The 54684-nt window shown below is 68.6% G+C and carries 57 protein-coding genes and 2 tRNA genes (2 of these 59 cut by a window edge); 38 read left to right on the forward strand and 21 right to left on the reverse strand.

The features are described from left to right. The 3 genes from NFC98_RS06860 to dcd form a co-directional block, all read left to right on the forward strand. Positions 1-426, forward strand: the final stretch of a protein-coding gene (locus tag NFC98_RS06860) for a kinesin (protein WP_254277355.1). Its footprint begins 606 nt before the window's first position; only the last 426 of its 1032 coding nucleotides appear in the window; its start codon lies beyond the left edge, outside the window; it ends in the stop codon at positions 424-426. After that, a complete protein-coding gene (apbC, locus tag NFC98_RS06865) occupies positions 371-1381 on the forward strand; it encodes an iron-sulfur cluster carrier protein ApbC (RefSeq protein WP_302055099.1) in 1011 nt (336 codons plus the stop codon). The genes NFC98_RS06860 and apbC overlap by 56 nt, the downstream gene beginning before the upstream one ends. A gap of 103 nt (positions 1382-1484) precedes the next feature. After that, the gene (gene dcd / locus NFC98_RS06870) at positions 1485-2051 is read left to right on the forward strand and encodes a dCTP deaminase (protein ID WP_254277356.1); all 567 of its coding nucleotides are present in this window, start codon (positions 1485-1487) and stop codon (positions 2049-2051) included. A 211-nt stretch (positions 2052-2262) separates the two neighbouring features. Here the strand turns inward: dcd and purN are convergent, their stop codons facing one another. Together purN and purM are read right to left on the reverse strand one after the other, a co-directional pair. Next, the gene (gene purN, locus NFC98_RS06875; RefSeq protein WP_254277357.1) at positions 2263-2994 is read right to left on the reverse strand and encodes a phosphoribosylglycinamide formyltransferase; all 732 of its coding nucleotides are present in this window, start codon (positions 2992-2994) and stop codon (positions 2263-2265) included. Then, entirely contained in the window at positions 2991-4058 is a 1068-nt protein-coding gene (gene purM, locus NFC98_RS06880) for a phosphoribosylformylglycinamidine cyclo-ligase (RefSeq protein WP_254277358.1), read from the reverse strand. The genes purN and purM overlap by 4 nt, the downstream gene beginning before the upstream one ends. Before the next feature lie 152 nt (positions 4059-4210). Here purM and NFC98_RS06885 point away from each other — a divergent pair, with 152 nt between their 5' ends. Together NFC98_RS06885 and hda are read left to right on the forward strand one after the other, a co-directional pair. After that, on the forward strand, positions 4211-5302 hold the full coding sequence (locus tag NFC98_RS06885) for an AI-2E family transporter (RefSeq protein WP_254277359.1): 1092 nt from the start codon (positions 4211-4213) through the stop codon (positions 5300-5302). Next, the gene (gene hda, locus NFC98_RS06890) at positions 5299-6000 is read left to right on the forward strand and encodes a DnaA regulatory inactivator Hda (RefSeq protein WP_254277360.1); all 702 of its coding nucleotides are present in this window, start codon (positions 5299-5301) and stop codon (positions 5998-6000) included. The genes NFC98_RS06885 and hda overlap by 4 nt, the downstream gene beginning before the upstream one ends. Before the next feature lie 6 nt (positions 6001-6006). Here the strand turns inward: hda and NFC98_RS06895 are convergent, their stop codons facing one another. Next, positions 6007-6561, reverse strand: a complete 555-nt coding sequence (locus NFC98_RS06895) for a carboxypeptidase-like regulatory domain-containing protein (protein WP_254277361.1) — start codon at positions 6559-6561, stop codon at positions 6007-6009. Positions 6562-6720: 159 nt separating this feature from the next. Beyond that, on the reverse strand, positions 6721-7101 hold the full coding sequence (locus NFC98_RS06900) for a phasin family protein (protein WP_254277800.1): 381 nt from the start codon (positions 7099-7101) through the stop codon (positions 6721-6723). Between the two features lie 258 nt (positions 7102-7359). Between NFC98_RS06900 and NFC98_RS06905 the strand changes: the two genes are divergently transcribed. Further along, positions 7360-8739, forward strand: coding sequence for a lyase family protein (locus NFC98_RS06905; RefSeq protein ID WP_254277362.1), 1380 nt, complete (start codon positions 7360-7362; stop codon positions 8737-8739). A gap of 6 nt (positions 8740-8745) precedes the next feature. On the opposite strand, the gene NFC98_RS06910 is transcribed toward NFC98_RS06905, so the two are convergent. The 7 genes from NFC98_RS06910 to NFC98_RS06940 form a co-directional block, all read right to left on the reverse strand. After that, positions 8746-9810 carry an endonuclease/exonuclease/phosphatase family protein gene (locus NFC98_RS06910; RefSeq protein ID WP_254277363.1) on the reverse strand — a complete coding sequence of 355 codons (1065 nt, stop codon included), beginning with the start codon at positions 9808-9810 and terminating at the stop codon, positions 8746-8748. Between the two features lie 71 nt (positions 9811-9881). After that, positions 9882-10691, reverse strand: a complete 810-nt coding sequence (gene phnE, locus NFC98_RS06915; RefSeq protein ID WP_254277364.1) for a phosphonate ABC transporter, permease protein PhnE — start codon at positions 10689-10691, stop codon at positions 9882-9884. Next, on the reverse strand, positions 10685-11497 hold the full coding sequence (phnE, locus tag NFC98_RS06920) for a phosphonate ABC transporter, permease protein PhnE (protein ID WP_254277365.1): 813 nt from the start codon (positions 11495-11497) through the stop codon (positions 10685-10687). Before phnE (NFC98_RS06920) ends, phnE (NFC98_RS06915) begins: the two co-directional genes overlap by 7 nt. After that, the gene (gene phnC, locus NFC98_RS06925; protein WP_254277366.1) at positions 11484-12302 is read right to left on the reverse strand and encodes a phosphonate ABC transporter ATP-binding protein; all 819 of its coding nucleotides are present in this window, start codon (positions 12300-12302) and stop codon (positions 11484-11486) included. Before phnC ends, phnE (NFC98_RS06920) begins: the two co-directional genes overlap by 14 nt. Positions 12303-12365: 63 nt before the next feature. After that, complete coding sequence (gene phnD / locus NFC98_RS06930; protein ID WP_254277801.1) at positions 12366-13289, reverse strand: phosphate/phosphite/phosphonate ABC transporter substrate-binding protein; 924 nt, start codon at positions 13287-13289, stop codon at positions 12366-12368. 313 nt (positions 13290-13602) lie between these two features. Next, on the reverse strand, positions 13603-15144 hold the full coding sequence (gene glpD, locus NFC98_RS06935; protein ID WP_254277367.1) for a glycerol-3-phosphate dehydrogenase: 1542 nt from the start codon (positions 15142-15144) through the stop codon (positions 13603-13605). A 246-nt stretch (positions 15145-15390) separates the two neighbouring features. Next, the gene (locus tag NFC98_RS06940) at positions 15391-16152 is read right to left on the reverse strand and encodes a DeoR/GlpR family transcriptional regulator (RefSeq protein ID WP_254277368.1); all 762 of its coding nucleotides are present in this window, start codon (positions 16150-16152) and stop codon (positions 15391-15393) included. Between the two features lie 171 nt (positions 16153-16323). On the opposite strand from NFC98_RS06940, the gene glpK reads away from it, so the two are divergent. From glpK to NFC98_RS06955, 3 genes are all read left to right on the forward strand, one after another. Then, positions 16324-17811, forward strand: a complete 1488-nt coding sequence (gene glpK, locus NFC98_RS06945) for a glycerol kinase GlpK (protein WP_254277369.1) — start codon at positions 16324-16326, stop codon at positions 17809-17811. A gap of 81 nt (positions 17812-17892) precedes the next feature. Further along, a tRNA-Val gene (locus tag NFC98_RS06950) sits at positions 17893-17969 on the forward strand. Positions 17970-17983: 14 nt separating this feature from the next. Further along, positions 17984-18060, forward strand: a tRNA-Val gene (locus NFC98_RS06955). Positions 18061-18115: 55 nt separating this feature from the next. On the opposite strand, the gene NFC98_RS06960 is transcribed toward NFC98_RS06955, so the two are convergent. From NFC98_RS06960 to NFC98_RS06975, 4 genes are all read right to left on the reverse strand, one after another. Continuing rightward, positions 18116-18583 carry a GAF domain-containing protein gene (locus NFC98_RS06960; protein WP_254277370.1) on the reverse strand — a complete coding sequence of 156 codons (468 nt, stop codon included), beginning with the start codon at positions 18581-18583 and terminating at the stop codon, positions 18116-18118. Positions 18584-18800: 217 nt separating this feature from the next. Further along, the gene (locus tag NFC98_RS06965; protein WP_254277371.1) at positions 18801-19595 is read right to left on the reverse strand and encodes a MetQ/NlpA family ABC transporter substrate-binding protein; all 795 of its coding nucleotides are present in this window, start codon (positions 19593-19595) and stop codon (positions 18801-18803) included. A gap of 66 nt (positions 19596-19661) precedes the next feature. Continuing rightward, positions 19662-20315: a methionine ABC transporter permease gene (locus tag NFC98_RS06970; protein ID WP_254277372.1), complete on the reverse strand. Its 654-nt coding sequence runs from the start codon at positions 20313-20315 to the stop codon at positions 19662-19664. After that, positions 20296-21381 carry a methionine ABC transporter ATP-binding protein gene (locus NFC98_RS06975; protein ID WP_254277373.1) on the reverse strand — a complete coding sequence of 362 codons (1086 nt, stop codon included), beginning with the start codon at positions 21379-21381 and terminating at the stop codon, positions 20296-20298. Before NFC98_RS06975 ends, NFC98_RS06970 begins: the two co-directional genes overlap by 20 nt. Positions 21382-21814: 433 nt before the next feature. Here NFC98_RS06975 and NFC98_RS06980 point away from each other — a divergent pair, with 433 nt between their 5' ends. From NFC98_RS06980 to NFC98_RS07045, 14 genes are all read left to right on the forward strand, one after another. Continuing rightward, a complete protein-coding gene (locus tag NFC98_RS06980; RefSeq protein ID WP_254277374.1) occupies positions 21815-22444 on the forward strand; it encodes a riboflavin synthase subunit alpha in 630 nt (209 codons plus the stop codon). Positions 22445-22658: 214 nt separating this feature from the next. Further along, positions 22659-23960 (forward strand): NCS2 family permease, encoded by a 1302-nt coding sequence (locus tag NFC98_RS06985; protein WP_254277375.1) that lies wholly within the window; start codon positions 22659-22661, stop codon positions 23958-23960. A gap of 36 nt (positions 23961-23996) precedes the next feature. Further along, positions 23997-24542 (forward strand): adenine phosphoribosyltransferase, encoded by a 546-nt coding sequence (locus tag NFC98_RS06990; RefSeq protein ID WP_183331327.1) that lies wholly within the window; start codon positions 23997-23999, stop codon positions 24540-24542. A 2-nt stretch (positions 24543-24544) separates the two neighbouring features. Continuing rightward, positions 24545-25024, forward strand: a complete 480-nt coding sequence (gene gpt / locus NFC98_RS06995; protein WP_183331324.1) for a xanthine phosphoribosyltransferase — start codon at positions 24545-24547, stop codon at positions 25022-25024. Positions 25025-25045: 21 nt separating this feature from the next. Next, a complete protein-coding gene (ung, locus tag NFC98_RS07000) occupies positions 25046-25729 on the forward strand; it encodes a uracil-DNA glycosylase (protein ID WP_254277376.1) in 684 nt (227 codons plus the stop codon). 346 nt (positions 25730-26075) lie between these two features. Then, positions 26076-26705 carry a uracil phosphoribosyltransferase gene (upp, locus tag NFC98_RS07005; protein ID WP_183331320.1) on the forward strand — a complete coding sequence of 210 codons (630 nt, stop codon included), beginning with the start codon at positions 26076-26078 and terminating at the stop codon, positions 26703-26705. Positions 26706-27036: 331 nt separating this feature from the next. Beyond that, positions 27037-28125, forward strand: coding sequence for an ABC transporter ATP-binding protein (locus tag NFC98_RS07010; protein ID WP_254277377.1), 1089 nt, complete (start codon positions 27037-27039; stop codon positions 28123-28125). Position 28126: 1 nt separating this feature from the next. Continuing rightward, entirely contained in the window at positions 28127-29227 is a 1101-nt protein-coding gene (locus tag NFC98_RS07015) for an ABC transporter ATP-binding protein (protein WP_254277378.1), read from the forward strand. Further along, entirely contained in the window at positions 29220-30107 is an 888-nt protein-coding gene (locus NFC98_RS07020) for a carbohydrate ABC transporter permease (RefSeq protein WP_254277379.1), read from the forward strand. The genes NFC98_RS07015 and NFC98_RS07020 overlap by 8 nt, the downstream gene beginning before the upstream one ends. A 118-nt stretch (positions 30108-30225) precedes the next feature. Further along, positions 30226-31002, forward strand: a complete 777-nt coding sequence (locus NFC98_RS07025) for a carbohydrate ABC transporter permease (protein ID WP_183331455.1) — start codon at positions 30226-30228, stop codon at positions 31000-31002. 13 nt (positions 31003-31015) lie between these two features. After that, positions 31016-31288, forward strand: coding sequence for a DUF2160 domain-containing protein (locus NFC98_RS07030; protein WP_254277381.1), 273 nt, complete (start codon positions 31016-31018; stop codon positions 31286-31288). A 65-nt stretch (positions 31289-31353) separates the two neighbouring features. Beyond that, on the forward strand, positions 31354-33093 hold the full coding sequence (locus NFC98_RS07035; RefSeq protein WP_254277382.1) for an ABC transporter substrate-binding protein: 1740 nt from the start codon (positions 31354-31356) through the stop codon (positions 33091-33093). 166 nt (positions 33094-33259) lie between these two features. After that, entirely contained in the window at positions 33260-34903 is a 1644-nt protein-coding gene (locus NFC98_RS07040; protein WP_254277383.1) for a glycerol-3-phosphate dehydrogenase/oxidase, read from the forward strand. A gap of 74 nt (positions 34904-34977) precedes the next feature. After that, positions 34978-36222, forward strand: coding sequence for a uracil-xanthine permease family protein (locus tag NFC98_RS07045; protein WP_254277384.1), 1245 nt, complete (start codon positions 34978-34980; stop codon positions 36220-36222). A gap of 3 nt (positions 36223-36225) precedes the next feature. On the opposite strand, the gene NFC98_RS07050 is transcribed toward NFC98_RS07045, so the two are convergent. Continuing rightward, positions 36226-36810: a cupin domain-containing protein gene (locus NFC98_RS07050; RefSeq protein ID WP_183331304.1), complete on the reverse strand. Its 585-nt coding sequence runs from the start codon at positions 36808-36810 to the stop codon at positions 36226-36228. Between the two features lie 183 nt (positions 36811-36993). Between NFC98_RS07050 and mobA the strand changes: the two genes are divergently transcribed. The 7 genes from mobA (at position 36994) to NFC98_RS07085 (ending at position 42251) form a co-directional block, all read left to right on the forward strand. Then, on the forward strand, positions 36994-37599 hold the full coding sequence (mobA, locus tag NFC98_RS07055; protein ID WP_254277385.1) for a molybdenum cofactor guanylyltransferase MobA: 606 nt from the start codon (positions 36994-36996) through the stop codon (positions 37597-37599). After that, the gene (mobB, locus tag NFC98_RS07060) at positions 37596-38192 is read left to right on the forward strand and encodes a molybdopterin-guanine dinucleotide biosynthesis protein B (RefSeq protein WP_254277386.1); all 597 of its coding nucleotides are present in this window, start codon (positions 37596-37598) and stop codon (positions 38190-38192) included. The genes mobA and mobB overlap by 4 nt, the downstream gene beginning before the upstream one ends. Then, positions 38189-39454: a gephyrin-like molybdotransferase Glp gene (gene glp, locus NFC98_RS07065; RefSeq protein WP_254277387.1), complete on the forward strand. Its 1266-nt coding sequence runs from the start codon at positions 38189-38191 to the stop codon at positions 39452-39454. The genes mobB and glp overlap by 4 nt, the downstream gene beginning before the upstream one ends. 10 nt (positions 39455-39464) lie before the next feature. Next, positions 39465-40295, forward strand: coding sequence for a cyclic pyranopterin monophosphate synthase MoaC (gene moaC, locus NFC98_RS07070; protein ID WP_254277388.1), 831 nt, complete (start codon positions 39465-39467; stop codon positions 40293-40295). Positions 40296-40297: 2 nt separating this feature from the next. Beyond that, entirely contained in the window at positions 40298-40747 is a 450-nt protein-coding gene (gene moaE, locus NFC98_RS07075) for a molybdopterin synthase catalytic subunit MoaE (RefSeq protein WP_183331294.1), read from the forward strand. A 22-nt stretch (positions 40748-40769) separates the two neighbouring features. Next, on the forward strand, positions 40770-41762 hold the full coding sequence (gene moaA / locus NFC98_RS07080) for a GTP 3',8-cyclase MoaA (RefSeq protein WP_254277802.1): 993 nt from the start codon (positions 40770-40772) through the stop codon (positions 41760-41762). Between the two features lie 198 nt (positions 41763-41960). Beyond that, a complete protein-coding gene (locus tag NFC98_RS07085; protein ID WP_254277389.1) occupies positions 41961-42251 on the forward strand; it encodes a hypothetical protein in 291 nt (96 codons plus the stop codon). An 81-nt stretch (positions 42252-42332) separates the two neighbouring features. Here the strand turns inward: NFC98_RS07085 and NFC98_RS07090 are convergent, their stop codons facing one another. Beyond that, complete coding sequence (locus NFC98_RS07090) at positions 42333-43940, reverse strand: ribonuclease J (RefSeq protein ID WP_254277803.1); 1608 nt, start codon at positions 43938-43940, stop codon at positions 42333-42335. A gap of 227 nt (positions 43941-44167) precedes the next feature. Between NFC98_RS07090 and purU the strand changes: the two genes are divergently transcribed. Next, positions 44168-45022, forward strand: coding sequence for a formyltetrahydrofolate deformylase (gene purU / locus NFC98_RS07095; protein ID WP_254277390.1), 855 nt, complete (start codon positions 44168-44170; stop codon positions 45020-45022). 22 nt (positions 45023-45044) lie between these two features. Further along, positions 45045-45716 carry an energy-coupling factor ABC transporter permease gene (locus NFC98_RS07100; RefSeq protein WP_254277391.1) on the forward strand — a complete coding sequence of 224 codons (672 nt, stop codon included), beginning with the start codon at positions 45045-45047 and terminating at the stop codon, positions 45714-45716. Between the two features lie 99 nt (positions 45717-45815). Here NFC98_RS07100 and dinB read toward each other — a convergent pair whose 3' ends face one another. Next, positions 45816-46880 (reverse strand): DNA polymerase IV, encoded by a 1065-nt coding sequence (gene dinB, locus NFC98_RS07105; RefSeq protein WP_254277392.1) that lies wholly within the window; start codon positions 46878-46880, stop codon positions 45816-45818. Beyond that, positions 46861-47517, reverse strand: a complete 657-nt coding sequence (lexA, locus tag NFC98_RS07110) for a transcriptional repressor LexA (protein ID WP_183331284.1) — start codon at positions 47515-47517, stop codon at positions 46861-46863. Before lexA ends, dinB begins: the two co-directional genes overlap by 20 nt. 204 nt (positions 47518-47721) lie before the next feature. Here lexA and NFC98_RS07115 point away from each other — a divergent pair, with 204 nt between their 5' ends. From NFC98_RS07115 to NFC98_RS07130, 4 genes are all read left to right on the forward strand, one after another. Next, complete coding sequence (locus tag NFC98_RS07115) at positions 47722-48387, forward strand: TetR/AcrR family transcriptional regulator (RefSeq protein WP_254277393.1); 666 nt, start codon at positions 47722-47724, stop codon at positions 48385-48387. Next, positions 48387-48905 (forward strand): L,D-transpeptidase, encoded by a 519-nt coding sequence (locus tag NFC98_RS07120; protein WP_254277394.1) that lies wholly within the window; start codon positions 48387-48389, stop codon positions 48903-48905. The genes NFC98_RS07115 and NFC98_RS07120 overlap by 1 nt, the downstream gene beginning before the upstream one ends. An 88-nt stretch (positions 48906-48993) precedes the next feature. Continuing rightward, positions 48994-50010 (forward strand): beta-N-acetylhexosaminidase, encoded by a 1017-nt coding sequence (gene nagZ, locus NFC98_RS07125; protein ID WP_254277395.1) that lies wholly within the window; start codon positions 48994-48996, stop codon positions 50008-50010. Between the two features lie 59 nt (positions 50011-50069). Next, on the forward strand, positions 50070-50648 hold the full coding sequence (locus NFC98_RS07130; protein WP_254277396.1) for a hypoxanthine-guanine phosphoribosyltransferase: 579 nt from the start codon (positions 50070-50072) through the stop codon (positions 50646-50648). Between the two features lie 262 nt (positions 50649-50910). On the opposite strand, the gene NFC98_RS07135 is transcribed toward NFC98_RS07130, so the two are convergent. After that, a complete protein-coding gene (locus tag NFC98_RS07135; RefSeq protein WP_254277397.1) occupies positions 50911-52602 on the reverse strand; it encodes an AMP-binding protein in 1692 nt (563 codons plus the stop codon). A 124-nt stretch (positions 52603-52726) separates the two neighbouring features. After that, positions 52727-53179 carry a MerR family DNA-binding transcriptional regulator gene (locus tag NFC98_RS07140; protein ID WP_183331272.1) on the reverse strand — a complete coding sequence of 151 codons (453 nt, stop codon included), beginning with the start codon at positions 53177-53179 and terminating at the stop codon, positions 52727-52729. A gap of 229 nt (positions 53180-53408) precedes the next feature. Here NFC98_RS07140 and NFC98_RS07145 point away from each other — a divergent pair, with 229 nt between their 5' ends. After that, complete coding sequence (locus tag NFC98_RS07145; RefSeq protein WP_254277398.1) at positions 53409-54575, forward strand: acyl-CoA dehydrogenase family protein; 1167 nt, start codon at positions 53409-53411, stop codon at positions 54573-54575. 32 nt (positions 54576-54607) lie between these two features. Then, positions 54608-54684, forward strand: the start of a protein-coding gene (locus tag NFC98_RS07150; RefSeq protein WP_254277399.1) for an enoyl-CoA hydratase/isomerase family protein. It continues 1078 nt past the right edge of the window; 77 of the gene's 1155 nt are visible here — the first part of the coding sequence; the start codon lies at positions 54608-54610; its stop codon lies off the right edge, out of view.

Below are 54684 nucleotides of genomic sequence, written 5' to 3' on the forward strand. Positions count from 1 at the left end.
CTCAACGAGGAGATCGCCACCGCCGAGGGCCGTCTTGAGACGCTTGGCAGCGAGATCGACGAGCGCCAGGCGCAGCGTGATGCCCTGGAGAGCGACATCGAGGCGCTGGAGATCTGGCGTGACGAGGTCGAGGCGGAGGTCGATGAGGCCCGCCAGGCCCGCGACGAGGTCCAGGCCGAGGTTCAGGAAGCCCGCGCCGAGCGCGATGACCTGATGATCGCCATCGGCATCGGTCGCGACGAGGTGGCCACCATCGAAGGTGAGGTCGAGCGTCGCGAGAGCCAGCTCGAGCGGCTCGAGGCCCAGCTGGCCAGCTGGCGCAGCGAACTGGCCGATCTCGAGGCCAGCGTCACCGTCGAGCAGGACCAGGGTGCCGATCAGGACGAGAGCGTCGAGGAGAGCGTCGAGGAGAACGACGGGCAGTAGTCACCGCCCGGACACCCCAGGGACGACGGCGGGCCTCGGCCCGCCGTCGTCGTGTCTGGCACCCCGTGCCGGCGATGGATACGGCGCGTATACTGGTCAGACACCGCATCGTCAGGATGCGCCCGCAGGACAAGCGAAGGAGCAGGATGTGATCGAAGGGGTCAAGCATATCGTCGCCGTGGCATCCGGCAAGGGCGGGGTGGGCAAGTCCACCGTGACCGTCAACCTGGCGCTGGCCATGGCCGCCGAGGGGTATCGGGTGGGCATCCTGGATGCCGACATCTACGGTCCCAGCCAGGCCCAGATGCTCGGCGTGGGCGAGGGGGTGCGCCCCCAGGCGGCCGGCGAGAACCGCTTCCGGCCGCTCGAGGCCCACGGGCTGCAGGCCATGTCCATGGCCTTCATGGTCGACGTCCGCGAGCCCATGGTGTGGCGGGGGCCCATGGTGGCCGGGGCCTTCCAGCAGCTGCTGACCCAGACCGTCTGGGAGGACCTGGACGTGCTGTTCATCGACATGCCGCCGGGCACCGGCGACATCCAGCTCACCCTGGCGCAGAAGGTGCCGGTGGACGGGGCGGTGATCGTGACCACGCCCCAGGACATCGCGCTGCTGGACGCCCGCAAGGGCATCGAGATGTTCCGCAAGGTCAACGTGCCGGTGCTGGGGGTGGTGGAGAACATGAGCCTGCACGTCTGCTCCCAGTGCGGCCATGCCGAGCCGATCTTCGGCGAGGGCGGCGGCGAGCGCATCGCCACCGAGTACGAGACCCGGGTGCTGGGCCGCCTGCCGCTGACCCTGGCCATTCGCGAGCAGGCTGACGGCGGGCGTCCCACGGTGGTCGCCGAGCCCGACGGCGAGGTGACCGCGACCTTCCGCGAGATGGCCCGCCAGGTGGCCGAGCAGCTCGAGGGCCAGGCCGCCGACTCGGGGCCGAGCATCTCCTTCAGCGACTGAAGGCGCCGGCCGATCGCCCGTGACGCTCGACGCCGGGGCCGCTATCATGACGGCCCCGGCTCGTGCAGCCCTTCACCCCAGACTCCAGCAGGACACTCCCCCGATGAGCATCAAATCCGACAAGTGGATCCGCCGCATGGCCGAGCGGGAAGGCATGATCGAGCCCTTCGAGGCCGACCAGGTACGCTATGTGAACGATCGTCGGGTGATCTCCTACGGCACCTCAAGCTACGGCTACGACGTGCGCTGCGCCGACGAGTTCAAGGTGTTCACCAACATCCACTCCGCGGTGGTGGATCCCAAGGCCTTCGACGAGAAAAGCTTCGTCGACATCAAGGGCGACGTCTGCGTGATCCCGCCCAACTCCTTCGCCCTGGCCCGCACCGTGGAGTATTTCCGCATCCCGCGCAGCGTGCTGACCATCTGCCTGGGCAAGTCCACCTATGCGCGCTGCGGCATCATCGTCAACGTGACGCCGCTGGAGCCGGAGTGGGAAGGGCACGTGACCCTGGAGTTCTCCAACACCACCAACCTGCCGGCCAAGATCTACGCCAACGAGGGCGTGGCCCAGATGCTGTTCCTGGAGTCCGACGAGGTGTGCGACATCTCCTACAAGGACCGCGGCGGCAAGTACATGGGGCAGCGCGGGGTGACGCTGCCGAGGACTTAGGCTTCCGGGCGTGTTCCGGGCGTAGGAGCCTTGCTGGCAAGGCGATAGGCGGAGTCACCGACAAGTCCATTGCGCTGCAAGCAGCGTTCTTTCGGGCGATGGGCGGTTCCGCACTCTTTTCCATCGCGCTGCAAGCAGCGCTCCTACGGGCCATGGGCGGTGTCACACCCTTGTTCATCGCTCTGCAAGCAGAGCTCCTACGCGCTCGGCGCTACTCCTCGTCCAGCTCCTCGGCGGCATCGGCGTGGGACATGCGCAGGCCGTAGGGCGGCAGCGGCATGCCGTCGAAGGTGGCGCCCTCGCTGCCGAACTGCAGACGACCCTCCAGACACCACTTCACCGCGATGGGGTAGATCAGGTGCTCGCGGGCGTGCACCTTCTCCTTCAGCGTCGCCTCGGTCTCGCCCTCGGCGACCTGGACCACCGCCTGCATCACCACCGGTCCGCCGTCGAGCTCCTCGGTGACGAAGTGCACGCTGCAGCCGTGCTCGGCCACGCCGTCGGCCAGGGCGCGGGCGTGGGTGTTCAGCCCCTGGTAGTCCGGCAGCAGCGACGGATGGATATTGAGCATGCGGCCGAGGAAGCGCTGCACGAAGCGGGGCGTCAGGATGCGCATGAAACCGGCCAGCACGATCAGGTCGGGCTCGTGGCGCTCGATCACCTTGATCAGGGCGCCGTCGTAGGCCTCGCGGCTGTCGTACTCGCGGTGCGGCAGCACCACGGCATCGATGCCGGCCTCCCGGGCGCGCTGCAGACCGTAGGCGTCGGGCTCGTTGGAGACCACCGCGACGATCTCGCCACCCAGCTCGTCATGGGCCTGGGCATCGATCAGCGCCTGCAGGTTGCTGCCGTTGCCGGAGATCAGCACCACCACCCGCCGGGTCTCGCCGGGCTCCGGGGTGATCTCCCTGAGGGTGTCGCTCTGGTAACGGGTGTCGGTCATGCCGGCAGGTTCTCCAGCTGGACCTGCTCCCCGTCACCCGGGCGGGCGATGATCTCGCCGATGCGATGGACCGTCTCGCCCTGGGCCTGCAGGTGGGCGCGGGCCTGGTCGGCCTTCTCGGCCGGGACCACGACCACCATGCCGATGCCGCAGTTGAGCACGCGGTGCATCTCGTGCTCGTCGACGTTGCCCTGCTGCTGCAGCCAGTCGAACACCGCCGGGCGCTTCCAGCTGGCCACGTCGACCCGGGCGGCGAGCCCCTCGGGCAGCACCCGGGGCAGGTTCTCGGTGAGGCCGCCGCCGGTGATGTGCGACAGCGCGTGGACCGGGACGCCGCTCTCGCGGATCAGCGACAGCAGCGGCTTGACGTAGATCCGGGTCGGTGCCATCAGGGCGTCGGCCAGGGGCACGCCGTCGATGGCGGTCGCGAGGTCGGCACCGCTCACCTCGAGGATCTTGCGGATCAGCGAGTAGCCGTTGGAGTGGGGCCCGGAGGAGGCGATGCCCAGCAGCACGTCGCCCTCGGCCACCTGGCTGCCGTCGAGGATCTCGGCCTTTTCCACCACGCCGACGCAGAAGCCGGCCAGGTCATAGTCGCTGCCCTCGTACATGCCGGGCATCTCGGCGGTCTCGCCGCCCACCAGAGCGCAGCCGGCCTGCTCGCAGCCCGCGCCGATGCCGGTCACCACGTCGGCGGCGATGTCCACATCCAGCCTGCCCGTGGCATAGTAGTCGAGGAACAGCAGCGGCTCGGCGCCGGCGACCACCAGATCGTTGACGCACATCGCCACCAGGTCGATGCCGATGGTGTCGTGGCGGCCGAGGTCCATGGCCAGGCGCAGCTTGGTGCCCACGCCGTCGGTACCGGAGACCAGCACCGGCTCCTGGTAGCCGCTCGGCAGCTGGCACAGCGCGCCGAAGCCCCCCAGGCCACCCAGCACCTCGGGGCGGGCGGTGCGCTTGGCGACGCCCTTGATGCGGTCGACCAGGGCATTGCCGGCATCGATGTCGACGCCGGCATCCTTGTAGCTGAGCGAGGGGCGGGAGGAAGGGGAATCGGTCATCTCGGGTCCTGTCGATAGGTCGTCGGCATGGGATCGGCGCGCTCGGGCGGGCCGACGGGCAGTGGGCAAGATTCGGGTGCAGGATTGTAGCATCAAGACGCCGGACTGGCAGCCGTGGAAGCGGCAGGGACGGCCGAGACAGGGAGAGAAAGATGCGCAGAGAGTGGTGGGTCCTGGCGGGGGTCGTGGCCCTAGTGTGGCTGATGTTCAGGCTCGAGGCGATGCTGATGCCATTCATCGCCGGCATGATCCTGGCCTATCTGGCCGACCCGCTGGCCAAGCGGCTGGTGAGCTGGGGGGTGTCGCGCCCGCTGGCGGTCAGCGCGGTGTTCCTGATGCTGCTGGTGGTACTGGCGGTCGCCCTGCTGGTGCTGATCCCGCTGCTGGTGCAGCAGATTCGCCAGTTCGGCGAGATGATCCCCGGCATCTTCGACTGGGTGCAGACGGTCCTGGCCCCGCAGATCCAGGCCTGGACAGGCTTCGACGTGGCCGCCGAGCTGGACAATGTCCAGGCGACGCTGGCGGAACACTGGCAGGATGCCGGGGGCTACCTGACCCAGGTGCTCGGCCAGGTCGGCCGCTCGGGCATGGCCTTCGTCACCTGGATCACCTATGTGGCCCTGATCCCGGTGGTGACCTTCTACCTGCTGCTCGACTGGAACCACCTGATGGCGAGCCTGCGCGACCTGCTGCCACGCCGCTGGGAAGCCGATGCCGTGCGCCTGGCCATGCGCTGTGATGAGGTGCTGTCGGCCTTCCTGCGTGGCCAGCTGCTAGTGATGCTGAGCCTGGGCCTGATCTACGGGGTCGGCCTGTCGCTGATGGGGCTGCGCTTCGGTGTGCTGATCGGACTGATCGCCGGGCTGGCCAGCATCGTGCCCTTCCTGGGTTTCATCGTCGGCATCGGCATCGCGCTGGTGGTGGCCTTCTTCCAGTTCGGCAGCTGGCTGGCGCTGCTCGGGGTGGTGGCGGTGTTCAGCCTCGGCCAGACGCTGGAGAGCACCGTGCTGCAGCCCAAGCTGCTGGGCGATCGCATCGGCCTGCATCCGGTGGCGGTGATCTTCGCCGTGCTGGCCGGCGGCAACCTGTTCGGCTTCACCGGGGTGCTGCTGGCGCTGCCGGCGGCGGCGGTGATCATGGTACTCTTGCGCGAACTCAACGACCGCTACAAGAACAGCACCTTGTACGACGAGACGCTCTCACAACGCCCGCTTGACCGCCGCCAGGACGAGGAGTCGCCATGAGCCGCACGCCGGCGCAGCTGCCGCTGGGGGTGGGGCTGCGCGACGATGCCACCTTCGTCAACTTCCTTCCCGGGCCCAACGCCAGCCTGGTCGACCGCCTGGTCCACCAGTTCGACGACCAGGGGGAGCCCTTCCTCTACCTGTGGGGCAAGCCCGGGGTCGGCCGCAGCCACCTGCTGCAGGCGGCCTGCCATGCCGCCTCGGACCGTGACCTGCGAAGCCTCTACCTGCCCCTGGAGGAGCTGGGCCACTTCCCGCCGCTGATGCTCGAGGAGATCGAGCGGCTCGATCTGGTGGCCATCGATGACCTGGAGCGGGTGGTGGGGCGCAAGCGCTGGGAGGAGGCGCTGTTCCACGCCTTCAACCGCCTGCGGGATGCCGGCAAGCGGCTGCTGGTGGCCGCCGAGGCGCCGCCCCGCCAGCTGCCGGTGAAGCTGCCCGATCTGGCCTCGCGGCTGAGCTGGGGGGTGACCTTCCACGTGCAGGGGCTCGACGATGCCGGCCGGCTGGCCGCCCTGCAGCTGCGCGCCCGGGTCAGGGGCATGCTGCTCGCCGACGAGGTGGCGCGCTATATCCTCCACCGCGGCCCGCGGCGCCTGGAGGAGCTGTTCGATGTCCTCGAGGCGCTGGACCGCGCCTCGCTGTCGGCCCAGCGACGGCTGACCATTCCCTTCGTCAAGCAGGCGCTGGGCTGGTAGGGAGCCTCAGCGGCTCAGGTCGACGCCGAGCTGCTGGCCGTTTCCCAGGGTGACCTGGCGGATGACCACCCGGACATTGCCGGTGCGCGGGTCGGGGCCGCTGCCCGAGACATAGAAGTGGCCGGCGGGCAGGCCGCTCAGGCGAAAGCGCCCGTTGCCGTCGGTGCGCGTGGTATGGGTGTACCGGCGGGCTCGCGGGTCCGCCGGCTCCACCGCGCGGCCGGCCAGGGCCTGCTCCGCGGCCTCGGCGGAGTAGGTGGTCACCGGCGCGGCCGAGACGCCGGCATTGGGCACCGGGCGCCCGCCGATGGTCAGCTGCCCGCTGATCACGGCGCTGCCCGACGTCTCCAGGGCGGCGTACTCCGCCTCGGGAAAGGCGACCTGCCGGGCGACCCGCCCCGGGGCCGGTGCCTCCTCGACCCGCTCGGCCTCTCTCTCGACTCCTGGCGTGACCTCGCGGTCGATCACCTCGATGCGCTCGCCCGGGGCAGGGGCGGGCGGCATGATCTCGCAGCCGGCCAGCAGCAGTCCCGAAAGCACCATCATCATCCAGCGTTTCATTGCATCACTCCCTGAGGGAATCGTCGGCGCCCTGTGCCTGGGGAAGAGTAACGCAAACCGCGCGGCGTGAAACCCGGCATCCGGACACGACGAAGCCGCCGACAGGCGTCGGCGGCTTCGTTCAGGCTCCGGTCGCCGGCGAGTACCGGCGGCGGGAGCTTACTGCTGGGCGGCCTTGGTGGCGGTCGCCTGGGCCTGCTTGACGTTCTCTTCGGTCAGCTTCTGGCTCTGCTGGACGAAGTCCTGCTGCAGGGCCACGACCTTCTCGGCGTCGCCCTTCAGGCGCTCGGCCAGGTCCTTGGCGACCTTCTGCTGGCCTTCCATGTAGCTCTTCAGGCCTTCGGCATCCTTGACGTTCATCAGGGTGCGCAGCTGGGCCAGGCCGGTGTCGGTGTAGGCCTTGGTGGCGTCCATCTGGGCGTGGGCCAGCTTCTCGGCGTAGTCGACGGTCAGTGAGGCATAGGCGCGGGCCGGGCCGAAGAAGATGGACTCGAACTGCTTGGTGTCGAACTGCTTGGTGTCGAAGTTGAAGGCATTCATCATGGTAGAACCTCCTGGTTCATCTGGTGTTGAGGAGCAGGAAGCCTGCCCTGTTGCAATGCACAATAGCAGAGCGCTTTGTGCAGTGCAACATGTGGGGTGCAACATGTAGGGTGCCATTTCTCGCGGCGGGCGGAGGTCGGCCGGAAAGCCCCGCTTCGAGGCGCGGGCCAGGGGCGGGCTTGCAGAGTCGCCGAGGCGCCACCATGGTGAGAAGGAGGCCTACCCCCCTTCGACACGGCCGACGAGGAGCCGACCATGAGTGACAAACGCATCGAACGCGACAGCATGGGCGAGCTGGAGGTGCCGGCCGAGGCCCTCTACGGGGCCCAGACCCAGCGTGCCGTCAACAACTTCCCGGTCTCCGGCCAGGCGATGCCGCTGCCCTTCATCCACGCCATCGCGCGGATCAAGCTGGCGGCGGCCCGGGTCAACCGCGACCTCGGCCTGCTCGATGGCGAGCGGGCCGAGGCCATCGTGGCGGCGGCGCAGGCGGTCATCGACGGCCACCACGACGACCAGTTCCCGGTGGATGTCTTCCAGACCGGCTCCGGCACCTCGAGCAACATGAACGTCAACGAGGTGCTGGCCAACCTGGCCAGCCGCCGGGGTGTCGCGGTGGGGCCCAACGACCATGTCAACATGGGGCAGTCCAGCAACGACGTGATCCCCACCGCGATCCACCTGTCGGCGGCGCTGGAGGTGACCGGGCGACTGCGTCCGGCGCTGCTGCACCTGCGCGAGACCCTCGACGCGCGGGCCGCCGAGCTCGATGGCGTGGTCAAGACCGGGCGTACCCACCTGATGGATGCCATGCCGCTGCGCATGAGCCAGGAGCTGGGCGGCTGGTCGAGCCAGGTGGGTCAGGCCATCGAGCGCCTGGACAGTGCCCTGGTGCGGCTCTGCCGCCTGGCCCAGGGGGGCACGGCGGTGGGCACCGGCATCAATGCCCACCCCGAGTTCGCCGCGCGCATGGCGGCCGACCTCGCCGCCCAGACCGGCCTGGCGCTCGCACCCAACGACAGCTTCTTCGCCGGCCTGGCCTCCCAGGACGCCGCCGTGGAGCTCTCCGGCCAGCTCAGGGGGCTGGCCTGCGTGGTGATGAAGATCGCCAACGACCTGCGCTGGATGAATTCCGGCCCCCTGGCCGGGCTCGGCGAGATCGAGCTCGAGGCGCTGCAGCCGGGCAGCTCGATCATGCCGGGCAAGGTCAATCCGGTGATTCCCGAATCCGCCGCCCAGGCCGCCGCCCAGGTGATCGGCCTCGACGCGGCGGTCACGGTGGCGGGGCAGAGCGGCAACTTCCAGCTCAACGTCATGCTGCCGCTGGTGGCCCACAACCTGCTGACCGCCATCGGCCTGATGACCACGACCTCACGGCTGCTGGCTGACCGGGCCATCGCCACCTTCCGGGTGCGCGAGGATCACCTGCAGGGGCCGCTGTCGCGCAATCCCATCCTGGTCACCGCGCTCAACTCGGTGATCGGCTACGACGCCGCGGCGGCCATCGCCAAGCGCGCCTACCAGGCGGGGCGGCCGATCATCGACGTGGCCGAGGAGGAGACCGACCTCTCCCGAGAGGAGCTCGAGCGGCTGCTGGACCCGGCGTCGCTGACCCGGGGCGGGATCCCCGGGTAGCCGGGTTCAGGCCTCCTGGTCTCGCTCCCTGCCTTCGGCGATGGTCTCCCGGGCGTCGCGGCGCTCCTCCCGGTCGGCTTCGGGCGTCTCGTGCTCGTCGGCGCGGGAAGGTCGGTAGCAGAGGGTGACCAGCATCGGGAAATGGTCGGAGCCGATGTGCGGCAGGCGCCGCAGGCCGGCCAGGGTGAAGTGCTCGCTGCTGAAGACGTGGTCCAGGGGCCAGCGCAGCAGCGGATAGTCGGCGTGGAAGGTGCTGAACATGCCGCGCCCGCGGCGCGGATCGAGCATGCCACTGACCCGGCAGAAGAGCCGGGTGGTGCGTGACCAGGCGACATCGTTCAGGTCACCGGCCACCAGCGTCGGGACAGGGTCCTCGTGGATCGCCTTGCCCACCAGCAGGAGCTCGGCATCGCGCCATAGCGACTCCTCGCTCTCGTTGGGCGCCGGCGGGCGAGGGTGCAGGGCATGCAGGCGGACCACGTCTCCGCTGGGCAGTGTGATGCCGGTGTGGATCGAAGGGATGTCCTCCTGGATCAGCCACCTCACCTCGGGGTCGACCAGCGCCCGTCGGGAGTAGAGGTGCATGCCGTAGAGGTTGTCCATCGGCACCCGCACCGCATGGGGCCAGTCATCCCCCAGGGCCCCGTCCAGCCGGGCCTGCCACCAGGCGTCGGACTCCAGGGTCAGCACCAGGTCCGGCCGGTGCTCATGGGCCAGCCGGATGAGCGTCTCGGCATTGCGGTTCGAGGTCAGCACATTGGCGACCAGCAGCGTCACGCAGCGCGGTTCCTGTCCCGGTTCGGCACGCTGGACCTGCACCGGCCACAGCGGGGTCCAGGGCAGGATGCGGGCCGTCTGGAGTCCCAGGGTGGCGAGGCTCGCCGCCAGGGCGACCGTCGACCAGGGCGGCGCTGCCAGCGGGACCAGCAGGGCGGTCAGCGCCGCCAGCGCGGCGAGCTGCAGGCGCGGGAACTCGCAGGCGCGGATCCACCACCAGGTGAGCGGCGACCGGGCGATCAGGGTGGTCGCCAGCAGCGCGATCGCAAGCACGGCCAGCAGGATGGAGAGCACGACAGGACCTCCCGGCGGTCGCGGTGACGTTCAGGCTCCAGCCTACTCCGTCGGCCATCGGTAATGAAGGCTCAGATCACCCTGCGGCGCAGCAGCCCGGTGATCGCCTCGCCGATCAGCACCAGGGCGATGATGGCGATCAGGATGGTGGCCACCGTGGGCCAGGCGAAGGTGTCGATGGCCCCCTGCAGGATCACCCCGATGCCGCCGGCACCCACCAGCCCTAGCACCGTGGATTCGCGGATGTTGATGTCCCAGCGCAGGATCACGATGGCGAAGAACGCCGGCATCACCTGGGGCACCACGGCATAGGCGATCACCTTGAGCTTCGAGGCTCCGGTGGCCTCCATGGCCTCCACCGGGCGGCGGTCGATCTCCTCGATCGCCTCGCCCATCAGCTTGCCGATGAAGCCGATCGATCGGAACATGATCGCGAGAATCCCGGCCAGCACCCCGGGGCCGAAGATCGCCACGAACAGCAGCGCCCAGATGATGGTGTTCACCGACCGGCTCGACACCAGGATGAAGCGCCCCAGCCACAGGCAGGCGCGGTTGGGCGTGGTGTTCTGGGCGGCGATGTAGGAGACCGGCAGGGCGATGAGGATCGTCAGCAGGGTGGCCAGGGTCGCGATGTGCACCGTCTCGACCATGGCGGCGAGGATCTGCCCGAGGCCCCTCGGGTCCGGGGGCCACATCCGCGCGCCGAGGCTGGAGATCTGGTTGGGCGCATCCCACACCCAGGGCCAGAAGATGTCGATGTCCCGCACGGCCCAGACGACCACCATCAGGGTCACCAGCATGACGGCATAGCGGGTCAGCCGCTGCTTCCTGTCGTAGCGCCGCCAGACGCGATCCGCCAGGGCCTGGGAGTGATCTACCATATCTTCTTCCTTACCCAGCCGCTGATCCCCTCGCTGACCAGGATCACCGCGATGATGATCAGCAGGATGGCGAAGGCGAAGTCGTAGTCGTAGCGTCCGAAGGCATTCATCAGGGTCCCGCCGATGCCGCCGGCGCCGACGATCCCCACCACCGCCGAGGCGCGTAGGTTGCTGTCCAGCTGGTACATGGAAAGCCCCACCTGGCGCGGCAGGATCTGCGGGAAGACCGCGTAGAACAGCGTCGCCAGGTAGCCGGCGCCGGTGGCGCGCATCGCTTCCACCTGGCCCCAGTCGATCTCCTCGATCTCCTCGGCGAGCAGCTTGCCGACGAAGCCGATGGAGTAGACGGTCAGGGTGAGGATGCCCGCCAGGGGGCCGAAGCCCACCGCGGCGACGAAGAGGATGGCGACGATCACCGGGTGGAAGCTGCGCGAGACGATGATCACCGCGCGCCCGACCAGGTAGACCGGCCGGGGCACGATGTTCTTCGCCGCCATCACCGCGAAGGGGATCGACAGCAGCACCCCGAGCAGGGTCGCCAGGATGGCGATCTGGAAGCTCTCCTTGAAGCCGGTCAGCAGCAGGTCGGCCCGCTGGAAGCTGGGCGGGAAGCCGCCGCCGAAGATGCGCGCGGCCCGGGGCAGCCCCTCGCCGATGCGCTCCCAGTTGAAGGGCAGGGTGCCGAACGCCCACACCAGGTAGCCCACCAGCAGCAGCCAGGCGCCGTAGCGCAGCCAGGGATTGGCGATGAAGGGCGGCTTGCGCCAGGCCCTGGGGGCGGCGGCTCCGCGCTCAGGTCGCGTCATGGGGCAGGCCTCGATCGCGCTGGGCAGGGGGCGGGGTGGCCGGCGCCACGGGCTCCTCCTCGGGCGACTCGATGCCGCCGTAGATGGCGTCCAGGGCATCCCGGGTGAAGTCATCAGGGGCGCCGTCGAAGATCATCTTGCCGTGGCGCAGGCCGACGATCCGCTCGGTGTAGGTCCTGGCCTGGGCCACGTTGTGGATGTTGATCAGCACCGGCAGCGACAGCTCGCTGGCCAGGCTCTGCAGCAGGATCATGATCTGCTCGGAGGTGCGCGGATCCAGGGAGGCGGTGGGCTCGTCGGCGAGGAGTACCTCCGGCTCCTGCATCAGTGCCCGCACCACCCCGACGCGCTGGCGCTCGCCCCCGGAGAGGGCGTCGGCGCGCTTGTTGGCATAGTGGGCGATGCCGACCCGCTCCATCAGCGAGAAGGCCCTCTCGATGTCCTCGCGGGGGTAGCGACGCGAGATCGCCTGGTAGAGGTTCACGTAGCCGAGCCGGCCGGCCAGGACGTTCTCCATCACCGTGAGGCGATCGATCAGGTTGAAGCCCTGGAAGACCATGCCGATCTTGCGGCGGGCGCGGCGCAGTGCCGCCCCCTTGAGCGCCACCAGTTCGGTGCCGTTGAGCCGGATCGATCCCGAGGTGGGCTCCACCAGGCGGTTGATACAGCGCAGCATGGTGCTCTTGCCGGCCCCGGACGCGCCGACGATCGAGACCACGCTGCTGCCCTCCACCGTCAGGTCGAGCTCCTTGAGGACCGGCTCGTCACGGCCGTAGCGCTTCACCAGCTTCGAGATTTCCAGCATGCATCCCCCTCGCGGATCGGGTTGGCGGGCGGTGCGCCCCCGGCTGGCCGGGGGCGCCGGGCCTCACTCCAGGTTCTCGCGGGTATAGCGGACGTCGTTGGCCGCCTGGATGGTGCGGATGACCTGCCAGTGCTCCTGGTAGTTGATCGGGACGAACTTCTCGACCCCCTCGAACTCGTCGCCGAGCGCGGTGCCGACGAAGTCGAAGCTGAAGAAGGCTTCCTTGATCTTCTCGACCAGCTCGGGGTGCAGGTTGTGGGCGTGGGTGTAGGAGGTGGTGGGGAAGGCGTCGGTCTCGTAGATGATCTTGACGTCCTCCTCGTCGTAGAGGCCGCGGGCTGCCATGCGCTCGACCACCTCGGAGGCCACCGGGGCCGCGTCATAGTCGCGGGCCACCACGCCTAGCATCGACTGGTCGTGGCTGCCGGAGTAGACCACCTCGTAGTCCTCGTCGGGGACGATGCCGAGTTCCGGGAAGAGCGCCCGCGGGGCCAGGTTGCCGGAGTTGGAGGTCGGCGAGGTGTGGGCCACCCGCTTGCCCTTGAGATCCTCGATGGCGTCGATCCCCGAGTCGACATGGGTATAGAGCTGCAGGGTGTAGCCGAACTGGCCGTCGTCGGAGCCCATCAGGGCGAAGGGGACGGCGCCGGCCAGGTTCACCGCAAAGGGCGTCGGGCCGGTGGAGAAGCCAGCGATGTGGAGGCGACCGCTGCGCATGGCCTCGACCTGGGCCGAGTTGGACTGCACGGCGAAGAATCGCACGTTGCGCTCGGTCACCTCCTCGAGGTGGTCGATGAACGGCTGCCAGATATCCGAGTAGATGGCCGGGTCCTCCACCGGGGTGTAGGCGAAGATCAGGGTATCGGGGTTGGCCCACTGGGACTCGTCGGCGGGCAGGTCGGCCACCATGTCGCCGTCCTCGTCGCAGAAGAGGGCGTCGAGGTCGCCGCGGGGGCAGTCGGCCAGGGCCGGTGCCGCCACCAGCATCGACAGCGGCAGCAGGGAGGAGGCGGCCAGGGCAGCCAGGGGAAGCCGTCTCGACGCCCTTGTCGGGGCCGCTGCGGAAACGGGGCTTGTCACTACGGGATCGGTCTGCATGGCGTGCCTCTCGCTTGTTGTTGTTGAGACGACAGGGTGATGCGCGAAACTCGACATGCACGGCACGGGAGTGCGTGCATTCGAAAGACGCACTCCAATCTAGGATTTGTGACAAAGCGATGTCAAACACTTTACCCGACCGGTCAGGATGGCCGCTGTGCCCGCCGCCTCACCTCGTACGGCGAGGCGCTGGCCGCCACGGTCATGCCACCGCGATGGGCGCCCTGGCGGGGGTTGTCGCCGACATTGCCGCGGCCGGCAGGGTGGCCAGGTAGTCGGCCAGCCGCCGATGGGCCGGCGGGTCGAGCCGGATGCCGAGCTTGGTGCGCCGCCACAGGATGTCCTCGGCGGTGGTGGCCCACTCCCGGGTGACCAGGTAGTCCACCTCGGCCCGGGTGAGGCCGGCGCCGAACGCCTCGCCGAGCGCCTCGCGGGAACGCTTGCCGTCCAGGAAGGCCAGGCACAGGGAGCCGTAGCTCCTGGCATAGCGCCGGGCCTGCCCTGGCTCGAGGAAGGGATAGGCCGCGAGCAGCTGTTCGGCAAAGGCCTCCTGGCTCTCGATGTCACCGCCCGGCAGCGGTGCCGTGGCGGTCCAGGGGCGCCCCATGGAGGGCAGGTGGGGCGCGAGCTCGGCCAGTGCCGCCTCGGCGAGCTTGCGGTAGGTGGTGATCTTGCCGCCGAACACCGAGAGCAGCGGCGCGCCGCGGGTGTCCAGGTCCAGGGTGTAGTCCCGGGTCATGGCCGAGGGGTCTGCCGATTCGTCGTCGCACAGCGGCCTCACGCCGGCGAAGGTGTGGAGCACGTCGTCCGAGGTGAGCCGGGCCCGGAAATGGTCGTTGACCACGGAGAGCAGGTAGGTGATCTCCTCGTCGCTGGCGGTGACCCGGGCCGGGTCGCCCTCGTAGCGGCGGTCGGTGGTGCCCACCAGGCTGTAGTCCTCCTCCCAGGGCAGCACGAAGACGATGCGGCGATCGGTGTGCTGCAGGATGTAGGCGCGGTCGTCGTGATTCAGGCGGGGCACCACCAGGTGGCTGCCCTGGATCATGCGGATGGCGTAGCGCGAGTCGCGCTCGGCCTGCCGGCGGACGACCTGCTCGACCCAGGGGCCGGCGGCGTTGACCAGTGCCCGGGCGCGACGGATGAAGCGCCGGCCGCTGCCCGCCTCCTCGAGCTCGACCTCCCACTGGCCGTCGACCTCCCGGGCGCCCACGCAGCGGGTCCGTACCAGCATCTCGGCGCCGTGCTCGCGGGCCTGAAGGGCGTTGAGCACCACCAGGCGGGCGTCATCCACCCAGCAGTCGGAGTATTCGAAGCCCCGTGCGATGTCCGGCTTGAGCCCCTGCGAGGCCTCGAGCCTCACGCTCCGGGAGCCCGGTAGCCGGTCGCGGCGCCCCAGGTGGTCATAGAGGAAGAGCCCGGCGCGGATCATCCAGGCCGGGCGCAGGTGGGCGCGGTGGGGCAGGATGAAGCGCAGCGGCCAGATGATGTGGGGCGCCTTGGCCAGCAGCACCTCGCGTTCGCGCAGCGCCTCGCCGACCAGGCGGAACTCGCGGTGCTCCAGGTAGCGCAGCCCGCCGTGGATCAGCTTGCTGCTGGCCGAGGAGGTGGCGCTCGCCAGGTCGCCCTGCTCGCAGAGCCCCACCGAGAGGCCCCGGCCCGCGGCATCGTTGGCGATGCCCGCGCCGTTGATGCCGCCGCCGATGACGAAGAGGTCGAGAAGCGCTGTCTGCCGGGTCGTTGCCATGTCTCGCTCCAGGGTGCATAGGCCCCGGCCTTTGGCCAGGGTTGGTTGAATACGAACATAGATTATTCGAAACCGAACATCAAGGGGCGATGGTGATCACCACGGGAGGCGGGGAGGGCGTTCCGGCGATCCGGTGGCCAGGCGATCCGACAGGGGCGCGGCTGGACAGGCGAGGGCGAGCGGCGCAAGGCCGGCGGTAAGGGGGCGGGAAAGTGCCAGGCGCCCCACGTGCGGGGCCTGGCGGGGTCACTCGGCAATATGCAGCGCCACGTCGTGGCTGGCCATCAGCTGGCAGATCGCCTGGGGCGGACGGCGATCGGTGAACAGGGCATTGATCTGGGCGATGTTGCCCTGACGTACCGACGGGTTGCGGTGGAACTTGGAGTGGTCGGCGGCGAGGTAGACCTGGCGGGAGTTGCGGATGATCGCCTGGGCGACGCGCACCTCCTGGTAGTCGAACTCCAGCAGCGAGCCGTCCTCGTCGATGCCGCTGATGCCGATGATGCCGTAGTCGACCTTGAACTGGTTGATGAAGTCGATGGTGGCTTCGCCGATGATGCCGCCGTCGCGGGATCGCACCTGGCCGCCGGCGATGATTACGTTGAAGTCCTCCTTGTGCTGGAGGATGGCGGCCACGTTGAGGTTGTTGGTGATCACCTCGAGGTCGCGGTGCTCCAGCAGGGCCTCGGCCACCACCTCGTTGCTGGTGCCGATATTGATGAACAGCGAGGCACCGTCGGGAATCTGTCGGGCCAGCAGCGCCGCGATGCGCTGCTTGGCATCCAGGTTGAGGGTCTTGCGGGTGCTGTAGGCGGTATTGACCGTGCTGGATTCCAGGCCGGCGCCGCCATGGACCCGGCGGATCCGCCCCTCCTCGGCCAGGGCGTTGAGGTCGCGGCGAATCGTCTGGGGGGTGACCGTGAAGTGCTCGGTCAACTGTTCGATACTGGCATAGCCCTGGCGGCGGACCAGGTCGACGATGGCTTCCTGTCGCTGTTGCTGGTTCATGCTGGCTCCTTGTGATCATGCCATTGTAGGCGATGAAGGCCGCGTCCGGCAGTCGCCCGCGGGGCGACATCCGACCAAGGTAGTAGAGCATTCCGAACACGCTGCAGTACTCTTGGTGATCACAAACGAACATGTCATCGCATCGACAACGATAAAACGACAGGAGCCTCCATGGCCGACTACCTGCTTGCCATCGATCAGGGCACCACCAGTTCGCGCGCCATCCTCTTCGACCGCGAGGGCCACAACATTGCCTCCGCCCAGCGGGAGTTCCCCCAGATCTTCCCCCGCGACGGCTGGGTCGAGCATGACCCCGCCGCCCTCTGGTCCAGCGTGCTGACCACTTGCCGAGAGGTCCTCGAAAGGGCCGGCGTCGGTCTCGACGCCGTCATCGGGGCGGGCATCACCAACCAGCGCGAGACCACCGTGGTGTGGGACCGCGAGACCGGTGAGCCACTCTACAACGCCATCGTCTGGCAGGACCGACGCACCGCCGATACCTGCCAGCAGCTGCGCGAAGCCGGCCACCTGGAGGAGGTGCAGGCGCGAACGGGGCTGCTCATCGACCCCTACTTCTCGGCCACCAAGCTGGCCTGGATCCTCGACCATGTGGAGGGGGCCCGCGCGCGGGCCGAGCGCGGCGAGCTGGCCTTCGGCACCGTCGATACCTTCCTGATCTGGAAACTCACCGGGGGCAGGGTGCATGCCACCGACGCCACCAATGCGTCGCGCACCGCGCTGTTCAACATCCATGAGCAGCGCTGGGATCCGGTGCTGCTCGAGCTGTTCGGGATACCCGAGTCGCTGCTGCCCGAGGTGAAGGACTCCAGCGACGACTTCGGCATGATCGACGCCGAGTGGCTCGGTGGCGAGCTGCCCATCGCCGGGGTGGCCGGCGACCAGCAGGCGGCGCTGGTGGGCCAGGCCTGCTTCGCGCCGGGCATGGGCAAGAGTACCTACGGGACCGGTTGCTTCATGATCGTCAATACCGGCGACAAGGCCGAGCTGTCGCGCAACCGGCTGCTGACCACCGTGGGGTATCGCATCGATGGCCGGACCACCTATGCCATGGAGGGCAGTATCTTCGTGGCCGGCGCCACGGTGCAGTGGCTGCGGGACGGCCTGCAACTGTTCGCCGATGCCGCCGAGACCGAGGCACTGGCGCGCAACACCCGCAGCGGCCACAGCGTCTACCTGGTGCCCGCCTTCACCGGGCTCGGCGCGCCGCACTGGGACCCCAAGGCGCGCGGGGCCATCTTCGGGCTGACCCGGGACACCGGCATCGCCGAGATCGTCGCCGCCGGGCTGCAGGCGGTCTGCTACCAGACCCGTGACCTGCAGGCCTGCATGAGCGACGACATGGCCGCCGAGCCCGACACCCTGCGCGTCGATGGCGGCATGGTGGCCAACAACTGGGTGATGCAGTTCCTCGCCGACATGCTTGGGCAGCCCGTGGACCGCCCCACGGTGCTGGAGACCACGGCCCTGGGGGCCGCCTACCTGGCCGGGCTGCGCCTCGGCTGGTACCGCGACCTGGACGAGATCGCCGAGCTCTGGCAGTGCGAGCGGCGCTTCACGCCGCAGATGCCGGAGAAGGAGCGCGAGCGGCTCTACGCCGGCTGGCAGGAGGCGGTGGAACGGGTCAAAAGTGATCGCTGAAGGCTTGCAAAACCCGGAGGAATCGGTAATATATGCATCCGTTGCCGGCGCCAGCACGCGTCGGCAATCTGCTGCTGAAACAGGACCATAGCTCAGTTGGTTAGAGCGCTACCTTGACATGGTAGAGGTCGGCGGTTCGAATCCGCCTGGTCCTACCAGCAGACATCACTATAGGACCATAGCTCAGTTGGTTAGAGCGCTACCTTGACATGGTAGAGGTCGGCGGTTCGAATCCGCCTGGTCCTACCAGATCCCGAGACGCCCCCGCAGCCCTGCTGTGGGGGCGTCTTGCCGTGGGGGTTCGTCAGGGCCGCCCGGCCAGGTCGGTCTGCGCCACGAACACCGCCACCAGGGATTCGATGCCGGCCTGGTCGGCCTCGCTGAAGCGTCCCTTTACCGGGCTGTCCAGGTCCAGCACGCCCCACAGCCGGTCGCCCACCACGATGGGCACCACCAGCTCGGCGTTGGAGGCGGCATCGCAGGCGATATGGTCGGCCACGGCATGCACGTCGTCGATGCGCTGGGTCTGGTGGGTGCGCGCCGCCGCACCGCACACCCCCTTGCCGAACGGGATGGGGTGGCAGGCGGGCTTGCCCTGGAAGGGGCCGAGCCACAGCGTCTCCGGCTCGCGATGCAGGTAGAAGCCGGCCCAGTTCAGATCGGGGAGCTCCTGCATCAGGAAGGCGGTGGTCTGGGCGCTGTTGGTCAGCCAGTCGCGGGTATCGAGCAGCGCCGCCAGCTGGCGGGCGAGCAGGGCGTAGTCAACGGTCATGGGAGCTCCTGAAATAGCAGAGGCCGGCCCCGGGTCCTTGGAAAAGGAGGGGCCGGCCTCTGTTCTTCTAAAGAATCAAGAAAATTCGGGGATGCGTTACGAGCGAAGACAGGTTGATCGCCGCCGGAGCGCAGCTCCCGGAGTGTAGCCCGCTACATGAGGAGAGCGAGCACCGCCGGCGGTCAAGCTGTCGAGCGCAGTAGCATGTCCGTTTTTCTTATTCCCAGCCGGGCACCGCCGCCGGCCCGAACAGCTCTGCCGCCTTGGCCTTCACTTCCTCGGTCTGGTAGCTGCGCACCAGCTGCTGGATCGCCTCGCGCTCCTCGTCGCCCCCGCGCACCACGATCAGGTTGACGTAGGGGGACTCCGGGCCCTCCTTGATCAGGGCGTCGTCCAGGCTCAGGCCGGCGGGCTGGGCGAAGGTGTTGTTGATGAAGGCCATGTCCACGTCGGGAAGCACTCGGGGCAGCTGGGCGGCCTCGATCTCGCGGAAGCGGAAGCCGCGCGGGTTATCCGCCACGTTGAGCGGAGTGGCCTCGAGGTTGGTCGGGTCGTCGAGCTCGATCAGCCCCTCGTTGTGCATCAGGATCAGCGCGCGACCCTCGTTGGAGGGGTCGTTGGGCAGGGCGATCTGGGCGCGCTCGGGGAGCTCGTCGATGCTTGCGTACTTCTCGGAGTAGGCGCCGATGGGGTAGACGAAGGAGCGCCCGGCGATGGCAAAGTCGTAGCCGCGATCGTTGACCATGGCCTGCATGTAGGGCTCATGCTGGTAGGCGTTGGCGTCCAGGCTGCCGTCCGCCAGGGCGGCGTTGGGGGTCACGTAGTCGGTGAACTCTATGATCTCCACGGTCAGGCCGTATTCGCGCTGGGCGATCTCGGCGGCCACCTGCATCACGTCGGTCTCGGGGCCGGCCACGGTACCCACCTTGATGCGATGCTCGTCGGCCAGGGCGCTGCCGGCGCCCAGGGCCAGGCTGGAGGCGAGCAGGGTGCGGATCAGTGTCTTGCGCATGAAGGATCTCCTGTGATGATGGGTCGATGGTAACGAAATAAAAAAAATAATTTAAATAGCTTTTGGCTATTTGTGATCGCTCTTGCGGACCAAGTAATCCCCCAGGCTCTGGAAGCCCTGCACCATCACCACCAGGATCGCCACGGTGATCAGCATGATGGTCGGGTTGAAGCGGTTGTAGCCGTAGCGGATGCCCAGGTCGCCGAGGCCGCCGCCACCTACTGCCCCGGCCATGGCCGAGTAGCTGACCAGGGTGACCACGGTGACGGTGAGCGCGGTGAAGATGCCGCCGCGCGCCTCCGGCAGCAGCACTCGGGTGATGATCTGCCAGGGGGTGGCGCCCATGGACTGGGCCGCCTCGACCAGGCCCGGGTTGATCTCGTTCAGCGCGCCTTCCACCAGGCGGGCGATGAACGGGATCGCGGCGATGGTCAGGGGGACCGCGGCGGCGTTGGTGCCGATGGAGGTGCCCACCAGCATGCGTGTGAAGGGGATGATCGCCACCATCAGGATGATGAAGGGGATCGAGCGGCCGATGTTGGTGATCACCCCCAGCATGCCGCTGACCACCGGCTGGGCCAGCACCTGGCCGGGGCGGGTCACGTAGAGCAGCACCCCGAGCGGGATGCCGACCAGGGCGGAGATCACGCCTGACACCGCCACCATGTAGAGGGTGTCGAGGGTGGCCCGCAGGATCAGGTCAATCAGTGCGCTGGACATGGCCGAGCACCTCCACGTGCAGATCATGGGATTCGAGGTAGTCGATGGCCTCGCGGGTCTTGGTCGGCGAGCCCATCAGTTCGGCGATCATCAACCCCAGGGTGCGGTCCTGGATCGACTCCACCTTGGCCTGCAGGATGCTGACGTCCACGCCGCACTCCCGGGCCAGCCGCGAGATCAGCGGGGTGGAGACCGCGTCGCCCGAGAAGGCCAGGCGCACCACCGGGTGGGTCTGCTCGCCGGGAACCGCCTCCAGCTGGTCGATCAGCGCGCGGGGCGGCTCCAGCTGGAGGAAGTCGTTGAGGAACTCGCGGCCGAGTCGGGTGCGCGGCGCGGTGAAGAAGTCGCCCACGTCGGCCTCCTCCACCAGCTCGCCCCCCGAGATGAGGCTGACCCGGTGGCAGATCGACTTGACCACCTCCATCTCGTGGGTGATCAGCAGGATGGTCAGCCCCAGGCGCTGGTTGATGTCGCGCAGCAGGGCGAGGATCGAGCCGGTGGTCTGGGGGTCCAGCGCCGAGGTGGCCTCGTCGCAGAGCAGCACCTTGGGGCGGCTGGCCAGCGCCCGGGCGATGGCCACGCGCTGCTTCTGGCCGCCGGAGAGCTGGGCCGGGTACTGGCTCGCCTTGTCGGCCAGGCCCACCAGCTCCAGCAGCGGCGCGACTCGCTCGCGGATCTCGGCGCGCTTCATGCCCATCAGCTCCAGCGGCAGGGCCACGTTGGCGAACACGGTGCGGTTGGTGAGCAGGTTGAAGTGCTGGAAGATCATGCCGATGCGATGGCGCGCCTGGTTGAGCGCCTGGCGGGAGAGCCCGGTGAGCTCCTGGCCATCCACGCTGACGCTGCCGCTGGTGGGGCGCTCGAGCAGGTTTACGCAGCGGATCAGCGTCGACTTGCCGGCCCCGGAGAGGCCGATCACGCCATGGATCTGGCCCTGGGGGACATGCAGGTCGACGTTCTTGAGGGCCTGGACCGTCCTGGCGCCGCCGTCGGGCCTGCCTGCATCCGGGCCTCGCTTGCGGCCCTTGATGATGAAGGTCTTGGAAACGTTGTGGAGTCGTATCATGGAAGCCACCGCAGGGGGCGCCGTGGCGGGCCGTGCAGGGCAGGGCGCACAAAAAAAGGCCACCCTTGCGGGTGGCCATCAACGCTGGACACACCCTTTTAGCTGCACTTCGCGCCGTGACGTCCCGAAGGGGCCACGGCGCTGGCGCCCGCAATCCGGGGTCAAATCGGCGCCATCAAAATGTGCGCGAAAGGATAGGGCGCGCGCAGGGGCAAGTCAATCTCAATGGTGCATGCTGCCGACCTGGCGCGGTGATTCAGCAATATTTCCTGTTGTATTTGCTCTTTTTGGCTGTTGATTCTGTCGTGCCTGCCCGGTCGGGTCGCCCGGGGGACGTATCTCCGGCGCCGTCGTGGACGCGGTCGCCGCGGATTCCCTACACTGTTTCCCCTTCGTGCCCCGCCCCGGGGCACGCGTCAGTCGAGGAGACGCCATGTTTACAGGCATCGTGCAGGGCACCGCCGAGGTGGTCGCCATCGAGGAGGCCGAGGCCTTCCGTACCCATGTGATCGCGCTGCCCGAGGCGTTGCGCCAGGGGCTCGAGATCGGGGCCTCGGTGGCCCACAACGGGGTCTGCCTCACGGTCACGGCCATCGACGGCGAGCGGGTCAGCTTCGACCTGATGCGCGAGACCCTGCGGGTGACCAACCTTGGTGCAGTCGAGGTGGGCAGCCGCGTCAATATCGAGCGGGCGGCTCGCTTCGGTGACGAGATCGGCGGCCATGCCATGTCGGGCCACGTGATGGCGGTGGCCGAGCTGGTCGAGCTCGACGAGGCACCCAACAACCGCCGGCTGTGGTTCGAACTGCCCCATGCACTGGGCCGCTTCCTGTTCGACAAGGGGTACATCGGCGTCGACGGCATCAGCCTGACCATCGGCGAGGTGCGTCCGGCCACCGCGGCCCACGGGCCGCGGTTCTGCGTCAACCTGATTCCCGAGACCCTGGCGCGCACCACCCTGGTGGACCGGGTGCCGGGGGATGGGGTGAACATCGAGATCGACCCCCAGACCCAGGCCATCGTCGAGACCGTCGAACGGGTGCTGGCGGCCCGCGGCGCCTGAACCAGGCGTGATCTGACCGTTCCGTCAGGTCTGCGTTGGTGGCGCGGCTGGCGCCTGGCCCGGCCTTTGCTTATACAGGGGGAAGCGTCTGAATCGGCGGCCTTCCGGTCCCTCGCATCCCATCGGGGATGCGGGTACCATAGGCCGCTTTTCTCGTGACCCTTCTCGCCCCCCAGGGACCGTCGCAACGTCCACGCGCGCAGGAATGAGCCCCATGAAGAGCCTGATCGACAAGCAGTTCAAGCTGTCCGAGCACAACACCAGCATCAAGACCGAGGTCATCGCCGGGATCACCACCTTCCTGACCATGGCCTACATCATCTTCGTCAACCCCAGCATCCTCTCCGAGGCGGGCATGGACTACGGCGCGGTCTTCGTCGCCACCTGCCTGGCGGCGGCCGTGGGCTGCCTGATCATGGGGCTGTGGGCCAACTACCCGATCGCCCAGGCCCCGGGCATGGGCCTCAACGCCTTCTTCACCTACGGCGTGGTGCTGGGCATGGGCTACACCTGGGAGGCGGCCCTCGGTGCGGTCTTCTTCTCGGGCTTCTGCTTCTTCCTGCTGAGCATCTTCAAGGTGCGCGAGTGGATCATCAACTCGATCCCGCTCTCCCTGCGCCTGGGGATCGCCGCCGGTATCGGCCTGTTCCTGGCGATGATCGCGCTGAAGAACGCCGGCATCGTGGTCGCCAACCCGGCCACCTACGTCGCCCTGGGGGACCTCTCCGAGCCGGCGGCCATCTACGCGCTGCTGGGCTTCTTCGTGATCACCGCGCTGGCCTACCTCAAGGTCACCGGGGCGGTGATGATCGGCATCCTCGGGATCACCGTGATCGCCATGGTGCTGGGCCACAACGAGTATGGCGGCCTGATGTCCATGCCGCCCTCCATCGCGCCCACCTTCATGGCGCTGGACCTCTGGGGCGCGCTGGATGTCGCCATGCTCAGCGTCATCTTCGCCTTCCTGTTCGTCGACCTCTTCGACACCTCCGGCACCCTGGTGGGCGTGGCCCATCGCGGCAAGCTGCTGGACAAGGACGGTAAGCTGCCGCGCATCGGCCGCGCCATGATGGCCGACAGCGGCGCCTCCATGGCCGGCGCGGTGCTCGGCACCTCGACCACCACCAGCTACATCGAGTCCACCGCCGGCATCGCCTCCGGCGGTCGCACCGGCCTGACCGCCGTGGTGGTCGCCGCGCTGTTCCTGGTCAGCCTGTTCTTCGCCCCGCTGGCCGGCTCGATTCCCGCCTACGCCACCGCCGGTGCCCTGCTCTACGTGGCGGTGCTGATGGCCGGCAGCCTGGCCCATGCCAACTGGGAAGACCCCACCGACGCCGCGCCGGTGCTGATCGCCGCCCTGGCCATGCCGCTGACCTTCTCGATCGCCGAGGGCATCGCCCTGGGCTTCATCAGCTACGCTGCGATCAAGGCACTCTCCGGCCGCTTCAAGGACCTGAACCCGGCGGTGATCGTGCTGGCGCTGCTGTTTGCCGCCAAGTTCCTGTTCCTCGACTGACCCACCGATTGCACCCACTCACCGAGACTCGACTTAATGAGCATCTACGGCGACTACATCAAGTCCGTGATCCGCACCGTCCCCGACTGGCCGCAGCCGGGGGTCAACTTCCGCGACATCACCCCGCTGCTGCAGAACAGTGCGGCCTTCCGCAAGCTGATCGACAGCTTCGTGCACCGCTACCAGGAGATGGACCTCGACGCCATCGCCGCCATCGATGCCCGCGGCTTCATCGTCGGTGCACCGCTGGCCTACGAGCTGGGCTGCAGCTTCGTGCCGGTGCGCAAGAAGGGCAAGCTGCCGTTCCGTACCATCAGCGAGACCTACACCCTGGAGTACGGCGAGGCCGAGGTGGAGTTGCACTCCGACGCCTTCAAGCAGGGCGATCGCATCCTGATCGTCGATGACCTGATCGCCACCGGCGGCACCATGCTGGCCGCCGCCAAGCTGATCACCCGCAGCGGCGGCCAGGTGGTGGAGACCGCCACCATCGTCGACCTGCCGGACCTCGGCGGCTCCGAGCGCATCCGCGAAGCGGGCTACAGCGTCTTCGCCGTCTGTGCCTTCAGCGAGGACGAGTGACCATGAGCAGCAACCGCTACCACAAGCACTTCACGGTCTCCTGGGACCAGCTGCACCGCGACGTGCGCGAGCTCTGCCACCGGCTGGTGGAGCGCGACTTCAAGGGTATCGTGGCCATCACCCGCGGGGGGCTGATCCCCGCCGCGCTGATCGCCCGGGAGCTCAACGTGCGGCTGATCGATACCGTGTGCATCAAGAGCTACGACCACATGGAGCAGGGGGGCCTCGATGTGATGAAGGGCGTCGACCACGACGGCGAGGGTTGGCTGCTGGTGGACGACCTGGTGGATACCGGCAAGACCGCGCGCAAGGTGCGCGAGATGCTGCCCCGTGCCCACTTCGTCACGATCTACGCCAAGCCCGAGGGCAAGCCGCTGGTGGACCAGTACCTCACCGAGGTCGCCCAGGACTGCTGGATCCAGTTCCCCTGGGACATGGGCGTGGCCTACGTCGAGCCGCTGGTCGACCAGGCCAAGCGCTGAGCCCCTGAGGAGAGCCCCGTGATGGCCTGTCCGCTCCCCGACAGCTGGCAGCAGTGGCTGGGTGACGAGTTCGAGGCGCCCTACATGCAGGCGCTGCGCGACTTCCTGGCCGCCGAGAAGGCGGCCAGGAAGGTGATCTACCCGCACTCCGCGGACTGGTTCCGGGCCTTCGAGCTCACCTCCCTGGACGCCGTCAAGGTGGTGATCCTCGGCCAGGATCCCTACCACGGGCCGAACCAGGCCCACGGGCTCTGCTTCTCGGTGCGCGAGGGCGTGCGCGTGCCGCCGTCGCTGGCCAACATCTACAAGGAGCTGGCCGCCGATGTGGGCTTCCGGGCGGTCCCCCACGGCAACCTGGCGCACTGGGCGCGCCAGGGGGTGCTGCTGCTCAACACCTCCCTGACGGTGGAGCAGGGCAATGCGGGGTCCCACCGCGGCCGCGGCTGGGAGACCTTCACCGACCGCGCCATCGAGGTCGTCAACGCCCATGCCGCTCCGTCGGTGTTCCTGCTGTGGGGCAGCCCGGCGCGGAAGAAGAAGGCGCTGGTCGACACCTTCCGCCACCTGGTGCTGGAGTCGCCGCATCCCTCGCCGCTCTCGGCCCACCGCGGCTTCTTCGGCAACCACCACTTCTCCCGGGCCAATGCCTTTCTGGTGGAGCAGGGCCGCACGCCCATCGACTGGCAGCTGCCCGAGGTGCCATAGCCGCGTACTCAGACAGGCAGGGCCCGCTTCGTTACCCATGTCGCGCTAGCCAGACAGGCAGGGCCAGCTTCGTTACCCATGTCGCGCTAGCGAAAGGCGCCGGGGACAGGCGAGAGAGGGGGTCCTATGCCAGGGATGGCATCGGTAGCGCCCAGGGAGGGGTTCACAGCGCCCCCTCGAAGGCCTGTCGCCGGAACAGCCTTGAGCGATGACTGCATCTGCCACAGGCACCGCGCCTTAACCTCGCGGCGGGATGCGGGTAGAATGGCCGCCAATTTGTCGGCCAGGTCCATGCGACCAAGGTCGGCCCTGTCTCCCGCCGCCCCAAGAGTGAAGAGGTCCGCCCATGAGCGTCCACGCCATCCAGCACCCCCTGGTCCAGCACAAGCTCGGCCTGATGCGTGAAGCCGGCATCAGCACCAAGAGTTTCCGCGAACTGGCCGGGGAGCTGGCCAAGCTGCTCACCTACGAGGCGACCCAGGACCTGGAACTGCAGACCCAGGAGATCGACGGCTGGAGCGGCGGCAAGATCCCGGTCAAGCTGCTCAAGGGCAAGAAGGTCACCATCGTGCCGATCCTGCGCGCCGGCCTGGGCATGCTCGACGGCGTGACCGACCTGATCCCCAGTGCGCGGATCAGCGTGGTGGGCCTCTACCGCGACGAGGAGACCCTCGAGCCGGTACCTTACTTCGCCAAGTTCGCCAATGACCTCGACGAGCGCATGGCCATCGTCATCGACCCCATGCTGGCCACCGGTGGCACCATGGTGGCGACCCTGGACATGCTGCGCGAGCGCGGCTGCAGGCACATGAAGGTGATCGTGCTGGTGGCCGCCCCCGAGGGCATCAAGCGGGTCCAGGAGGCCTATCCGGACATCGAGATCTACACCGCCTCGGTGGACGACCACCTGGACGAGCACGGCTACATCGTGCCCGGCCTGGGGGATGCCGGGGACAAGATCTTCGGCACCCGCTGAGGTTCGGCTCCGGCCCAAGCCGCGGCCCTTTCGCCTCGGACCACTCGCCTCAGACCCTTGCCGTCTGCGCCTCGCCCACGGGGTCGTGTTCATTCGTGAACATGGCCCCGTTTGCTTTTCGCCCCGCATGTCGCCGCCCACGACTTCGCCTAAAGTATAAATTCGAAAATATATCTTTATTTTCAGCAGGTTGTTAGCCATCCATGGCGGATCGTCGGCGGTTCTCGAATTTTCGTTAAGCAACATGGATGTCATCAAAGCGCGCCTGATCTATGGTGTTCGGACGTCGACATGATCGTCGTCATACAAAAACGAACAACCGAGACTCGCCATGTCATTGATCCTGGAAAATATCGATCTGACGGTCGGTGGCGCCACTCACGTTGCGGATGTGAACCTCGAGCTGGAACCCGGCTCCTTCAACGTCCTGCTGGGGCGCACCCTGGCCGGCAAGACGACCCTGATGCGGCTGATGGCCGGGCTCGATACGCCCACCCGTGGCCGCGTGCTGATGAACGGCCAGGACGTCACCGGGGTGTCCGTGCGGCGCCGCAACGTCTCCATGGTCTACCAGCAGTTCATCAACTACCCCTCGCTGAGCGTCTACGACAACATCGCCTCGCCGCTGCGGCTGGCCAGGGTGAGCAAGGCCGAGATCGACCGGCGGGTCCGCGAGACCGCCGAGATGTTGCATATCGAACATCTGCTCGATCGTCTGCCCCTGGAGCTCTCCGGCGGCCAGCAGCAGCGCACCGCCATGGGGCGGGCGCTGGTCAAGGATGCCGATATCGTGCTCTTCGACGAGCCGCTGGTGAACCTCGACTACAAGCTGCGCGAGGAATTCCGCGAGGAGCTGCGCACCCTGTTCAGCCAGCGCAACTGCATCGCCGTCTACGCCACCACCGAGCCGGCGGAGGCCCTGGCCCTGGGCGGCCATACCGCGGTGCTCCACGAGGGGCGCCTGCTGCAGTACGGACGCACCGACGACGTCTACCACCGCCCGCTGGATATCCTCACCGCCGAGATGTTCTCCGAGCCGCCGATCAACATCATGCGCGGCATCATCTCGGGGGCCGAGGTCACCTTCGACAAGCGCGTCCACTTCCCGCTCAACGACGACCTGCGCACCCTGGCGCCCGGCGAGTACCGCTTCGGCGTGCGTCCGGCCCATATCGCCCTGGCGCCGCGCTCCGACGATGACATCGAGGTCGAGATGGAGGTCGACATGGCCGAGATCAGCGGCTCCGAGACCTTCCTGCACGTGCGTAATGCGCTGTACCACCTGACCGTCCACCTCGAGGGGGTGCACGAGTTCACCCCCGGCCAGGCGGTCAGGCTCTACATCCCCACCCACAAGGTCTACGCCTTCGACCGTCAGGGTGCCGTGGTCCACATTCCGACCCACGCCGGGAGGGCATGAAATGGCCGAGATTACCCTGAAGGGCCTGGCCCACTCCTACCTGGCCGCACCATCCTCCCCCGAGGACTATGCCATCCGCGAGATGAACCACGTCTGGCACCAGGGCGGGGCCTATGCGCTGCTCGGCCCCTCCGGCTGCGGCAAGTCGACCCTGCTCAACATCATCTCGGGGCTGCTTGAACCCTCCAGCGGCGACGTGCTGTTCGACGGTGAGCGGGTCAATGCCCTGCCGCCCGAGGCGCGCAACATCGCCCAGGTGTTCCAGTTCCCCGTCGTCTACGACACCATGACGGTCTACGACAACCTGGCCTTTCCGCTGCGCAACATCGGCACCCCCGCCGACAAGGTGCGCGAGCGGGTCCTGGAGGTGGCGGACGTCCTCGAGCTGACTCCCCAGCTCGGCCGCAAGGCCAAGAACCTCACCGCCGACGAGAAGCAGAAGGTCTCCATGGGGCGCGGCCTGGTGCGCGATGACGTCTCGGCGATCCTCTTCGACGAGCCGCTGACGGTCATCGACCCCCAGCTGAAGTGGAAGCTGCGCCGCAAGCTCAAGGAGATCCACCAGCGCTTCAACATCACCATGGTCTACGTCACCCACGACCAGCTCGAGGCGTCGACCTTCGCCGACAGGATCGCGGTGATGTACCAGGGGCAGGTGGTGCAGTTCGGCACGCCGCGGGAGCTCTTCGAGACGCCCAACCACACCTTCGTCGGCTACTTCATCGGCAGCCCCGGGATGAACTTCCTCGAGGTGGAGGCCCGCGACGGCCGGGTGATGGTCGGGGGGCTGCCGCTCCCCGTGCCGGAGGCGGTGCATGCGGCGGTGGCCGGCGCGCGCTCGGCCAACGTCAAGCTGGGCATCCGGCCCGAGTTCGTCGAGGTGCATGCCGCCCCGGTCGACGACGCCATGGAGGCCGTGGTGGAGGATGTCCAGGACCTCGGCACCTACGCCATCCTCTCGCTGCGGCTGGGGGAGATCCCCTTCAAGGCCCGCATCGAGGAGGACGAGACCCTGCCGCGTGACAGGGCCTGGCTGCGCTTCCCGCTGGCGCGGCTTGGCCTCTATGTCGACGAGTTCCGCGTGGAGATTCCCCATGAATAACAAGATCCACAACAACCGCGCCTGGTGGTTGATCCTGCCCATGCTGCTGCTGGTGGCCTTCTCGGCGATCATTCCGCTGATGACCGTGGTGAACTACTCCGTCCAGGATGTCTTCGACGCCAACACCCGGTTCTTCACCGGCGTGGAGTGGTTCCAGGAGACCCTCAACAACCCGGCGCTGCAGGCCGCCCTGATGCGCCAGTTCGCCTTCTCGCTGACGGTGCTGGCCATCGAGGTGCCACTGGGCATCGGCATCGCGCTGCTGATGCCCAAGAAGGGCTGGCAGGCCTCGGCGATCCTGATACTCGTGACCATGCCGCTGCTGATTCCCTGGAACGTGGTGGGCAGCATCTGGCAGATCTTCACCCGTGGCGACATCGGCCTGATGGGCTGGGGCCTGCGCGAGCTGGGCTACGGCTACAACATCACTCGCAGCGCCGTGGACGCCTGGGGCACCATCATCCTGATGGATGTCTGGCACTGGACGCCGCTGATCGCGCTGCTCTGCTACAGCGGCCTGCGCTCGATCCCGGACGCCTACTACCAGGCGGCGCGCATCGACCGCGCCTCGCGCTGGGCGGTGTTCCGCTACATCCAGCTGCCCAAGCTCACCAACGTGCTGGTCATCGGCATCCTGCTGCGCTTCATGCACTCCTTCATGATCTACGCTGAGCCCTTCGTGCTGACCGGGGGCGGGCCGGGCAACTCCACCACCTTCCTCAGCCAGTCGCTGACCACCATGGCCATCGGGCAGCAGGACCTCGGCCCCTCGGCGGCATTCTCGCTGATCTACTTCCTGATCATCCTGCTGGTCTGCTGGGTGTTCTACACGGCGATCATGAATCTCCAGAAGGACAAGCAACAGGACAAGGGGGCCTGACATGAACCAGTCGATTCCCACCACGCCGGAGGCGGTACGCAAGCAGGCCGCCGCGGCCGATGCCCGGCGCCGCCGTCAGGCCCGCCCGGTCTCCCGCCAGTGGCGTCGCCGCGGCCTGATGACCCTCTACATCGTCTTCGTGCTGCTGCCGGTCTACTGGCTGCTCAACATGTCGTTCCAGTCCAACAGCGAGATTCTCGGTGCCCTGACCCTGTGGCCCCAGGACTTCACCCTGGAGCACTACGCCAAGATCTTCACCGATTCGAACTGGTACATGGGCTACGTGAACTCCATCGCCTACGTGCTGATGAACATGCTGATCAGCCTGGCCGTGGCCCTGCCGGCGGCCTACGCCTTCAGCCGCTATCGCTTCATCGGCGACAAGCACCTGTTCTTCTGGCTGCTGACCAACCTGATGGCGCCGCCGGCGGTGTTCCTGCTGCCCTATTTCCAGCTCTACTACACCGTCGGGCTCTTCGATACCCACGTGGCCGTGGCGCTGGCCCACTGTCTGTTCAATATCCCCCTGGCGGTCTGGATCCTCGAGGGCTTCATGAGCAGCGTGCCCAAGGAGATCGACGAGACGGCGTTCATCGACGGCTACAGCTTCCCGCGCTTCTTCGTGAAGATCTTCATTCCGATGATCAGCTCGGGGATCGGCGTGACGCTGTTCTTCCTGTTCATGTTCTCTTGGGTCGAACTGCTGCTGGCCAGCACCCTGACCGCCACCAGTGCCCAGCCCATCGGCTCGGTGATGACCCAGACCAAGGGGGCCTCGGGCATCGACTGGGGGGCGCTCTCCGCCGCCGGGGTGCTGACCATCCTGCCCGGCATCGTGGTGGTCTACTTCGTGCGCAACCATATCGCCAAGGGCTTCGCCCTGGGCCGGACCTGAGGAGGAAACCGTCATGGAATGGATGGTATGGACCACGCCCACCGCGATCTTCTTCTCCGCCATCGCCGCCATCCTGCTGGGGATGACGGCCTGGGAGCTCGCCTCGCCGACCGTCGAGCGCAAGGGCTTCCTGCCGATCGCAACCACCCGCGGCGACCGGCTGTTCATCGGGCTGCTCTGCGCCGCCTACATCCACCTGATGGTGGTGGGTTTCACCTCGATCAGCCTCTGGCTGGCCCTGGCCATCTCGATCCTGTGGCTCGTGATCCTGATGCGCTGGGGCTGACAGAAACGCACGGAGCCGAATGACAACCGGTTCAAGGACGAACCCCCACAACCGAAGAGGTCAACATGAAAGCGACAACAATGCGACTCTCTCTGCTGGCGGCCGGCGTGATGCTGGCCAGCGGCGCTCTGCACGCCGACAACCACGACGCCCGCGCCATTGCCGAACGGCTGGTCGACGAGCACTTCCAGAACTCGACGCTCTCCCGCGAGGAGCAGATCGAGGAACTGCTGTGGTTCGCCGAGGCGGCCGAGCCGTTCCGCGGCATGTCCATCAGCACCGTGGCAGAGGGCCTGACCACCCACGTCTACGAGCGGGACGTGCTGGCCGAGGCCTTCAGCGAGCTGACCGGCATCGACGTCACCCACAACATCATCGGCGAGGGGGACGTGGTCAACAACATGCAGACCCAGATGCAGTCGGGTCGCAACATCTACGACGGCTACGTCAACGACTCCGATGCCATCGGCACCCATATCCGCTATGGCACCACCATCAACCTCTCCGAGGCGATGGAGAACGAGTGGGCGGACTTCACCCTGCCCACCCTGGACCTGGACGACTTCATCGGCATCCAGTACACCACCGGCCCCGACGGCAGCATCTACCAGCTGCCGACCCAGCAGTTCGCCAACCTCTACTGGTTCCGCTACGACTGGTTCCAGCGCGAGGACCTCCAGGAGCAGTTCCGCGACATCTACGGCTACGACCTGGGTGTCCCCACCAACTGGACGGCCTACGAGGACATCGCCGAGTTCTTCACCGAGCACGTCGGCGAGATCGACGGCACCCGGGTCTACGGCCACATGGACTACGGCCGTCGCGACCCGTCGCTGGGCTGGCGCTTCCACGACTCCTGGCTCTCCATGGCCGGCATGGGCAGCCCCGGCGTGCCCTTCGGCAACCCGGTGGACGACTGGGGGATCCGCGTCGACGAGGAGAGCCGCCCGGTGGGCGCCAGCGTGACTCGCGGCGGCGGCACCAATGCGCCGGCCTCGGTGTTCGCCGTCACCAAGATGGTCGACTGGCTGGAGAAGTATGCCCCCGAGGAGGCCCAGGGCATGACCTTCGGCGAGGCGGGCCCGGTGCCGGCCCAGGGCAACATCGCCCAGCAGATCTTCTGGTACACCGCCTTCACCGCCGACATGGTCGACCCGGGCCTGCCGGTGACCGACGACGAGGGCAACCCGCTTTGGCGCATGGCGCCGTCGCCCACCGGCCCGTACTGGGAGGAGGGCATGAAGGTGGGCTACCAGGACGTGGGCTCCTGGACCTTCTTCGACTCCACCCCGGAGGATCGCCGCACCGCCGCCTGGCTGTTCGCGCAGTTCACCACCGCCAAGACCGTCTCGCTGGAGAAGCTGATGGCCGGCCTGACGCCGATCCGCGAGTCGGACATCTTCTCCGAGCAGATGAGCGAGATGGCCCCGAAGCTGGGCGGTCTGGTGGAGTTCTACCGCAGCCCCAACGAGTCCAACTGGACGCCCACCGGCACCAACGTGCCCGACTACCCGCGCATGGCGCCGCTCTGGTGGCAGAACCTGGCCCCGGCGGTCAGCGGCGAGATCTTGCCGCAGGAGGCCCTCGACAACCTGGCGGGAGACCTGGACAGCGTGATGGCGCGCCTGGCCCGTGCCGGCGTCTTCGAGGTCTACGCGCCGCAGCTCAACGAGGAGCGTGACGCCGAGTACTGGCTCTCCCAGCCGGGTGCCCCCAAGGCGAAGCTCGACGACGAGATGCCCCAGGGCACCACCGTGCCCTACGACGAGATGATGGAGGCGTGGATGGCGGCCGGCACACGGTAACAGGCGACCGGCGGGCGCCTGGCGCCCGCCAACCTCCCGGCACTACCGGGATCAGCAACGTGTGACCGGTTGCCCGAACGGGACCCAGGCCCCGCTCGGTCATGCCGAGCGGGGCCCCGTGTTTTCAGAAAGGGCTTTCAGAAAGGGCTTTCAGGAAGGGCAAGAGATGCAACTCAGACAGAACAACCTGCGCAAGCTGCCCCGGCGCTGCTTCGACGTCCTGGTGGTCGGCGGCGGCATCAACGGGGCCTCCGCGGCGGCCGCGCTGAGCGGCAAGGGGGCTCGGGTGGCGCTGATCGACAAGGGCGACTTCGCCGGCAGCACCAGCATGCACTCGTCGAACCTGGTATGGGGCGGCATCAAGTACATGGAGAGCGGTGACTTCGCGCTGGTGCGAAAGCTCTGCCGCAGCCGCAACCACCTGATCAGGAGCTACCCCTCGTCGGTGCAGGAGATCCGCTTCCTCACCACCATCAACCAGGGCTTTCGCCACCACCCGCTGGTGCCCTGGGCGGGCACCTGGCTCTACTGGCTGATGGGCAACGCCTTCACCCGCCGGCCCCACTACCTGAGGCCGGCGGCGCTCCACGCCCGGGAGCCGATCATCGACATCGGCTCGGCGGTGGGGGGCTTCGAGTACTCCGACGCCTATCTCCATGACAACGACGCGCGCTTCGTCTTCAACTTCGTGCGCGCCGCCCTGGACTTCGGCACCGTGGCGGCCAACTACGTCGAGTACCTGGAGTCTCGCCGGGAGGAGGGCGTCTGGATCACCCGGGCCCGCGACGCGATGACCGGCGACACCTTCGAGATCCGCTCGCGGGTGCTGATCAATGCCGCCGGCCCCTGGGTCGACCAGCTCAACCAGCGCGCCGGGCAGCGCACCGAGCACCATCACGTCTTCTCCAAGGGGATCCACCTGATCGTGCCGCGGCTCACCGACAGCCATCGTGTGCTGGCCTTCTTCGCCGACGACGGGCGGCTCTTCTTCGTCATTCCCATGGGGCCGCGCACCTGTATCGGCACCACCGATACCCGGGTGGAGTCGCCCGAGGTCGGGGCCACGGCGGAGGACATCCGCTTCGTGCTGGACAACATCAACAAGCGCCTGGCGCTTGCCAGGCCGCTGGAGGCGTCGGACATCATCGCCACCCGCTGCGGGGTCAGGCCGCTGGCCGTGAAGCCCAGCGGCGGCGGCGAGCGGGACTTCCTCAACCTGTCGCGCAAGCACGCCATCGACCTCGACCGCCAGCGCGCCCACCTCAGCATCTTCGGCGGCAAGCTCACCGACTGCCTCAACGTGGGCGAGGAGGTGGTCGAGGCGGTGCGCGGCCTGGGCATCGAGGTGCCCTATCCCCGCCAGCGCTGGTACGGCGAGCCGGATGCCTCGGTGCGCGAGGCCTTCCTGCACCAGGCCCGGCTGATGGACCTTGACGCCATGACTGCCGAGCACGCCTCCGAGCCGCTCAGCCAGCGGCTGTGGCGGCGCTACGGTTCCCAGGCCTTCGAGATGCTCGAGGCGATCCGCCAGGACGAGCGCCAGGCCGAGGTGCTGATCGAGGGCACCGAGTACCTGCGGGTGGAACTTGAGCAGGCCCGGCGCCGGGAGATGGTGACCCGGCTGGAGGACTTCCTGCGCCGGCGCTCCAAGGTCTCGCTGGTGGTATCGGAGGCGAGCATCCGTCGCTCGCCCGGCCTGCAGGAGGCCTGCGACATCCTGTTCGGCGACCAGGCCAGCGAGCGGCTGGCGGAGTACCTGCAGGGGGAATCGCCCGAGCCCCGTGAGAAGCGGGTGGAAGAGGGCGGGTGAGGGCCCATCGTGCCGGCGGGCGCGGGCTGCTAGAATGCCGCGCGTTTCCCTCACCCTGACTCCCTGGAGCCCCCATGACTGATACCTCGGCGGCCGCCCGACCCGCGGCCGAGTCGCCCCTCAGGACCCTGCTCACCGGCGCCCAGATGCTCTTCGTGGCCTTCGGCGCCCTGGTGCTGGTGCCGCTGCTCACCGGCCTGGACCCCAGCGTCGCGCTGTTCACCGCCGGGGTCGGGACCCTGGTGTTCCACGGCGTGACCCGCGTCACGGTGCCGGTGTTCCTGGCCTCGTCGTTCGCCTTCATCGCGCCGATCCAGGGCTCGGTGGCCAACTTCGGCATCCCGGCCACCATGGGCGGGCTGATGGCCGCCGGCCTGGTCTACGTGGCGATCTCCCAGGCCGTGCGCCTCAAGGGCACCGCCTGGCTGCATCGGCTGCTGCCGGCGGTGGTGGTGGGGCCGGTGATCATGGTGATCGGCCTGGCCCTGGCACCGGTGGCGGTGAGCATGGCCACCGGTGAGACCAGCGACCACATCGGCTATGGCCCGGCGATCTTCCTCTCCATGGTCAGCCTGCTGGTGACCCTGGTGCTGGCGGTGTTCGGCCGCGGGCTGGTCCGGCTGATCCCGATCATGGGCGGCATCGTCACCGGCTACGTGCTGGCGCTTGCGATGGGACTGGTGGACTTCTCCCCGGTGCGCGAGGCGGCCTGGCTGTCGATGCCGGCCTTCACCGCCCCGAGCTTCCACTGGGCGGCGATCCTGTTCATGATCCCGGTGGCCATCGCCCCGGCGGTGGAGCATATCGGCGACATGGTGGCCATCGGCTCGGTCACGCGGAAGAACTACCTTGAGAAGCCCGGCCTGCATCGCACCCTGCTGGGCGACGGCCTGGCCACCTCCACCGCGGCGCTGTTCGGCGGCCCGCCCAACACCACCTACTCCGAGGTGACCGGGGCGGTGACCCTGACCCGCGCCTTCAACCCGAGGATCATGGTGGTGGCGGCCTGCATCGCCGTCGGCCTGGCCTTCGTCGCCAAGCTGGGGGCCCTGCTGCAGACCATCCCCGGGCCGGTGATGGGTGGCATCATGACCCTGCTGTTCGGCTCCATCGCCGTGGTGGGGATGAACACCCTGGTGCGCGCCGGCCATTCGCTGACCGCGCCGCGCAACCTGGTGGTGATATCGCTGATCCTGGTGTTCGGCATCGGCGGCATGCAGTTCGGCGGCGGCCAGTTCACCCTGCAGGGCGTCAGCCTGGCCGCCCTGGTGGGTATCCTGCTCAACTGGGTGCTGCCCGGCGCCGAAGAGGACGAGTGACGCTCAGGCGTGGTGCTGCTCCTGCCCGCCGTCCGAGAAGGTCGGCGGGGTGCTGGCGCTGACGATCACGCACTCGCGGTCGCCCACGTTGCGGAAGCGGTGGGGCAGCCGCGAGTCGAAGTAGTAGGCGTCTCCCTCGCCCAGCACTGCCATCTCGCCGCTCACGGTGATCTCGATCTCCCCGGCGATCACCACCCCGCCTTCCTCGCCGTCATGCTCCAGCATCTCCACCCCGGTGTCGGAGCCGGGCGGATAGCGCTCGTGGATGATCGACATGCGGCGGTCGGGCTGGCGGGCCGCCACCAGTCGCCAGGAGAGGTGGCCGTCGCCGATCTCGGTGAGCTCGCCGGCGCGGTAGAAGGGGCGCGGCGGGCTCGGCTCGTCGCCGGCGAAGAAGGCGCTGATCGACACCGGCAGGGCGTCGAGGATCTTCTTCAGGGAGCTCACCGAGGGGCTGACGCTGTTCTGCTCGATCAGCGAGATGGTGCTGTTGGTGACGCCGGCCCGCTTGGCCAGCTCGCGCTGGGAGAGGCCGCGGGCGAGGCGCAGCTGGCGCAGCCGGGCGCCCACGTCGAATCCTGCTTCCATGGTCGGTCCTGTCAAGAATAGTGCACACATGATACCGGCAACGGCCCCCGGCGGTAAGCCGTGGCCTTGACCCGGGTCAGCGCGGCGGCGCCTGGGGCGGCGCGGCGTGGCACGCTCCGGCCGGCTCAGGCATCATGAGGGCAGGACACTATCACGACCGGACCGGGGAGGTCACAGGCCCTCATGATCACGCAGCACGAGCTCACCGGGATGATCCTGGCCGGCGGCCAGGGGCGGCGCATGGGCGGCCGCGACAAGGGGCTGGTGCCCTTCGCCGGCCGGCCGCTGGTGGCCCATGTGCGCCAGCGCCTCGAAGGGCGGGTAAGGGAGGTACTGATCAATGCCAACCGCCACCTGGACGACTACCGGCCGCTGGCCGACCGGGTGATCGTCGATGCCGAGACCGGCTACCAGGGACCGCTGATGGGCATCTACAGCGGCCTGCGCGCGGCCACCACGCCCTGGCTGCTGGTCGTGCCCTGCGACACCCCGGCGCTGCCGGCGGACCTGGTCGAGCGGCTGGTCGCGGGGCTCGGCGACGGCGACATCGCGGTGGCCGACGACGGCGAGCGCCTGCACCCGGTGGTCGCGCTGATCCGCACCTCGCTGGCCGATGACCTGGCGGCGGCCCTGGCCGCCGGCGAGCGCAAGATCGACCGCTGGTACGCCCGCCACGCCTGGCGGCGGGTGGACGTCTCCGACTGCCCCGAGGCGTTCGCCAACCTCAACACCGATGACGAGAAACGGCGCCTGGAAACGGCGCTCGGCAAGGAGTCACCGACCCCATGAGTCACGCCAGTCAACCGGGGCTGCCCCTGGATGAACGCCTGCCGCTGCTGGGCATCGCGGCCTGGAGCGGCACCGGCAAGACCACCCTGCTCGAGCGTCTGCTGCCGTGCCTGCGCGATCGCGGCCTGCGGGTCGCGGTGATCAAGCATGCCCATCACGGCTTCGACGTCGACCAGCCCGGCAAGGACAGCCACCGCCTGCGCCAGGCGGGGGCGACCCCCATGCTGGTGGCCTCCCGCCACCGCCTGGCGCTGATGATGGAGACCCCGGGACAGGAGGAGGCGGACCTCGCCCAGCTGGTCGAGATGGTCCGCCTCCAGGCCCCGGACCTGGTGCTGGTGGAGGGCTTCAAGGCCTGGCCGCTGCCCAAGCTGGAACTCCATCGCCCGGCGGTGGGCAAGCCGCTGCGCGTGGCCGAGGACCCCTGGGTGCGGGCGGTGGCCAGCGATGCCCCCCTGGCGCTGCCGGCGGGGGTCGAGGCGCTGGACATCAACGACCTGGAGGCCGTGGCCGACTGGGTGGCGGCCTGGCCGGCGCGCTGGCCGGACGAGCGCCGGCCGCGGCCGACCCCGGTCGGGGAGCCTGCCCCATGACCCTCTCCTGCTTCGAGCTGGGCGAGCGGATGCTCGAGGCCGAGGCGGCCCGAGAGGCGGTGCTGGCGCTGGCCGAGGGGGCGCTGCCCGCCGAGACCCTGCCGCTGGGCGGGCTCCATGGCCGGGTGCTGGCCGAGGCGTTGGTCTCGCCACGGGACGTGCCGCCCGCGACCAACGCCGCCATGGACGGCATCGCCCTGGCCTGGCCCGAGGCGGCCGAACGCCCGGCCGACTGGCGGCGCGTGGCCGAGGTCTTCGCCGGCCGGCACCATGCGCAGGCGCTGGCGCCCGGCGAGTGCGTGGGAATCACCACCGGGGCGCCGCTGCCGCCCGGCGCCGACACCGTGATCATGCGCGAGCAACTCCGCGAGACGACGGCAGGCGAGGGCGTGCGGGTCTCGGTGGCGCGCCCGGAACGCGTGCGGCGCGGCCAGAACGTGCGCTGGGCCGGCGAGGATATCGCCCGCGGTGCCCTGGCGCTGGCCGCCGGCACCCGGCTGGGCGCCGCCGAGCTGGGTCTGCTGGCCTCGCTGGGAGTCGACCGGGTGGCGGTGCGCCGGCGCCCCCGGGTGGCGCTCTTCTCCACCGGCGACGAGGTCACCGCGCCGGGCGAACCGCTGCCGCCGGCCGCCATCTTCGATGCCAACCGCTACAGCCTGATCGGGCTGGTCACCGAGCACGGCGGCGAGGTGCTCGACCTCGGTATCCTGCCCGACGACCGGGCGGCGCTCTCCGCGGCCCTGGCGGCGGCCAGCGCCGAGGCCGACCTGGTGATCACCAGCGGCGGGGTCTCGGTGGGCGATGCCGACTTCACCCGCGAGGCGCTGGCCGAACAGGGCGAGCTCGGCTTCTGGAAGATCGCCATCCGCCCGGGGCGGCCGCTGGCCTGCGGCCGCCTGGGGGCACGCCGCGTGCCCTTTCTGGGGCTGCCCGGCAATCCGGTGGCGGTGATGGTGACCTTCCTGCAGTTCGCCGCGCCGCTGCTGGCGCGCCTGCAGGGGCGCCCCGTCACGGCACCGCGCCGGCTGGCCGCCATCGCCGACCACGACATGGCGAGCCGGACGGGGCGGGTCGACTACCTGCGCGGGGTCTACCGCTGCGACGCCGAGGGGCGGCTGCGTGTCGCCAGCACCGGCGCCCAGGGCTCCGGCATCCTCTCCTCCATGGTCATGGCCAACTGCCTGATCGAGATCACCACCGAGCGCGAGGCCGTGGGCCAGGGCGAGGTGGTGGCCATCCAACCCCTTTTCCGACTCCCGTGAGGCGTTTCCCATGTCACTGACCCATCTCAATGCACGCGGCGAGGCCCATATGGTGGACGTGGCCGACAAGCCGGAGAGCCGGCGCGAGGCCACGGCCAGCGGGCGGATCCGCATGAAGCCCGAGACCCTGGCGCTGCTGGCCGAGGGCGGGCTGCCCAAGGGGGACGTGCTGGCCACGGCCCGCATCGCCGGCATCCAGGCCGCCAAGCGCACCCATGAGCTGATCCCGCTCTGCCACGCCCTGGCGCTGTCGAAGGTGGCCATCGACTTCCACCTCGACGAGGCCGCCTCCTGCGTCGACGTCACCGCCACCTGCCGCCTCAACGGCCGCACGGGGGTGGAGATGGAGGCGCTGACCGCCGTCTCCGTGGCCTGCCTGACCCTCTACGACATGTGCAAGGCGGTGGACAAGGGCATGGAGATCGATGCCATCCGTCTCGAGACCAAGACCGGCGGCAAGTCCGGCGACTACCGGCGCGAGGTCGGCGAGGGAGGAAGCGAGGCGGACGAGGCGGCGTCGCCGATCGTCACCGGCCAGGGGCATGGGGGCCAGGTCTCGCTGGGTTCCCGCTGCGACATCGCCACGCCCTGCATCCGCGTCAAGTGTCTCGCCGAGCTGCGCGAACGGCTCGGCGTCGGCGACATCTCGGTGCCGCTGGACAGCCTGGCCAGTGCCGACGTGGCCGGGCTCAAGGCGGCGCTCAAGGCCCAGGACCCCCGCTTCTCGCGACTCGACGAGGGGCGGGTGCTGTGTGCGGTGAACCAGGTGATGGCCGGCGATGCCACGCCGATCACCAACGAGGACGAGGTCGCCTTCTTTCCCCCGGTGACCGGAGGGTGAACATGATTCGTGTCCAGGAGGCGCCCTTCGATGCGGGCGCCGAGCAGCAGGCGCTGCTGGCCGGGCGCACCGATATCGGTGCGGTGGTCAGCTTCACCGGGCTGGTGCGTGACTTCAACGAGACCCCCGAGGTCACGGCCCTGACCCTCGAGCACTATCCGGGCATGACCGAGTCGGCGCTGGCCGGCATCGTCGACGAGGCCCGCGAGCGTTGGCCGCTGGATGGCGCCACCGTGATCCACCGGATTGGACGCCTGGCCCCCGGAGACCCTATCGTGTTGGTAGTCGTGGCCAGTGCCCATCGTCGCGCGGCGTTCGAGGCCTGCGACTTCATCATGGACTACCTCAAGACACGCGCCCCCTTCTGGAAGAAAGAGCACGCCACCGGGGGCGACTACTGGGTGTCGGAGCGTGAGTCCGACCAGAAGGACGCTCGCCGCTGGCAGCAATGAGCTGGGAGAGATCACAATGACAATACCCCCGGAACTGATCGATGACTTCGGTAGACGGGTGCGCTATGTGCGTATTTCGGTCACCGACCGCTGCGACTTCCGCTGCGTCTACTGCATGAGCGAGGAGATGACCTTCCTGCCGCGCGCCCAGGTGCTGACCCTGGAGGAGCTGGCGCTGGTCGCCCGGGCCTTCGTCGAGCTGGGGGTGGAAAAGGTACGGCTGACCGGCGGCGAGCCCCTGGTGCGTCGCGACATCGATACCCTGGTGGAGCAGGTCGGCGCGCTTCCCGGCCTGCGGGATTTCGCCATGACCACCAACGGCGCCGGCCTCGGCAAGCACGCCGAGCGCCTGCGCCAGGCGGGGCTGAAGCGCCTCAATATCAGCCTGGATTCCCTGGACCCCGAGCGTTTCCGCGCGCTGACCCGCACCGGGGACCTCGACCGCGTCATCGACGGCATCCGTGCCGCCAGGGCGGCCGGCTTCGAGCGCATCAAGCTCAATGCGGTGATCCTCAAGGGGCGCAACGACGACGAGGTGCTGGACCTGGTCGACTTTGCCCGGGACGAGGGGCTCGACATCAGCTTCATCGAGGAGATGCCGCTGGGCGATGTCTCCGACCACCGCCGTGACGAGACCTACTGCTCCAGCGACGAGGTCCAGGCGCAGATCGAGGCGCGCTATCCGCTGTTGCCCACCACCGAGACCACCCTGGGCCCCTCGCGCTATTTCCGCATGGCCGACAGCGAGAGCCGGGTCGGCTTCATCTCGCCCCATAGCCACAACTTCTGCTCCACCTGCAACCGGGTTCGGGTCACGGTGGAGGGGCGCCTGCTGCTCTGCCTGGGCAACGAGCACTCCGTCGATCTGCGCGCCGTGCTGCGCCGCCACCCCGGTGATATCGACGCCCTCAAGCGAGCGATCGTGGCGGCCATGCCGCTGAAGCCCGAGCGCCACCATTTCACCACCGACGGCGATGTCCAGGTGGTGCGCTTCATGAACATGACCGGCGGGTGAGTCGCACCCGCCCGGTTCTTCTGCTTCCCCGACGGCGCCCTGTGGCGCCGTCTTCATTGGATCATTGCCCCCTTTTTTACCAGCCCTTCTGTCGGGAATGACAGACGACTTTCCTTGCCAAGGGACGATGTGTGCATATACTTTCTCCTTACACAAAGAGGAAATACCCGTCTCATTTACCCGGCTATGGAGGGGGCAATGTCCAGCGAATCCCTGGAGCGCATCGCTCGCAACAAGAACGTGGCTCGCGCCGCGGCACGCCAGCTCAGCATGGAACAGCTGCACAAGCTGGCCGAAGTGATCGGCGAGGTCATCGAGCAGAAGAAGGATGAGGAGCGTCAGCGCCAGGAGGAGGAAGTCCAGAAGGAGCGCAAGCTGGCGGAGATCCGTGAGGCGATCAACGAGGCCGGGCTTTCCCTGGATGACCTGGTCACCGAGCAGCCCCGTCGCAAGCGGGGACGTCCGCCGAAGAACGCCAGCAAGGCGTGACGCCTGTGATGATGTGAAAGTCAGCTGAGAGAGTCAGTCGATAGTCCGCAAGGCCGCTCCCCGGAGCGGCCTTTTCTGCGCTCAGAGATCGCTGTGGGAAGGGGCTTCCACGGCGAGGATCTGCAGGTGGATCTCCGGCAGCCGCCGCAGGTGATCGGCGAACCAGGCCAGCAGCTTCGGCTGCAGGGCCAGGCGCAGTTCGGCGAGGGTATCGACCCGCAGGTGTTCCAGCACGTCATCCAGCCAGTCGCTGAAGGCGTCCTCGTCGATGGGGCTCGCCTGGCTGGCATCCAGCATCAGTCGCCCGATACGGGTCCAGCCTCCCGCCTCGGTGACGGTGACCGACAGCGCCAGGTAGAGGCTGCCATGCCGTGCGCCGCCGGCCGCGCCGCCGAGGCCGGGCATCGGTCCCACCGCGTCCTGGCTGACGATGCAGGGCGGCTGGGGGTGGCGGGAGACGCGGCTCAGGCCCTCGGCGTCGAGGCGGATCAGGTCGCCGTTCAGTGGCACCAGGGGGGCCTGGATGCCGAGTGATTCGGCCAGCTCGCGATGGGCCTGCTGGTGGCGCGGTTCTCCATGCACCGGCAGCAGGTGGCGCGGCCTGATCCAGCCGTAGAAGGTGCGCAGCTCCTCCTGGGCGGGATGGCCCGAGGCGTGGAGCTCGGGGTGGCTGAACTCGTCGAGCAGGGTCACGCCCAGCTGGCGCAGGCCGGCCTTCAGCCGCTCGATCAGCAGTTCGTTGCCGGGGATCGCCTTGGCCGAGAAGATCACGCTGTCGCCGCTGCCCAGCTCGAAGGCGGGGTGGCGGCCGCGGGCCAGGCGGTGGAGGGCGGCGCGGGGCTCGCCCTGGCTGCCGGTGGCGATCACCAGCACCTCCTCGGGGGGCAGGTAGCCGAGGTCGCTGGTCGGCACCAGGGGCGGGAAGTCATCCAGGTAGCCGAGCCCGCGGGCCACCCCCACCATGCGCTCCATGGAGCGCCCCATCAGGCTGACCCGCCGGCCGCAGCGCTCGGCGGCGCTGCCGATGGCCAGCACCCGGGCCAGGTTGCTGGCGAAGCAGGAGACCACCACGCGCCCCTCGCAGCGGGCGATGGTGTGTTCCAGGGCCTGGGCCACCTCACCCTCGCTGCGCGAATGCCCGGGGAGGGGGGCGTTGGTGGAATCGCCCACCACCAGGTCCACCGGCGCGATCGCCCGGAAGGTCGCGGCGGAGATCGGCGGCCCGATCAGCGGCTCGGGGTCGAGCTTCCAGTCGCCGGTGTGCAGCACCCGGTGGTCGCCGGCGGCCACCAGCAGGGCACAGCTCTCGGGGATCGAGTGGGTCAGCGGCAGGTAGCGCAGGATGAAGGGGCCGACCTCCAGCGCCTCGCCGGGCTCGATGACCCGGATGGCCTCGGTGGCGAGCCCGCGTTCGGCGAACTTCGCCCGCAGCAGGCCGGCGGCCAGCGGCGTGGCATGGATGGGGCAGCCCCATCGGGGCCACAGCCAGGCCGCGGCGCCGATGTGGTCCTCGTGGCCGTGGGTGATGATCAGGGCCCGGGGGGTGATCTCGAGGGTCGCGAGGGTGTCCAGGTTGGGCACCTGCAGCGGGCTGTCGGGCAGGTCCTGGCGGATCATCATGCCGCAGTCCACCGCGATCCAGCTCTCCTCGTCGCCCCGCTCCCCGAAACCGTAGAGGCTGAGGTTCATCCCGATCTCGCCGCAGCCGCCCAGGGGGAGGAAGTGCAGGGGAGGGCGGCGGCGGGGGCGGATCTGGACTCTGGGCTGTGGCATCGGGGGGCGTGGACTCGGAAAGTGTGACATCACTATACGGGATGGCCGCGTGGCGTCACAACGCGCCGGGTCGCAAGGATGCCGGAACCTTCTGTTTTCGCTACACTGTCGCACCCCCGACGACAGCCGCTCAGAGTCACGACATGTCACACTACTACCGCCTGGTGGTCTCCTGCCCCGACCGCGTGGGGATCGTCTCCCGGGTCTCCGGGTTCATCGCCGGACACGGCGGTTCCATCACCGAGGCGAGCCAGCACTCCGACCTGGAGACCGGCCGCTTCTTCATGCGCTACGAGATCCTGGCCGACTCCATCGGCATGCCGCCCGAGGCGCTGCGCGAGGCCTTCGCCCCCATCGCCCGCGAGTTCGAGATGCACTGGCGGCTCACCGATACCCGCCTGCGCCCCCGGGTGGTGCTGATGGTCTCGAAGGAGTCCCACTGCCTGGTGGACCTGCTCTACCGCTGGACCGCCGGCGAGCTCGACTGCGATATCGCCGCGGTGATCTCCAACCACGAGGCCATGCGCGGCCTGGTGGAGTGGCACGGCATTCCCTACCACCACGTGCCGGTGCTGCCCGAGCAGAAGCAGGCGGCCTTCGACGAGGTGCAGCGCCTGGTGGACGCGGTGCGGGCCGACTGCGTGGTGCTGGCCCGCTACATGCAGATCCTGCCACCGGCCGTCTGCGAACGCTACGCCGGCCGGGTGATCAATATCCACCACAGCTTCCTGCCCTCCTTCGCCGGGGCCAAGCCCTACCACCAGGCCTACGAGCGGGGCGTGAAGCTGATCGGCGCCACCTGCCACTACGTCACCGAGGAGCTCGATGCCGGGCCGATCATCGAGCAGGACATCCACCGGGTGAGCCACTGCCATACCCCCGACGACCTGGTGCGCTTCGGCCGCGACGTGGAGAAGGCGGTGCTGGCCCGGGGCCTGCGCTGGCACCTGGAGGACCGGGTGCTGATCCATGGCAACAAGACGGTGGTGTTTGCCTGACCGACAGTGACGGAGGGGCGCAATGTCGTTTTCCGAACCGGTACTGGCCCCCTGGCTGCTGGTGCTCGCTGGCCTGGTCTCGCTGCTGACGGTCGGCCTGGCCCTGGCCCAGCGGCCGTGGCAGCCGCTGCTCGCGGACCATGCGTTGCAGCATCGCTGGCTGGCCGCCACCGTGGCGGTGCTGCTGATGTGGCAGCTGCGCGCCCAGGCGGTGGAGTGGCTCACCCTGCACCTGATGTTCACCGCGCTGCTGACCCTGGTGTTCAAGGCGCCGCTGGCGCTGCTCTCGATCCTGCTGGTGAACCTCGCCATGGTGGCCACCGGTCGCGCCGACTGGTCGCTGCTGGGGATCAACCTGCTGGTCACCGGCGTGGTGCCGGCGCTGGTGATGGTGCTGGTATGGCGCCTGGTGGACCGCCGCCTGCCGGACAACCTGATGGTCTTCCTGTTCGTCTGCGGCTTCTTCGGCGCGGCGCTCTCGACCCTGGCCGCCGGGGGAGCCGCGGTGGGGCTGATGATGCTCGGCGCCAGCGATGCCCACGCGCTCTACCAGGTGATGGAGTACGCCCGCTTCCTGCCGCTGCTGATGCCCTCGGAGGCCTTCATCACCGGGATGCTGATGGCGATCCTGCTGGTCTATCACCCGCACTGGGTGGCCACCTTCAACGACCACCGCTATATCGATACGAAATAGCGACAAGTCACAAGGAGCAAGCTCCAAGGAACCCCTTGTGGCGGGTGCCCGAGAGGACACCATCATCCTGCCTTGCAGCTTGCAGCTTGCAGCTTGCAGCTATAACGCCAACGCCAGCTGGCGACGCTCGGCCTCAGGGAGCAGCCGGGCGCCAACGCCGAGCAGCCGGACCGGCCGGCGGCCGCGCTCCCAGGCCTGCTGCAGCAGGCGGGCGAAGCTCTCCGGGCAGGGGGCGAGGCCGCGGCTCTCCAGGGTGGTCAGGCTGAAGTCGTCGAAGCGCACCTTGACCACCAGGCCCGCCAGGGGCGGATGGCCATGACGGGCGATGCGCTCCTCCAGTCGCTCGCAGAGCGGCACCAGGGCCTCGTGGCAGTGGACCAGGTCGGGCAGGTCCCGGGCGAAGGTGGTCTCCACGCTGATCGACTTGCGCTCCCGCTCCACCCTGACCGGCCGCTCGTCGATTCCCCGGCAGAGCTCGAAGAGCCGCCGCCCGAACTTGCCGAACTCCTCGACCAGCCGCTCCAGCGGCACCTCGCGCAGCTGCTCGCAGGTAGTGATCCCCAGGGCGTCCAGGCGCGCGCCGGTGGCCGGCCCCACGCCGTGGAGCTTCTTCACCGGCAGGGGGCGGAGGAAGGCGTCGACCTGCGCCGGGGCGATCACCGTCAGGCCGTCGGGCTTCTCCCAGTCGCTGGCGATCTTGGCCAGGAACTTGCTGGGTGCCGCGCCCACCGAGACGGTGATCCCGGTGCGTGCCAGGCACTCCTCCTTGAGCCAGCGGGCCATCCAGGTGGCGCTGCCGGAGAAGCGCTCGACCTCGCTGACGTCCAGGAACGCCTCGTCCAGGGAGAGCGGCTCCACCAGGGGGGTGAGCTCATGGAAGATCGCCTGGATCTGCCGCGAGACCTCGCGGTACTTCTCGAAGTCGCCGGGCAGCAGCACCAGCTGGGGACAGAGGCGCAGGGCCCGGGCCGTGGGCATCGCCGAATGGATGCCGAAGGCCCGGGCCGGATAGTTGCAGGTAGCGATGACCCCGCGCCGCTCGCGGCTGCCGCCGATGGCCAGCGGCACCTCCCGCAGGCGGGGGTCGTCTCGCATCTCCACGGCGGCATAGAAGCAGTCGCAGTCGGCGTGGAGGATCTTGCGCTCAGCCGAGGGCCTGACCATTGCCACCGCGTATCACGCCCACCCCGACGCCCTCGATCTCCAGCGCCTGATGGCGCAGGTCCACCTCGATGGGGGCAAACTCGGCATTCTCGGCGGTCAGGGTGACCCGGTGCCCCTCCCGGTGGAAGCGCTTGACCGTCACCTCGTCCTCCAGGCGTGCCACCACGATCTGCCCGTCGCGGACCCGCTCGGTGCGATGCACCGCCAGCAGGTCGCCCTCCAGGATGCCGACGTCCTTCATCGACAGGCCGCGGACCCGCAGCAGGTAGTCCGCCCGGGGGGTGAAGTACTCCGGCGGCAGCGGGCAGTAGCGGTCGATATGCTCGGCGGCCAGGATCGGGCTGCCGGCGGCCACCTCGCCGATGATCGGCAGCCCCGGCGCCGGGGGTGACTCCTCGCCGCCCTCGGGGGCCTCGGCCTCCTGGGCCGGCAGGCGAATGCCCCGGGAGGTACCGGCGATCATGCGGATCACCCCCTTGCGTTCCAGGGCACGCAGGTGCTCCTCGGCGGCATTGGGGGAGCGGAAGCCCAGGGCGCGTGCGATCTCGGCGCGAGTCGGGGGGTAGCCGAGTTCCTGGATGGTCTTGACGATGAAGTCGTAGACATTCTGCTGGCGCTGGGTGAGGGGGCGTGTCATGCGACCTCCTGGAGTCGGGGGGCGATCGACGATCGCGCATCGTGTATTGGTCAAGTATACAGCATGGAAGTTCATCCAGTAAAAGGCGGGGCAAGCCCGATGTTTCAAACGCCGGCAAGGCCCCAGCATTGAGTCGGATGCGGCGCCTGGCGTAGAATTCGACTACGTTTGAAACAGCTGTTTATAACCGGGACGCCTTAGCTCATGGCCCAGACCGACACCGTCACACGGATTCTCGACACGGCCGAAGTGCTGTTCGCCGAACGCGGCTTCGCCGAGACATCGCTGCGCAACATCACCGGCAAGGCCAAGGTCAACCTGGCGGCGGTCAACTACCACTTCGGCTCCAAGAAATCGCTGATCCAGGCGGTGTTCGCCCGCTACCTGGACCCCTTCACCGAGCGTTTCCACCGCGCCCTGGACGACCTCGAGGCGCACTACGACGGCCAGGTGATCCCCCTCGAGGAGCTGCTCGAATCCATGGCCCGCACCGTGCTGGAAGTGCCCGCCGAGCGCAACAGCCTCAAGGTCTTCATGAAGCTGCTCGGGCTCGCCTACAGCCAGGCCCAGGGACACCTGCGCCGCTACATCCAGGAGGAGTACGGCAGCGTCTTCACCCGCTTCACCGAGCTGGTGCGCCAGGCGACCCCGGACCTGCCCGATGCCGAACGCTTCTGGCGGCTGCACTTCATGCTCGGCACCGTGATCTTCACCCTCTCGGGCCTGGATGCCCTGCGCGATATCGCCGAGAAGGACTACGGCGAGCATGTCACCGTGCGCTACCTGATCCGCCGGCTGCGCCCGGTGGTGGTGGCCGCCATGCAGGCGCCGCTGCCGGAGCCCGCCCCGGCCGCCGCCGAGGCGGGCTGATGGCCACCCCCGACCTGACCCGGCTGCCACCCGAGCGGGGTATCTGGCTGGAGATCGACACCCGGGCCCAGTCGCTGCGGATCCGGGAGGGAGGCGAGGTGCGAGCCGAGTTCCCGGTCTCCACCGGGGCCGCCGGCACGGGGCAGCAGGAGGGCAGCGGCCAGACCCCGCTGGGCTGGCACTACGTGCGCGCCGCCATCGGCGCCGGCCAGCCGCCCGGCACGGTCTTCCGCGGGCGGCGGCCCACCGGCGAGCGCTTCTCGCCGGCGCTTGCCGAGGCCCATCCGGGACGCGACTGGATCCTCACGCGGATCCTCTGGCTCTGCGGCCTGGAGCCGGGCCACAACCGCGGGGGTGACGTCGACTCCCAGCGCCGCTATATCTATCTGCATGGCACGCCGTCCGACGAGCCCATGGGCGAGCCCCGCTCCCACGGCTGCGTGCGTCTGCGCGATGCCGACCTGCTGGCGGTGTTCGACGCCGCGCCCCCCGGCACCCCGGTCTGGCTCCACGACTAGGCGACGGTCGGTAGTCGGCGGTCGGCGCCTGTCGTCGCAGCGGCCTTTGGTCTAGAATCTGCCCCCTTTCACGCCAAGGAATCCCCCCATGACCCAGACCCTCGGCCCGGTGATGCTGGATCTGGAAGGCCCCCGACTGAGCACCGACGAGGCCCGCCTGCTGCGGCGCCCCGAGGTCGGTGGCGTGATCCTGTTCGCCCGCAACACCGAGTCGGCCGCCCAGGTCCGCGGGCTGTGCGACGAGATCCGCCGGGTGCGCCCCGAGCTGCTGCTCGCCATCGACCAGGAGGGTGGGCGTGTCCAGCGCCTGCGCGACGGGGTGACCCGCCTGCCGGCCATGGGGCGCCTGGGCCGCGACTATGCCGGCATGCCCGAGGTCACCGTGCGGCGCTGCCGGGATGCCGGCTGGCTGCTGGGCATGGAGATGGCCGCCTGCGGGCTGGACCTCAGCTTCGCCCCGGTGCTCGACGTGGACGGCGGCACTTCCACGGTGATCGGCAACCGCAGCTTCTCGGCCGACCCCCAGGCGGTGACCTCCATGGCCGGCGCCTTCATCGACGGCCTTCACGAGGCCGGCATGGTGGCCGTGGGCAAGCACTTCCCGGGCCACGGCGGAGTGGCCGCCGATTCCCATCATGAGCTGCCGGTGGACCCGCGACCCCTCGACGCGCTGCGCGCCCATGACCTGGTGCCCTTCACCCGCCTGGCAGGCCGGCTCGACGGCGTGATGCCCGCCCACGTGGTCTACTCGGCCTTCGATGCGCGCCCGGCCGGCTTCTCGCCGACCTGGCTCGGCCTGCTGCGCCAGAGCCTCGGCTTCAAGGGGGTGATCTTCTCCGACGACCTGAGCATGGCCGGGGCGGCCTCGGCCGGCTCGCCCGGCGAGCGTGCCGAGGCCGCCCTGGCGGCCGGCTGCGACATGCTGCTGGTCTGCAACGACCGCGCCGCGGCCCTCGAGGTGCTGGACGCTTGCCGGGGGCGCGCGGGGGCCCAGCGCCTCTCCCGGCTGCGCTATGGCCGGGCGCGCCCCGACCTCTCGACCCTGGAGGCCCTCTCCCGCTGGCGGCGTGTGCACGCCTGCCTCGAGTCCCTGGCGGCGGACTGACCCGCCGGCTGCCCGTTTCCCGACCCACGTTTCACGACATCCACCACGAGCTGCAACCGATGCCCAAACTCGATCCCGACTTCCACCAGTCCCTCGCCGACATGCGCGAGGTCATGGACCATGCCGACTGCCTGATCGACCAGCAGGCGGTGGAGCGGGCCCTAGACCGCATGGCCGACGAGATCACCCGCGACCTGGGCGACAAGCTGCCGGTCTTCTACTGCGTGATGAACGGTGGCCTGATCACCACCGGCCACCTGCTGACCCGCCTGGGCTTCCCGCTGGAGGTGGACTACCTGCACGCCACCCGCTACCGCGGCGGCCTGCGCGGCGGCGAGCTGTTCTGGCGGGTCTCCCCGGAGATCCCCATGGCGGGGCGCCACGTGGTGATCGTCGACGACATCCTCGACGAGGGCGCCACCCTGGCGGCGATCCTCGACTACTGCCGCGAGGCGGGGGCGGCCAGCATCTCCACCGCGGTGCTGGTCGACAAGCAGCACGACCGCAAGGCGGTGCCCGACCTCAAGGCCGACTACTGCAGCCTGGAGGTCGCCGACCGCTACGTCTTCGGCTTCGGCATGGACTACAAGGGCTACTGGCGCAACGCGCCGGGGATCTTCGCGCCGCAGGGGCTGTAGCAGCGCCAAGCGCCAAGCGCCTAGCGCCCGGCGCCCGGCCGGGAGGCAATGGGCAGCTGGTGCCGAAGACACATAAAGAGAAACCCCGTCGAGCCAGGCCCGACGGGGTTTCTTCGTTGACGCCGGCATGATTGGCAGCGTCATCATCCTGCGGCGCTCGGCGCTCGGCGCTCGGCGCTCGGCGCTCGGCGCTCGGCGCTCGGCGCTCGGCGCTCGGCGCTCGGCGCTCGGCGCTCGGCGCTCGGCGCTCGGCGCTCGGCGCTTACGCCAGCCCCAGCTCGTGGGTGGCTTCCTCGCGCATCTTGAACTTCTGGATCTTGCCGGTGACGGTCATCGGGAACTCGTCGACGAACTTCACGTAGCGCGGCACCTTGTAGTGGGCGATCTTGCCCTTGCAGAAGTCCTTGAGCTCGTCGGCGGTCAGCGCCTGGCCCTCGGCCAGCTTGACCCAGGCCATCACCTCCTCGCCGTACTTCTCGTCGGGCACCCCGATCACCTGCACGTCGGAGATGGCCGGGTGGGTGTAGAGGAAGTCCTCGATCTCGCGCGGGTAGATGTTCTCGCCGCCGCGGATGATCATGTCCTTGATGCGGCCGACGATGGCGATGTAGCCGTCCTCGTCCATGGTCGCCAGGTCGCCGGTGTGCATCCAGCCGGCGCTGTCGATGGCCTTGTCGGTGGCCTCCGGGTTGTTCCAGTAGCCGAGCATCACGCTGTAGCCGCGGGTGCAGAGCTCGCCGGTCTCGCCGCGGGGCACCACGGCGCCGGTCTCCGGGCTCACCAGCTTCACCTCCAGGTGGGGGTGGATGGTGCCGACCGTGGTCACGCGCTTCTCGAGCGGCGCATCGGTCTGGGTCTGGGTGCTGACCGGGCTGGTCTCGGTCATGCCGTAGCAGATGGTGACGTCCTGCATGTTCATGCGGTCGATCACCTTGCGCATCACCTCGATGGGGCAGATGGAGCCCGCCATGATGCCGGTGCGCAGGTGGGAGAGGTCGAAGCGCTCGAACTCGGGGTGCTCCAGCTCGGCGATGAACATGGTGGGCACGCCATAGAGGGTGGTGGCCTTCTCCTCGGAGACCGCGGTCAGGGTCTGCTCGGGGTCGAAGCCGTCGCCCGGGTAGATCATGGTGGCGCCGTGGGTGACGCAGCCCAGGTTGCCCATCACCATGCCGAAGCAGTGGTAGAGCGGTACCGGGATCACCATGCGGTCGTTCTCGGTGAGCGCCATGGTGCGCGCCACGAAGAAGCCGTTGTTGAGGATGTTGTGGTGGGAGAGGGTGGCCCCCTTGGGCGCGCCGGTGGTGCCGGAGGTGTACTGGATGTTGATCGGGTCGTCGAACTGCAGGGTCGCCTGCACCTCGGCCAGGTGCTCCGCGGAGACCTCGTCGGCGTGGGCCAGCATCGAGGGCCAGGTGAACATGCCGGTCAGCGCACGGTCGGCGTCCAGGCAGACCACCCGCTTGAGTTCGGGGAGCTTGGCGCTCCTGAAGGTGCCGGGGCCGCCGTCGCGCAACTCGGGCGCCAGCTCGGCCAGCGTCGCCACGTAGTCGGAGGTCTTGAACTTGCCCTGCAGGATCAGCGTCGAGGTGCCGGACTGCTTGAGGGCGTACTCCAGCTCATGGGTGCGGTAGCTGGGGTTGATGTTGACCAGGATGGCGCCGATCTTCGCCGTGGCGAACTGGGTGATGGTCCACTCGGCGCAGTTGGGCGACCAGATGCCGACCCGCTCGCCCTTCTTCACGCCCAGGGCGAGCATCGCACGGGCGGCCTCGTCCACGGCGGCCTGCAGCTCCTGCCAGGTGTAGCGCAGGCCCTGGTGGCGGCTGATCAGGGCCTCGCCATCGGGGAAGCGGGCCACGGTATCGTCGAAGCAGTCGCCGATGGTCTGGCCCTTCAGGGGCATGTCGCTGGTACCGCTCACGTAGCTGATCGGAGTATGTTGGCGTGTCATGGTTTCCCGTCTCTTGTTGTTGCAGATGGTGGCCGAACAGAGGGTGCAACCCGGTCATCGTGCCTGCCGAGCCCCCGCGGTGCCGCCGGGCATCGATGCCGCGACGGCAGGGGCATGTCCCGGCTCAGTCCCCGGGCGGCTCCCCCTTGAGACTCTCCAGCACATCGCGGGCGCGGCTTTCGACATCGTCGAGTTCGCGATGCATCAGCCGGATATCCTCGAGCTGACGCTCGAGGTTGGCCCGCTTGTCGGCGAGGATCTCGAGAAGACGCTGCAGCTGGCGCGCGTTGCCGTCGGGCATCGCGTCGTACATCTCCACCACCTCGCGGATCTCGGCCAGCGAGAAGCCCAGCCGCTTGCCGCGCAGGGTCAGCTTCAGCCGCACCCGGTCCTTCTCGCGGTAGATGCGGGTCTGGCCGCGGCGCTGGGGCGCCAGCAGCCCTTCCTGCTCGTAGAAGCGGATGGTGCGCGGCGTCACCTCGAACATCTTGGCCAGCTCGCCGATCGAATAGGTGCGGCGCTGACGGGGCAGGCCGCCGGCGGCAGGGGCCGGAGTGTCCGCTGTGCGCTGGGTCATGGGCGTCTTCCTCATTGTTCTTGCGGGGCCGTGGCTGCGCAGCGGAGCGCAGGCCGGCCGCCTGATGGCAACACTAGCCGAGGTTTACGTTAACGTAAAGTGCTTGTTCGACCATGGGGTGATGTGGGATAAACCTAGCAAGTGCTAGGTTGGTGCCCATGCGGGTCGCCGACCCCGCGTCAGCACGCGACCAACAACAATCCCAGCCACGCGAGACGAGGATACCGCCATGGATTTTGCCTTGACCGACGACCAGAAGGCCCTGGTCCAGGCCGCCGCCGACTTCAGCCGGGCCGAGCTGGCCGACCACGCTGCCGAATGGGACGCCACCTCCCACTTCCCCCTGGAGGTGATCCGCCGCGCCGGCGAGACCGGCTTTCTCGGCATCTACACCCCCGAGGAGCACGGCGGGCTCGGGCTCTCGCGCCTCGATGCCTCGCTGATCTTCGAGCAGCTCGCCCAGGGCTGCGTGGCCACCACCGCCTATCTCACCATCCACAACATGGTGACCTGGATGATCGCGACCTGGGGCGACGACGCCCTGCGCGAGGCCTGGGTCCCCGCCATGGTAACCGGCGAGGTGCTCGGCTCCTACTGCCTGACCGAGCCCGGGGCCGGCTCCGACGCCGCCAGCCTGCGCACCAAGGCCGTCCGTGACGGTGATGACTATGTCATCAGCGGTTCCAAGATGTTCATCTCCGGCGCCGGCGCCACCGAGGTGCTGGTGGTGATGGCGCGCACCGGCGCGCCGGACAGCGGCGCCGGCGGCGTCTCGGCCATCGTGGTACCGGCCGATGCCGCGGGCATCGAGTACGGCAAGAACGAGGAGAAGATGGGCTGGAAGAGCCAGCCGACCCGCCTGGTCAGCTTCGACGGCGTGCGGGTGCCGGTGACCCATCGCCTGGGCGCCGAGGGCGAGGGCTTCAAGTTCGCCATGAAGGGGCTCGACGGCGGCCGCCTCAACATCGCCAGCTGCTCGCTCGGCGCCGCCCAGCAGGCCCTGGCCCTTTCCCGCGACTACCTGGGCGAGCGCAAGCAGTTCGGGCGCGAGCTCGGCCAGTTCCAGGCGCTGCAGTTCAAGCTCGCCGACATGGCCAGCGACCTGACCGCGGCACGGCTGATGGTGCGCCATGCCGCCTGGCGCCTGGACCAGAACGACCCCGAAGCCACCGCCCACTGCGCCATGGCCAAGCGCTTCGCCACCGACGTGGGCTTCCAGGTCTGCAACGAGGCCCTGCAGCTGCATGGCGGCTATGGTTATATCCGCGAATACCCGCTGGAGCGGCTGGTCCGCGACACCCGGGTGCACCAGATCCTCGAGGGCACCAACGAGATCATGAGGGTGATCGTCGCCCGGCGCCTGCTCGCCGACGGCGTGATCGAGTCGCTCCAGTAACCGGACCCGCTTACCGACCAGGAGACCCATCGATGTCGGATCTTCCCGTGCTCTTCGACGAGCTCCCCACCCGTGACGGGGGCCGTATCGGCGTCGCCACCCTCAACGC

Source organism: Halomonas sp. 3H (genome assembly GCF_024206005.1).
Classification (GTDB): domain Bacteria; phylum Pseudomonadota; class Gammaproteobacteria; order Pseudomonadales; family Halomonadaceae; genus Halomonas; species Halomonas campaniensis.

Excerpts from the sequence above, each read along its gene's own strand:
- dcd (WP_254277356.1), top strand. The coding sequence starts at position 1,485 with ATGAGCATCAAATCCGACAAGTGGATCCGCCGCATGGCCGAGCGGGAA.
- purN (WP_254277357.1), bottom strand. The coding sequence starts at position 2,994 with ATGACCGACACCCGTTACCAGAGCGACACCCTCAGGGAGATCACCCCG.
- purM (WP_254277358.1), bottom strand. The coding sequence starts at position 4,058 with ATGACCGATTCCCCTTCCTCCCGCCCCTCGCTCAGCTACAAGGATGCC.
- NFC98_RS06885 (WP_254277359.1), top strand. The coding sequence starts at position 4,211 with ATGCGCAGAGAGTGGTGGGTCCTGGCGGGGGTCGTGGCCCTAGTGTGG.
- hda (WP_254277360.1), top strand. The coding sequence starts at position 5,299 with ATGAGCCGCACGCCGGCGCAGCTGCCGCTGGGGGTGGGGCTGCGCGAC.
- NFC98_RS06895 (WP_254277361.1), bottom strand. The coding sequence starts at position 6,561 with ATGAAACGCTGGATGATGATGGTGCTTTCGGGACTGCTGCTGGCCGGC.
- NFC98_RS06900 (WP_254277800.1), bottom strand. The coding sequence starts at position 7,101 with ATGAATGCCTTCAACTTCGACACCAAGCAGTTCGACACCAAGCAGTTC.
- NFC98_RS06905 (WP_254277362.1), top strand. The coding sequence starts at position 7,360 with ATGAGTGACAAACGCATCGAACGCGACAGCATGGGCGAGCTGGAGGTG.
- phnE (WP_254277364.1), bottom strand. The coding sequence starts at position 10,691 with ATGGTAGATCACTCCCAGGCCCTGGCGGATCGCGTCTGGCGGCGCTAC.
- phnE (WP_254277365.1), bottom strand. The coding sequence starts at position 11,497 with ATGACGCGACCTGAGCGCGGAGCCGCCGCCCCCAGGGCCTGGCGCAAG.
- phnC (WP_254277366.1), bottom strand. The coding sequence starts at position 12,302 with ATGCTGGAAATCTCGAAGCTGGTGAAGCGCTACGGCCGTGACGAGCCG.
- phnD (WP_254277801.1), bottom strand. The coding sequence starts at position 13,289 with ATGCTGGTGGCGGCACCGGCCCTGGCCGACTGCCCCCGCGGCGACCTC.
- glpD (WP_254277367.1), bottom strand. The coding sequence starts at position 15,144 with ATGGCAACGACCCGGCAGACAGCGCTTCTCGACCTCTTCGTCATCGGC.
- NFC98_RS06940 (WP_254277368.1), bottom strand. The coding sequence starts at position 16,152 with ATGAACCAGCAACAGCGACAGGAAGCCATCGTCGACCTGGTCCGCCGC.
- glpK (WP_254277369.1), top strand. The coding sequence starts at position 16,324 with ATGGCCGACTACCTGCTTGCCATCGATCAGGGCACCACCAGTTCGCGC.
- NFC98_RS06960 (WP_254277370.1), bottom strand. The coding sequence starts at position 18,583 with ATGACCGTTGACTACGCCCTGCTCGCCCGCCAGCTGGCGGCGCTGCTC.
- NFC98_RS06965 (WP_254277371.1), bottom strand. The coding sequence starts at position 19,595 with ATGCGCAAGACACTGATCCGCACCCTGCTCGCCTCCAGCCTGGCCCTG.
- NFC98_RS06970 (WP_254277372.1), bottom strand. The coding sequence starts at position 20,315 with ATGTCCAGCGCACTGATTGACCTGATCCTGCGGGCCACCCTCGACACC.
- NFC98_RS06975 (WP_254277373.1), bottom strand. The coding sequence starts at position 21,381 with ATGATACGACTCCACAACGTTTCCAAGACCTTCATCATCAAGGGCCGC.
- NFC98_RS06980 (WP_254277374.1), top strand. The coding sequence starts at position 21,815 with ATGTTTACAGGCATCGTGCAGGGCACCGCCGAGGTGGTCGCCATCGAG.
- NFC98_RS06985 (WP_254277375.1), top strand. The coding sequence starts at position 22,659 with ATGAAGAGCCTGATCGACAAGCAGTTCAAGCTGTCCGAGCACAACACC.
- NFC98_RS06990 (WP_183331327.1), top strand. The coding sequence starts at position 23,997 with ATGAGCATCTACGGCGACTACATCAAGTCCGTGATCCGCACCGTCCCC.
- gpt (WP_183331324.1), top strand. The coding sequence starts at position 24,545 with ATGAGCAGCAACCGCTACCACAAGCACTTCACGGTCTCCTGGGACCAG.
- ung (WP_254277376.1), top strand. The coding sequence starts at position 25,046 with ATGGCCTGTCCGCTCCCCGACAGCTGGCAGCAGTGGCTGGGTGACGAG.
- upp (WP_183331320.1), top strand. The coding sequence starts at position 26,076 with ATGAGCGTCCACGCCATCCAGCACCCCCTGGTCCAGCACAAGCTCGGC.
- NFC98_RS07010 (WP_254277377.1), top strand. The coding sequence starts at position 27,037 with ATGTCATTGATCCTGGAAAATATCGATCTGACGGTCGGTGGCGCCACT.
- NFC98_RS07015 (WP_254277378.1), top strand. The coding sequence starts at position 28,127 with ATGGCCGAGATTACCCTGAAGGGCCTGGCCCACTCCTACCTGGCCGCA.
- NFC98_RS07020 (WP_254277379.1), top strand. The coding sequence starts at position 29,220 with ATGAATAACAAGATCCACAACAACCGCGCCTGGTGGTTGATCCTGCCC.
- NFC98_RS07025 (WP_183331455.1), top strand. The coding sequence starts at position 30,226 with ATGACCCTCTACATCGTCTTCGTGCTGCTGCCGGTCTACTGGCTGCTC.
- NFC98_RS07030 (WP_254277381.1), top strand. The coding sequence starts at position 31,016 with ATGGAATGGATGGTATGGACCACGCCCACCGCGATCTTCTTCTCCGCC.
- NFC98_RS07035 (WP_254277382.1), top strand. The coding sequence starts at position 31,354 with ATGAAAGCGACAACAATGCGACTCTCTCTGCTGGCGGCCGGCGTGATG.
- NFC98_RS07040 (WP_254277383.1), top strand. The coding sequence starts at position 33,260 with ATGCAACTCAGACAGAACAACCTGCGCAAGCTGCCCCGGCGCTGCTTC.
- NFC98_RS07045 (WP_254277384.1), top strand. The coding sequence starts at position 34,978 with ATGACTGATACCTCGGCGGCCGCCCGACCCGCGGCCGAGTCGCCCCTC.
- NFC98_RS07050 (WP_183331304.1), bottom strand. The coding sequence starts at position 36,810 with ATGGAAGCAGGATTCGACGTGGGCGCCCGGCTGCGCCAGCTGCGCCTC.
- mobA (WP_254277385.1), top strand. The coding sequence starts at position 36,994 with ATGATCACGCAGCACGAGCTCACCGGGATGATCCTGGCCGGCGGCCAG.
- mobB (WP_254277386.1), top strand. The coding sequence starts at position 37,596 with ATGAGTCACGCCAGTCAACCGGGGCTGCCCCTGGATGAACGCCTGCCG.
- glp (WP_254277387.1), top strand. The coding sequence starts at position 38,189 with ATGACCCTCTCCTGCTTCGAGCTGGGCGAGCGGATGCTCGAGGCCGAG.
- moaC (WP_254277388.1), top strand. The coding sequence starts at position 39,465 with ATGTCACTGACCCATCTCAATGCACGCGGCGAGGCCCATATGGTGGAC.
- moaE (WP_183331294.1), top strand. The coding sequence starts at position 40,298 with ATGATTCGTGTCCAGGAGGCGCCCTTCGATGCGGGCGCCGAGCAGCAG.
- NFC98_RS07085 (WP_254277389.1), top strand. The coding sequence starts at position 41,961 with ATGTCCAGCGAATCCCTGGAGCGCATCGCTCGCAACAAGAACGTGGCT.
- NFC98_RS07090 (WP_254277803.1), bottom strand. The coding sequence starts at position 43,940 with ATGAACCTCAGCCTCTACGGTTTCGGGGAGCGGGGCGACGAGGAGAGC.
- purU (WP_254277390.1), top strand. The coding sequence starts at position 44,168 with ATGTCACACTACTACCGCCTGGTGGTCTCCTGCCCCGACCGCGTGGGG.
- NFC98_RS07100 (WP_254277391.1), top strand. The coding sequence starts at position 45,045 with ATGTCGTTTTCCGAACCGGTACTGGCCCCCTGGCTGCTGGTGCTCGCT.
- dinB (WP_254277392.1), bottom strand. The coding sequence starts at position 46,880 with ATGGTCAGGCCCTCGGCTGAGCGCAAGATCCTCCACGCCGACTGCGAC.
- lexA (WP_183331284.1), bottom strand. The coding sequence starts at position 47,517 with ATGACACGCCCCCTCACCCAGCGCCAGCAGAATGTCTACGACTTCATC.
- NFC98_RS07115 (WP_254277393.1), top strand. The coding sequence starts at position 47,722 with ATGGCCCAGACCGACACCGTCACACGGATTCTCGACACGGCCGAAGTG.
- NFC98_RS07120 (WP_254277394.1), top strand. The coding sequence starts at position 48,387 with ATGGCCACCCCCGACCTGACCCGGCTGCCACCCGAGCGGGGTATCTGG.
- nagZ (WP_254277395.1), top strand. The coding sequence starts at position 48,994 with ATGACCCAGACCCTCGGCCCGGTGATGCTGGATCTGGAAGGCCCCCGA.
- NFC98_RS07130 (WP_254277396.1), top strand. The coding sequence starts at position 50,070 with ATGCCCAAACTCGATCCCGACTTCCACCAGTCCCTCGCCGACATGCGC.
- NFC98_RS07135 (WP_254277397.1), bottom strand. The coding sequence starts at position 52,602 with ATGACACGCCAACATACTCCGATCAGCTACGTGAGCGGTACCAGCGAC.
- NFC98_RS07140 (WP_183331272.1), bottom strand. The coding sequence starts at position 53,179 with ATGACCCAGCGCACAGCGGACACTCCGGCCCCTGCCGCCGGCGGCCTG.
- NFC98_RS07145 (WP_254277398.1), top strand. The coding sequence starts at position 53,409 with ATGGATTTTGCCTTGACCGACGACCAGAAGGCCCTGGTCCAGGCCGCC.